This is a genomic window from Pseudomonas turukhanskensis, from assembly GCF_027922365.1.
Taxonomy (GTDB): Bacteria; Pseudomonadota; Gammaproteobacteria; order Pseudomonadales; family Pseudomonadaceae; genus Aquipseudomonas; species Aquipseudomonas turukhanskensis.
This window is the reverse complement of record NZ_BSFN01000002.1, coordinates 504695-552698: the sequence shown is the minus strand read 5'-3', so window position 1 is coordinate 552698 and position 48004 is coordinate 504695. Positions and strand designations below refer to the sequence as shown.

General features: G+C 60.9%; 40 protein-coding genes. 16 read left to right on the top strand and 24 right to left on the bottom strand.

The window, feature by feature from the left end; all coding sequences use genetic code 11:
* On the top strand, window positions 1-249 hold a 249-nt coding region (locus PKE98_RS06335), incomplete at its 5' end, for a hypothetical protein (RefSeq protein WP_271194415.1).
* A 634-nt stretch (window positions 250-883) separates the two neighbouring features.
* Here PKE98_RS06335 and putP read toward each other — a convergent pair.
* The 6 genes from putP to PKE98_RS06305 form a co-directional block, all read right to left on the bottom strand.
* On the bottom strand, window positions 884-2371 hold the full coding sequence (gene putP, locus PKE98_RS06330) for a sodium/proline symporter PutP (RefSeq protein WP_271194414.1): 1488 nt from the start codon (window positions 2369-2371) through the stop codon (window positions 884-886).
* Between the two features lie 995 nt (window positions 2372-3366).
* Window positions 3367-3789 carry a group I truncated hemoglobin gene (locus PKE98_RS06325; RefSeq protein WP_271194413.1) on the bottom strand — a complete coding sequence of 141 codons (423 nt, stop codon included), beginning with the start codon at window positions 3787-3789 and terminating at the stop codon, window positions 3367-3369.
* Window positions 3790-3791: 2 nt separating this feature from the next.
* Complete coding sequence (locus PKE98_RS06320; protein ID WP_271194412.1) at window positions 3792-4658, bottom strand: DUF3034 family protein; 867 nt, start codon at window positions 4656-4658, stop codon at window positions 3792-3794.
* A 101-nt stretch (window positions 4659-4759) separates the two neighbouring features.
* Window positions 4760-7132, bottom strand: a complete 2373-nt coding sequence (locus PKE98_RS06315) for a putative bifunctional diguanylate cyclase/phosphodiesterase (protein WP_271194411.1) — start codon at window positions 7130-7132, stop codon at window positions 4760-4762.
* Window positions 7116-7811, bottom strand: coding sequence for a methylamine utilization protein (locus PKE98_RS06310; RefSeq protein ID WP_271194410.1), 696 nt, complete (start codon window positions 7809-7811; stop codon window positions 7116-7118). Before PKE98_RS06310 ends, PKE98_RS06315 begins: the two co-directional genes overlap by 17 nt.
* Before the next feature lie 234 nt (window positions 7812-8045).
* Window positions 8046-8798 (bottom strand): helix-turn-helix domain-containing protein, encoded by a 753-nt coding sequence (locus PKE98_RS06305; protein ID WP_271194432.1) that lies wholly within the window; start codon window positions 8796-8798, stop codon window positions 8046-8048.
* 175 nt (window positions 8799-8973) lie between these two features.
* On the opposite strand from PKE98_RS06305, the gene lon reads away from it, so the two are divergent.
* The 5 genes from lon (at window position 8974) to cmoB (ending at window position 14548) form a co-directional block, all read left to right on the top strand.
* The gene (gene lon, locus PKE98_RS06300) at window positions 8974-11379 is read left to right on the top strand and encodes an endopeptidase La (RefSeq protein WP_373877812.1); all 2406 of its coding nucleotides are present in this window, start codon (window positions 8974-8976) and stop codon (window positions 11377-11379) included.
* 158 nt (window positions 11380-11537) lie between these two features.
* A complete protein-coding gene (locus PKE98_RS06295; RefSeq protein ID WP_271194409.1) occupies window positions 11538-11936 on the top strand; it encodes a protease inhibitor I42 family protein in 399 nt (132 codons plus the stop codon).
* 205 nt (window positions 11937-12141) lie between these two features.
* A complete protein-coding gene (locus PKE98_RS06290; protein WP_271194408.1) occupies window positions 12142-12819 on the top strand; it encodes a lysoplasmalogenase in 678 nt (225 codons plus the stop codon).
* A 32-nt stretch (window positions 12820-12851) separates the two neighbouring features.
* The gene (gene cmoA, locus PKE98_RS06285) at window positions 12852-13595 is read left to right on the top strand and encodes a carboxy-S-adenosyl-L-methionine synthase CmoA (RefSeq protein WP_271194407.1); all 744 of its coding nucleotides are present in this window, start codon (window positions 12852-12854) and stop codon (window positions 13593-13595) included.
* Window positions 13592-14548 (top strand): tRNA 5-methoxyuridine(34)/uridine 5-oxyacetic acid(34) synthase CmoB, encoded by a 957-nt coding sequence (gene cmoB, locus PKE98_RS06280; protein ID WP_271194406.1) that lies wholly within the window; start codon window positions 13592-13594, stop codon window positions 14546-14548. The genes cmoA and cmoB overlap by 4 nt, the downstream gene beginning before the upstream one ends.
* A 115-nt stretch (window positions 14549-14663) precedes the next feature.
* On the opposite strand, the gene pdxJ is transcribed toward cmoB, so the two are convergent.
* The 11 genes from pdxJ to rpoE all read right to left on the bottom strand — a co-directional run bounded on the left by pdxJ (window position 14664) and on the right by rpoE (window position 24713).
* Window positions 14664-15407 carry a pyridoxine 5'-phosphate synthase gene (gene pdxJ / locus PKE98_RS06275; RefSeq protein WP_271194405.1) on the bottom strand — a complete coding sequence of 248 codons (744 nt, stop codon included), beginning with the start codon at window positions 15405-15407 and terminating at the stop codon, window positions 14664-14666.
* Window positions 15400-16098 carry a DNA repair protein RecO gene (recO, locus tag PKE98_RS06270; protein WP_271194404.1) on the bottom strand — a complete coding sequence of 233 codons (699 nt, stop codon included), beginning with the start codon at window positions 16096-16098 and terminating at the stop codon, window positions 15400-15402. The genes pdxJ and recO overlap by 8 nt, the downstream gene beginning before the upstream one ends.
* Before the next feature lie 14 nt (window positions 16099-16112).
* On the bottom strand, window positions 16113-17015 hold the full coding sequence (gene era, locus PKE98_RS06265) for a GTPase Era (protein ID WP_271194403.1): 903 nt from the start codon (window positions 17013-17015) through the stop codon (window positions 16113-16115).
* On the bottom strand, window positions 17008-17697 hold the full coding sequence (gene rnc, locus PKE98_RS06260) for a ribonuclease III (protein ID WP_271194402.1): 690 nt from the start codon (window positions 17695-17697) through the stop codon (window positions 17008-17010). Before rnc ends, era begins: the two co-directional genes overlap by 8 nt.
* Complete coding sequence (locus tag PKE98_RS06255) at window positions 17694-18071, bottom strand: DUF4845 domain-containing protein (RefSeq protein WP_271194401.1); 378 nt, start codon at window positions 18069-18071, stop codon at window positions 17694-17696. Before PKE98_RS06255 ends, rnc begins: the two co-directional genes overlap by 4 nt.
* A gap of 93 nt (window positions 18072-18164) precedes the next feature.
* Window positions 18165-19019, bottom strand: a complete 855-nt coding sequence (lepB, locus tag PKE98_RS06250) for a signal peptidase I (RefSeq protein WP_271194400.1) — start codon at window positions 19017-19019, stop codon at window positions 18165-18167.
* A gap of 5 nt (window positions 19020-19024) precedes the next feature.
* A complete protein-coding gene (gene lepA / locus PKE98_RS06245; RefSeq protein WP_271194399.1) occupies window positions 19025-20824 on the bottom strand; it encodes a translation elongation factor 4 in 1800 nt (599 codons plus the stop codon).
* A gap of 154 nt (window positions 20825-20978) precedes the next feature.
* Window positions 20979-22415 carry a DegQ family serine endoprotease gene (locus PKE98_RS06240; protein WP_271194398.1) on the bottom strand — a complete coding sequence of 479 codons (1437 nt, stop codon included), beginning with the start codon at window positions 22413-22415 and terminating at the stop codon, window positions 20979-20981.
* A gap of 126 nt (window positions 22416-22541) precedes the next feature.
* On the bottom strand, window positions 22542-23489 hold the full coding sequence (locus PKE98_RS06235) for a MucB/RseB C-terminal domain-containing protein (RefSeq protein ID WP_271194397.1): 948 nt from the start codon (window positions 23487-23489) through the stop codon (window positions 22542-22544).
* A gap of 8 nt (window positions 23490-23497) precedes the next feature.
* Entirely contained in the window at window positions 23498-24100 is a 603-nt protein-coding gene (locus PKE98_RS06230) for a sigma-E factor negative regulatory protein (protein ID WP_271194396.1), read from the bottom strand.
* Window positions 24101-24131: 31 nt separating this feature from the next.
* Window positions 24132-24713: an RNA polymerase sigma factor RpoE/AlgU gene (gene rpoE / locus PKE98_RS06225; RefSeq protein ID WP_108095477.1), complete on the bottom strand. Its 582-nt coding sequence runs from the start codon at window positions 24711-24713 to the stop codon at window positions 24132-24134.
* A 373-nt stretch (window positions 24714-25086) separates the two neighbouring features.
* On the opposite strand from rpoE, the gene nadB reads away from it, so the two are divergent.
* On the top strand, window positions 25087-26703 hold the full coding sequence (gene nadB, locus PKE98_RS06220; protein WP_271194395.1) for an L-aspartate oxidase: 1617 nt from the start codon (window positions 25087-25089) through the stop codon (window positions 26701-26703).
* On the opposite strand, the gene PKE98_RS06215 is transcribed toward nadB, so the two are convergent.
* Window positions 26672-27106 (bottom strand): protein YgfX, encoded by a 435-nt coding sequence (locus tag PKE98_RS06215; protein ID WP_271194394.1) that lies wholly within the window; start codon window positions 27104-27106, stop codon window positions 26672-26674. The genes nadB and PKE98_RS06215 overlap by 32 nt on opposite strands.
* Window positions 27090-27344, bottom strand: coding sequence for an FAD assembly factor SdhE (locus tag PKE98_RS06210; protein ID WP_271194393.1), 255 nt, complete (start codon window positions 27342-27344; stop codon window positions 27090-27092). Before PKE98_RS06210 ends, PKE98_RS06215 begins: the two co-directional genes overlap by 17 nt.
* 121 nt (window positions 27345-27465) lie before the next feature.
* Between PKE98_RS06210 and ygfZ the strand changes: the two genes are divergently transcribed.
* From ygfZ to PKE98_RS06190, 4 genes are all read left to right on the top strand, one after another.
* Window positions 27466-28407 (top strand): CAF17-like 4Fe-4S cluster assembly/insertion protein YgfZ, encoded by a 942-nt coding sequence (gene ygfZ / locus PKE98_RS06205; RefSeq protein WP_271194392.1) that lies wholly within the window; start codon window positions 27466-27468, stop codon window positions 28405-28407.
* 54 nt (window positions 28408-28461) lie between these two features.
* A complete protein-coding gene (locus PKE98_RS06200; RefSeq protein ID WP_271194391.1) occupies window positions 28462-29298 on the top strand; it encodes an HDOD domain-containing protein in 837 nt (278 codons plus the stop codon).
* 69 nt (window positions 29299-29367) lie between these two features.
* Window positions 29368-30126 (top strand): substrate-binding periplasmic protein, encoded by a 759-nt coding sequence (locus PKE98_RS06195; RefSeq protein WP_271194390.1) that lies wholly within the window; start codon window positions 29368-29370, stop codon window positions 30124-30126.
* Window positions 30127-30259: 133 nt separating this feature from the next.
* On the top strand, window positions 30260-31108 hold the full coding sequence (locus tag PKE98_RS06190; protein ID WP_271194389.1) for a DUF6279 family lipoprotein: 849 nt from the start codon (window positions 30260-30262) through the stop codon (window positions 31106-31108).
* 108 nt (window positions 31109-31216) lie between these two features.
* Here the strand turns inward: PKE98_RS06190 and ung are convergent, their stop codons facing one another.
* Window positions 31217-31909 carry a uracil-DNA glycosylase gene (ung, locus tag PKE98_RS06185; RefSeq protein ID WP_271194388.1) on the bottom strand — a complete coding sequence of 231 codons (693 nt, stop codon included), beginning with the start codon at window positions 31907-31909 and terminating at the stop codon, window positions 31217-31219.
* Window positions 31910-32065: 156 nt separating this feature from the next.
* Here ung and PKE98_RS06180 point away from each other — a divergent pair, with 156 nt between their 5' ends.
* Window positions 32066-32479, top strand: coding sequence for a PaaI family thioesterase (locus PKE98_RS06180; protein WP_271194387.1), 414 nt, complete (start codon window positions 32066-32068; stop codon window positions 32477-32479).
* On the opposite strand, the gene PKE98_RS06175 is transcribed toward PKE98_RS06180, so the two are convergent.
* The gene (locus PKE98_RS06175) at window positions 32476-33375 is read right to left on the bottom strand and encodes an aspartyl/asparaginyl beta-hydroxylase domain-containing protein (protein WP_271194386.1); all 900 of its coding nucleotides are present in this window, start codon (window positions 33373-33375) and stop codon (window positions 32476-32478) included. The genes PKE98_RS06180 and PKE98_RS06175 overlap by 4 nt on opposite strands.
* Window positions 33376-33566: 191 nt before the next feature.
* Here PKE98_RS06175 and PKE98_RS06170 point away from each other — a divergent pair, with 191 nt between their 5' ends.
* The 3 genes from PKE98_RS06170 (at window position 33567) to dspII (ending at window position 36483) form a co-directional block, all read left to right on the top strand.
* The gene (locus PKE98_RS06170; RefSeq protein ID WP_271194385.1) at window positions 33567-34415 is read left to right on the top strand and encodes an HDOD domain-containing protein; all 849 of its coding nucleotides are present in this window, start codon (window positions 33567-33569) and stop codon (window positions 34413-34415) included.
* Between the two features lie 129 nt (window positions 34416-34544).
* Window positions 34545-35363, top strand: a complete 819-nt coding sequence (locus PKE98_RS06165) for an enoyl-CoA hydratase (RefSeq protein ID WP_271194384.1) — start codon at window positions 34545-34547, stop codon at window positions 35361-35363.
* Window positions 35364-35379: 16 nt separating this feature from the next.
* Entirely contained in the window at window positions 35380-36483 is a 1104-nt protein-coding gene (gene dspII, locus PKE98_RS06160) for an enoyl-CoA hydratase/isomerase DspII (RefSeq protein ID WP_271194383.1), read from the top strand.
* A 217-nt stretch (window positions 36484-36700) separates the two neighbouring features.
* On the opposite strand, the gene PKE98_RS06155 is transcribed toward dspII, so the two are convergent.
* From PKE98_RS06155 to PKE98_RS06145, 3 genes are all read right to left on the bottom strand, one after another.
* Window positions 36701-38101: an HlyD family type I secretion periplasmic adaptor subunit gene (locus PKE98_RS06155; protein WP_271194382.1), complete on the bottom strand. Its 1401-nt coding sequence runs from the start codon at window positions 38099-38101 to the stop codon at window positions 36701-36703.
* Window positions 38043-40196, bottom strand: a complete 2154-nt coding sequence (locus PKE98_RS06150) for a type I secretion system permease/ATPase (protein ID WP_271194381.1) — start codon at window positions 40194-40196, stop codon at window positions 38043-38045. The genes PKE98_RS06155 and PKE98_RS06150 overlap by 59 nt, the downstream gene beginning before the upstream one ends.
* Before the next feature lie 340 nt (window positions 40197-40536).
* Window positions 40537-41889, bottom strand: a complete 1353-nt coding sequence (locus tag PKE98_RS06145; RefSeq protein ID WP_271194380.1) for a TolC family outer membrane protein — start codon at window positions 41887-41889, stop codon at window positions 40537-40539.
* A gap of 370 nt (window positions 41890-42259) precedes the next feature.
* Between PKE98_RS06145 and PKE98_RS06140 the strand changes: the two genes are divergently transcribed.
* A partial coding sequence (locus PKE98_RS06140) for a retention module-containing protein (protein WP_271194379.1) occupies window positions 42260-48004 on the top strand: 5745 nt, incomplete at its 3' end.

The window sequence follows — 48004 nt, the reverse complement described above, 5'->3', positions numbered from 1 at the left end:
TGTACGGAGATCGATTTATCAGGCCAACCTGGTAAAAGCATGGCCTGCCTAACGGCAGGCCGTTACCGGCCCGCACACAAAAAATCTGACAGTCCCGACGTTTTGTTTCGCGCCTTACGCGCGAGTTTCTTTTTCCAGTCGTCGGAATGCCGCACCATAAAAAAGAAACCAAAAAATCTTGCCCCTACCTGGGGTTTTCACTGTGTGAAAACTTCCCTCCCTCCGCCGTTGCTCCACGGGCCGGGCTGAAGGGGCGGGTAGATCACAAGCGGTAGATCAAAAGCCAGATCAACGGCCCCTCACCCCCAGCCCCTCTCCCGCACGCGGGAGAGGAGTGACGTAGGGCGGCGAACGCGTTTGATCTTGTAGGAGCTAGCTTGCTAGCGAATCCTGCAAACGCAGGTTTGGAATTACCTTCTCAAGGCTTCGCCAGCAATCGGATGGCCGCCCCCTGGCTCCTATGAAAAACAGCCCCCTCTCCCGCTTGCGGGAGAGGGCTGGGGTGAGGGGCCGTGGATCTTGATCTGCTTTTGATCTGGCTTTTGATCTTGATCTACCCGCCCCTTGAGCGCAGGCCGAGTGGAGTCGTCGTGGAGGGGGTTGAGCGGCATGGATGCCGCGAGAGTCACGATGGGCCAGGGACGGCCCGTCGTGGCGTGCCCGCGGAGCGGCGATGTAACAAGGGAAGTTTTCACGCAGTGAAAACCCAAGGTGGGGGCGAGATTTTTTGGTTTCTTTTTCATCGACTGGAAAAAGAAACTCGCGCGTAAGGCGCGAAACAAACGCCCAGCAAACGCGCCAATGAAGACCAACACAAACCAAAAAAAACCGGCCCACTAAGGGCCGGCAAAAAGCACTAAAAACACTGTAAATCGAGCACCTATCAGGCGTCCTGATATTCCCGCTCAGCCTTCTCAAACCGCGCCAGCATACTCGCCGACGGCCCTTGGCCAATCTTGCTGAATACCAGGATGGCGATGGAGGCAAAGATAAAGCCCGGAATGATTTCGTACAGGCCCAGGTGATTGAGGAAGTTCTTCCACAGAATCACAGTCAGGGCGCCGACTAACATGCCAGCCAGTGCGCCGTTGCGGGTCATGTTTTTCCAGATCAGGGAAATCAATACCACCGGACCAAATGCGGCACCAAAGCCGGCCCAGGCGTAGGACACCAGGCCCAGCACCTTGCTGTCCGGGTTCGCCGCAATGGCAATTGCCACAACCGCTACGAGCAACACCATGGCGCGACCGACCCATACCAGTTCTTTCTGCGACGCATTTTTACGCAGGAAGGATTTGTAGAAGTCTTCGGTCAGGGCGCTGGAGCACACCAGCAACTGGCAGCTCAAGGTGCTCATCACCGCGGCCAGAATGGCCGAGAGCAACACACCGGCAACCCAGGGGTTGAACAGGATTTTGGCCAGTTCGATAAACACCCGCTCGGGGTTCTCGGTAACCGGGCCAGCCAGTTCCGGGTGCGCGGAGAAGTAGGCAATGCCGAAGAAACCCACCGCGACCGCGCCACCCAGGCACAGCACCATCCAGGTCATGGAAATACGGCGAGCAGCCGGAATCGATTTCACCGAATCAGCGGCCATGAAGCGCGCCAGGATGTGCGGCTGGCCGAAGTAGCCCAAGCCCCAGCCCATCAGGGAGATCACGCCGATGAAGCTTGCGCCCTTGAGCATGTCGAAGTTGGCGGCGTCTTTCATCTCGATGGCAGCGAAGGTGGGGTCGATGCCACCGGTGGCCAGCATCACCACAATCGGGGTGAGGATCAGGGCGAAGATCATCAAGGAGGCCTGCACGGTGTCGGTCCAGCTCACGGCCAAAAAGCCACCCACGAAGGTGTAGGCGATGGTCGCGGCAGCACCGGCCCACAGCGCAGTCTGGTAGGACATGCCGAAGGTGCTTTCGAACAGACGGGCACCGGCTACCACGCCCGAGGCGCAGTAAATGGTGAAGAACAGCAGAATCACCAGCGCCGAGAGAATGCGCAGCACTTTGCTTGTGTCTTCGAAGCGGTTGGTGAAGTAGTCCGGCAGGGTCAAGGCGTTACCGTTGTGCTCGGTCTGCACGCGCAGACGGCCGGCGACGAACAGCCAGTTGAGGTAGGCACCGACGATCAGGCCGATGGCAATCCAGCTTTCCGACAGGCCGGACATATAGATGGCGCCTGGCAGGCCCATCAGCAGCCAGCCGGACATGTCCGAAGCACCGGCCGACAAGGCGGTAACGAAACTCCCGAGGCTACGGCCACCGAGAATGTAATCGGAGAGGTTGTTGGTGCGCAGATAGGCGAACAGGCCGATCAGAACCATGGCGGCGATGTACACCACAAAGGTGATCAGCATGGGAGTGCTGGCAGTCATAAGCAGATCTCTCTTACTTGTTGTTATGCGAATGCTGGCGATAACCGCATTCGTCGTTGGGCTTTCGAAGGTATACCAGCGGTGCTTGTGGCACTCACTTAAACACGGGCTAGACAGCCAGTACGGCTACTACCCACATGAACATACGCTCGGTCCTACCATGGGTGTAGTCCAACCCCATGGATGCCGCGAATAACGTGCGGTTGAGCGAAAAAGCGGAGCACGGAATGTAGTAGCTGGGTGCGGGGGGTTCTTGCGAAATACTATGGAGTTTTTGTTGAAAACTACGGGGACGGGAACTTCTTGCGCGGCTTGCTGGTGGCGGCATGCAGGGCGCAAACCCGTATCGTCGTAGTGAAATAGGGGGCCGGTTTTCCCCGAAAGAAGTGTCCCCCTCAACATTCTGGATCCCGGCCTGCGCCGGGATGACGGAAGTTATTCCACAGACCACCGTCATCCCTGCGCAGGCAGGGATCCAGAATGCCGTGACATGCGCCGTTTCCTGAAAAACCCTGGATCCGCCACAGGAATGACCGAGGTATTTAAACAGCCCACCGTCATCCCGGCGCAGGCCGGGATCCAGAATGCCGCGACATGCACCGACTCCTGAAAAACCCCGGATCCCCTCCAGCGAAGAGACGACAGAGATTTCTACACACACCACCGTCATCCCGGCGCAGGCCGGGATCCAGACTGCTGCGACATGCACCAACTCCTGAAAAACCCCGGATCCCCACCAGCGAAGAGACGACAGAGATTTCTACACACACCACCGTCATCCCGGCGCAGGCCGGGATCCAGAATGCCGCGACATGCACCGGCTCCTGAAAAACCCCGGATCCCCACCAGCGCGGAGGCGACAGGGTTTTCTGCACACACCACCGTCATCCCGGCGCAGGCCGGGATCCAGAATGCCGCGACATGCACCGCTTCCTGAAAAACTCTAGCCCCCCCCACCTGCGCGCAAAAAACGGCGGCAAGACCAAACACCGACGCTATTTCTCGATCACCTGCCCCCGCATCGGCGCCAACCTCGCCAGTAACCGATTCTGCGCCGGCTGCGGCACCCCTTCTGCGTCCATCGCATCCTGCAGGTCTTCCACCAGCGCGTTGAAGTCGCTGCGGGTCAGCTTCTGGCCCTTGTGGCTTTCCTCCATCGTGGCGCCGGTGTAGGTGCAGGGCCCGCCGGCTTCAACGCAAAACTGCTCCACCAGCTTGTCGCGCAGGCGTTCGATGTCGACATTGACGAAGTGCTCGACGATGCGCGGGTCTTTGGCGATGTTGATCAACATGCCTTCCACGATACGGGTGATGCCTTCGCGTTCGCCCAGGTCGCGATACAGGCTGTCGTCCTTGGGCGGTTGCTGGGCGCAGGCGGCAAGGCCCAGCGCCAGCAGCAGGCTGATCAGCAGGCGCATGCTCAGAAACTCCCTTGAATGGACAGGTAAGCGCCGTCCTGGTTGTCCAGGGTGGCGATCTCGCCCAGGCGGGCGTAAGCCAGCACGATGGACAGGTGTTTGTTGGGGAAGTAGCCGACGAATACATCCGCCCAGTCGCTTTCGCCGGCGAAGTTGAGGTTGTCGGGTTTCTCGCGGTACTCCACACCCACGGCCCAGCGCGGGTTGAACAGCACCGCCACCGAGCCTTCTTTCAATACGCTGCGGGTATCGCGGCGGTCGCCGCCAAAGCCGAGCAGGCCCAGTTCATTGGCGCGGCTGTAGCGCAGGCCGCCGTTGACCAGCAGGTTGTAGCCAAAGGCGCCACCCAAAAACAGGCGGCTGGCGGCGATATAACCTTCGGTGTCTTCATCGCGCTTGGCCCCTACGGCGTTGGGCACGAAGAAGTCTTTCTGCCGTTTGTGTTCGATGCCCAGCGACACTTGGGGCAGTTGGTCGTAGATCAAGTCACCGAACAGGCGCACCTTGAGGCCGAAAATGTCCTGGCTCAGGGTGTTACCCGGCAGGCTGAGGTCGCGTGCCAGGGTGCCGAGGTCGAAGCGCTGGCGGGCATAGGACAGCTCGATACGGTTGCCGTACGACACCGCGCCACCGGCCACGTCCAAGCGGTAATCGCCGGTTTCCACGCGGGTGACAAAGGCATTGCCGCCCCACTCGCCCTGCTCGCCATAGCCGGCCAGCACAGCCCACGGGGTGATGCCGCCCCCGGCCGCGCCATTGATGCTGCTGGCGCCACCGGTGGCCAGCAGGCGACCGTTGTCGGCCAGTGCTGCCGCGCTGGCAACGGTCAGGCCAAGCCCGAGAGTGAGTGCGCTAAAGGTCGTGTTCATCCCATCTTCCCTGTTTTGTTTCTTTAGGAGCGGCGGTGGCCGCGATGCTCTTGAAAGCAAAGGCATCGCGGCTAAAACCGCTCCTACAGGACCTACGATAGCTAGTGCAGCATTGCCAGATTGGCCCGCAACGGCTGCCCCACCCAGGCCTCAAAGGCGCTGGCGGTCAGTGGTCGACTGATCAGATAGCCTTGCGCCGTATCGCACTGCCATCTTTCCAGCAGGCGCAGGCTGCGTTCGAATTCCACGCCCTCGGCCACCACTTTCAGCCCCAGGCTGTGGCTCATTTCGATGGTGGACCGCACGATCACCGAGTCTTCGCTGGCATCGTCCAGGTCACGCACAAAGGATTGGTCGATCTTCAGTTCCTGCACCGGCATGCGTTTGAGCTGGGCCAGGGACGAATAGCCCGTACCGAAGTCGTCTACCGACAGGCTGATGCCGCAGGCGCGCAGGCTGTGCAGCACCTTGAGGGCGGTTTCCGGGTTCTGCATCACAGCGCTTTCGGTGATCTCGAAAATCAGTTGCTCGGCCGGCACCGCATAGTGGGTGAGCAGGCGGCTGACGCGGGTGGCAATGCCGATGTCGTGCAGGTCCTCGGCGGAGATATTCAGCGACATCAATACCCGCAGGCCACGCTGGTTCCATTCGCGCAATTGGCGCAGCACTTCTTCGATCACCCAGGCGGTCAGGCCCTGAATGCTACCGGTGCGTTCGGCCAGGGGAATGAATTCGCCGGGCGAGACCATGCCGTATTGCGGGTGCTGCCAGCGCAGCAGGGCTTCGGCCTGGCGCACATGGCCTTCGTTGATATTGAGTTTGGGCTGGTAGTGCAGCACCAGCTCGTTGTTCTCGGCTGCGCGGCGCAGGTCGCGAATCAGATTGATCTGTCGGTCGTGGTCGTCTTCGCGGCCGTGTTGGTAAAGCTGCAGCCGGCCCGGCGACTGCGCGGCGTCGCGCATGGCCAGGTTGGCGCGGCGCAGCAGTTCGTCCGGGGTGGCGCCGTCTTGCGGGTAGGCGGCAATACCAATGGAGCAGTCCAGCGCAATGTCGTGGATGCCAACCCGCAGCGGCTTGATCAACAGTTGCTGGAGTTGGTCGGCAGTGGCCACGGCACTGTCGCGGTCGCTGCCATCGATCATCAGCAGAAACTCGTCGGCGAACAGCCGCGCCAGGCTATCGCCGGGACGCAGAATGGCCTGCAGGCGCCGGCTGATCTGTTGCAACGCCAGGTCGCCGCCGCCCGGCCCGCAGGTTTCATTCAACGAGCGAAAATTGCCGATACCCAGATTCAGCAGCGCCACCGGCCGCTCGGCGGTGATCGAGCTACCCAGCCGTTCGATGGCCAGGGTGCGGTTGGGCAAGCCGGTCAGGCCATCGTGTAGCGCGTTGTGGGCCAGTTGCCGCTCGCGTTCGGCGAGGTCGCTCTGCATTTGCTGAAACGTTTTGGCCAGCACCCCCAGTTCATCGCTGCGCTTGAGCTCGAGCGTGCCTTGGTAGTCGCCCTGCCCCACCCGTTCGGCCACCCGCGCCAGCTCGCGAACCGGGCGGGAAATGCTGCGAGCCAGCAACAGGGCGCCCACCAGGGAGGCGACCAACGCGCACAAGGCAATGAGCAGCACCCGTTGGTCCAACGGCTTGAATGCCACCAGGGCCTCTTCGAGCGAGCTGTGCAAAAACGCCTGCACTTGATAGCGAGTGCCATTGGCCAACACCAGTTGCTCGTTCAGATAGCGCTTGCCGGAAAACTCGAACTCCTTGAGCGTGGTGGTGCGCTCGCGTTGCAGGTTGGCGGCCATCATTTCCGCTTCCTGGTCGGCGCTCAGGGTGCTGATCAGGCGGCCGGGGGTGTTGTCCTCGATGGCCAGAAAGGACACGTCGAGGTTGGTCAGTGAACGCAATTCGTTGGCCAGCGCCTGGTCCATGCGAAAGCCCATCACCACGCGGGCAATGGGAATAGGCGCCAGTATCTGGGCTTCGACCAACAGATGGGGTTCGTGGTTGATCGAGACGATCAGCGCTGACTGCCCGGAACGCCGCGCTTCGGCCAGCTCCGCGGCGTAGCGGAACGGCGTGCCTGGCTTGAAGGCGTCCTGGCTGTTGGCGGGCGATGCATCGGCTGCCGTGGCGGTAATGGTGCCGTCCAACCCGAGCAGCAGCACTTCGGTGGCATCAATGCGCTTGCCGTGGTTGGCCAGCACCGAGCTGATGGTGGCGGTGTCGCCGCTGGCCACGGCGTCTTTGAAACCAAAGTCTGAAGAGAGCACCTGAACCGCGTCGCGGATCTGCCGGCTGCGCACATCGAGCAGGCGCTCGAACACCCGCACGCCGACTTCCAGCTGCTCGCTGGCCTGCTTTTTCACCGCGTCGGCGGTGGCCACTTTTACCGCGAAGTACAGGCTGCCGATCACCACCAACAGCAGCAGGATCAGAACGCCGGCAACGCGCGACTGGAAGCTATTGCTTGGTTTCACTCGCGGCCTTCTTGAATGCGTCGCCAAAGGCGGACGGTTTCGGCGCATAGACTTCCGCGCGCTCCTCGGCGTCTTCGGTGACGTTGACAACGTACTGCTGGCTGGCGCCCTGGTCGGAGAGCGTCAGCTCGCCGCCTTTTTGTGGCAGCAGGTCGGGGCTTTTCGGGTGCCAGAGGGTGACGTTGTATTTCCCGGCAGGCAGTTGCAGCGTGGCCACGCCGCTCGCATCGCTGGTGGCAAACCAGGGGTCATCGGTGACGTAGATATAGCCCACCATCCAGTCATGGATATTGCAGCCCAGCACCACCACGCCCGGTTTGTCGAAGGTGATGGGCTCAGACGGCGTGCCTTCGTACAGGCGCAGTTCGAAGCGCTTGGCGGGCGAGAAGGAGTAGACGTGATGGCGGATATTGTCGCTATTAGGGAACGTCACCTTGGTGCTGGTGTGCACGGCCAGCACCTGTGGGGCGAACTGCTTTTGCACCTGATCCATGATCGCCGTTTGCGCCGGCATCTCGGCGCCGATGGGCCCTTGCAAGGTGACCACGGCCCCTTCTATGGGTTTGCCTTGGGCATCGACCATCTTGGCTTGAAACTGGGCTGCGCCGACCGAACAACTGGTGAACACCACACAGACGGCAAGGCTTACGAGCAAACGCAGACGAAGCGATACAGGCATATCAACGACCTTGTCGGGTGCAGGAAACCTGCGGTTTAGCGCGCTGAACAGCTATCCGGAGAACTCGAATACCTGCGCTGGATAAGCAGACTATCGGATTGGCCAGCGATGTTCACCCCAAAAATATGGCACGTGGCCATCATTGCACTACCGCATCAGAAAACCGGCGGTCTAGGGGAAATATAGTCGGGAAATGCCGAAGGCCCAGTCTCGGCAATGAGACAGCGGCGCTGGCTACTGAACGGCGCGCAGGCGTTTGGGGGTAAGGCCCAGGTAGCGGCGCATGGCAGTGGTCAGCGCGCTCTGGCTGGAGAAGCCGCATTCTTCGGCGATACGAATCAGCGGCAGGGTGCTTTCGCGCAGCAGACGCGAGGCACGGTCGAGGCGAATTTTCAGCAGGTATTGGTGCGGGGTCAGGCCCAGGCTGTCCTTGAACTGCACGTGGAAATGACTGGGGCTCAGGCAGGCCACGTGCGCCAGCTCCGCCACGCTGATACGCCGCGCCAGGTGTTGATCGATATAGGCATCCAGACGCTCCACATTCAGCGGCCCCACCGTGCGCGGTTGGCGTTCGCCGAACAGGCGCACGTGCAAGGCGCGCAGCAACACACCGCTGAGGGAACGGGCGAGCTGGGTGTCACTGCCGTAACGGGCCAGTTCGGCGCCGGCATAGCTCAACAGGTTCTGGAAATCGGCATCGAGCGCCGGGTAACGCGGCATGTCGAACAGACGAGCGAGCAGCTCGAGGTCGTCCGCCGAACTATCCTGCTCATCCAGGTCGATGATCAGCATGCGGTTGTCGCCGACCCCGGCGAACTGATGCTCGGCATCACCCGGCACCAGCACAGCGCGCATGCGGCACACTTCGCCACCGCGACCGTTGACCTCGAATTCCGCACGGCCAGCCAGCGACAGCACCAGTTGATGGTGATCGTGGGCGTGTTCGTGGGTCTGGTCGTCGAGGCGCAGCAGGCGGGCTTCAAGCATGGCGGCAGGCGGGTAAAAAGGAGCGCGCATGGTACGGGAACGACCGGTCATTTCCCAGTTAGGGCCGACGGGCGTGCGCCATTTTTGTGCATCGCATTGCAGGCAATGAGATTGCCATTGAATTAGTTGGTGACCCGACCCATCTACGTACTCATGTAGAGACCACAGGTGCCGCATGAACGACCACGTTACCGATATCGACGACGAAGACACGCTGACGCCCGAGGGCCTTCACCTGCCCCACGCGCTGGCGTTGCCCAATCAGCGCCCGCCCGAGCGCCTGTATGTCATCCCCATTCACAACCGGCCGTTCTTTCCGGCGCAGGTGTTGCCGGTTATCGTCAACGAAGAGCACTGGACCGAAACCCTGGAGCTGGTGGGCAAAACCGACCACCACAGCATGGCGCTGTTCTATGTCGACCAGCCGGTGACCGACCCCCGTCATTTCGATACCGACAGCCTGCCCACCCACGGCACCCTGGTGAAAATTCACCAGGCCAATCGGGTGGACGGCAAGCTGCAGTTTGTAGCCCAGGGCCTGCAACGGGTGAAGATCCGTGGCTGGCTCAAGCGCCATCGGCCGCCCTACCTGGCCGAAGTGGAGTACCCGCCAAGCGCCGATGACAGCCGCGACGAGGTCAAGGCCTACGGCATGGCGCTGATCAATGCGATCAAGGAACTGCTGCCGCTCAACCCCTTGTACAGCGAAGAGCTGAAGAACTACCTCAACCGCTTCAGCCCCAACCAGCCCTCGCCGCTGACCGACTTCGCCGCGGCCCTCACCACCGCCCCGCCAAAGGAGCTGCAAGAGGTGCTGGACACTGTGCCGGTGCTGCAGCGCATGGAAAAAGTGTTGCCCATGCTGCGCAAGGAAGTGGAAGTGGCGCGCCTGCAAAGCGAGCTGTCGGCGGAGGTGAACCGCACCATTGGTGAGCACCAGCGCGAGTTCTTCCTCAAGGAGCAGCTCAAGCTGATCCAGCAGGAACTGGGCCTGACCAAAGACGACCGCAGCGCCGACCTCGAACAATTCGAGCAGCGCCTAGAGGGCAAAACCCTGCCCGACCAGGCGAAAAAACGCATCGATGAGGAAATGAACAAGCTGTCGATTCTGGAAACCGGCTCGCCGGAATATGCCGTCACCCGCAATTACCTGGACTGGGCGACCATGATTCCCTGGGGCGTGCACGGCAAAGACAAGCTCGACCTGGTGCATGCCCAGCGGGTGCTGGATGAGCAGCACGCGGGCCTGGATGACATCAAGGAACGCATTCTCGAATTCCTTGCCGTCGGTGCGTTCAAGGGCGAAATTTCCGGCTCCATCGTGCTGCTGGTCGGCCCGCCGGGCGTGGGTAAAACCAGTATCGGCAAGTCCATTGCCGAAACCCTGGGGCGGCCGTTCTATCGCTTCAGCGTCGGAGGCATGCGCGATGAGGCGGAAATCAAAGGCCACCGCCGCACGTACATCGGCGCCCTGCCCGGCAAGCTGGTGCAGGCGCTGAAAGAAACCGAGGTGATGAACCCGGTGATCATGCTCGACGAGATCGACAAGCTCGGCGCCAGCCACCAGGGCGACCCGGCCTCGGCGCTGCTGGAAACCCTGGACCCGGAGCAGAACGCAGAATTCCTCGACCACTATCTGGACCTGCGCCTGGACCTGTCCAAGGTGCTGTTTGTGTGCACCGCCAACACCCTGGATTCCATTCCCGGGCCGTTGCTCGACCGCATGGAAGTGATTCGCCTGGCCGGCTATATCGCCGAAGAGAAATTCGCCATCGCCAAGCGCCACCTGTGGCCCAAGCAGCTGGAAAAGGCCGGCGTACCCAAGCAGCGCCTGAGCATCAACGATGCAGCACTTAAGGCAATTATCGAGGGCTATGCCCGCGAAGCCGGGGTGCGCCAGTTAGAAAAACAGCTGGGCAAAGTGGTGCGCAAGGCGGTGGTCAAACTACTGGGCGACCCGACCAGCAAACTGAAGATCGGCCCGAAAGACCTGGAAGCCTACCTGGGCATGCCGCTGTTCCGCCGCGAGCAATTGCTCGAAGGCATTGGCGTAATCACGGGGCTGGCCTGGACCAGCATGGGCGGCGCGACCTTGCCGATTGAGGCCACGCGCATTCACACCCTGAACCGCGGCTTCAAGCTGACCGGGCAGTTGGGCGAAGTGATGAAGGAGTCAGCCGAGATCGCCTACAGCTACGTGAGCTCGCACCTCAAGGAATTCCGTGGCGACCCAACGTTCTTCGACCAGGCTTTCGTGCACCTGCACGTGCCTGAAGGTGCCACGCCCAAAGACGGCCCGAGCGCCGGCGTGACCATGGCTAGTGCCCTGCTTTCGCTCGCCCGTAACCAGGCGCCGAAAAAAGGCGTGGCCATGACCGGCGAGCTGACCCTGACCGGGCATGTGCTGCCCATTGGCGGTGTGCGGGAAAAGGTGATTGCAGCGCGGCGGCAGAAAATCTACGAACTGATTTTGCCGGAGGCCAACCGGGGCGACTTTACCGAGCTGCCCGAGTACTTGAAGGAAGGAATTACCGTGCACTTCGCCAAGCGCTTTAGTGATGTGGCGAAAGTGTTGTTCTGATCTGACGAAGATCGCCCTCTCGAGGCTGACGCCTCTCCTACAGGAGATCCCACGTGCCTGTAAGAGAGGCTTCAGCCTCGATGCTTTAAGCCCTTACACATCCTGCTTTTGGCGCTATGCTTGCGGCCACTCGTCGCCCCTTTGGACAGGAAGGTTCCATGACTGCTGCTCGCCTGCTTCTCCCCCTAGGCATCGCCCTGTTGGCGGCCTGCGCCCAGCAACCCGGCAAGAATGTCGCCGTACAAGTGGATAAATCGAGCGACTGCCCGGCCGTGCTGCACCCCGGTCAGCAACTGATCGTTACCCTGAGCAGCAACCCCACCACCGGTTTTCGCTGGCAGACCAAGGACGCCGCCAGCAATGTGCTGCGCGTGCTGAGCCCGGAGGTGTACAGCAATCCGGAAGATGTCGGCGTGGTGGGCGGCGCCGGCATTTCCACCTGGCGCTTTCAGGCCACCGAGCCTGGCACGGGCGAACTGCTGATGGCCTATCACCGCCCGTGGGAGCCGGAAGTGGCGCCGGCGGAACTGTTCGATTGCGCGATTACCGTTAAATAACCGTTTTACCCTCTGCTTTTGTAAGAGCGGCTTCAGCCGCGATGCTTTTCAAGATCAAGAGCATCGCGGCTGAAGCCGCTCCTACGTTCGTGTTTTTATCCCTGAATGCGGCGCAATAAGAGCCTGTGGCTGGCGCACCACGCCTGGGGTTTGCCGCCAGGCATCGGCATAGTGGCCTGCACAAAAACGCTAACAAGGACTGTGTATGCGCTGGTTCGCTCTCGCCCTGCCGGGCACCCTGGCTTTTCTGTACGGCATTTATGCGCAAATGCCTCTGCTGTGCCTGCTTGCCAAACCGCTGCCGGTGCTGGCCCTGCTCGGCTGGTTATCCGGTGCTGAAACTGGCCCCTACCGCCGCTGGATCGCCGTCGGGCTGGTCTTCTCCCTGCTCGGCGACATGCTGCTGCAATGGTCGCCGCAGATGTTTGTGTTTGGTCTGGGCGCCTTTCTGCTGGGGCATCTCGCCTACCTGGTGGCGTATCTGGGCGACAGCCGCCGGTTGGCGCCCAAGGCCTTGGTGTTTGCACTCCTCGCCGGCGGCAGCATGTTCGCCACCCTGGCCAGCGCAGGGCTAGGCGATTTGCTGATTCCCGTGGCGCTGTATGCGCTGACCATCACGGCCATGCTCTGGCGGGCCTGGGCACGTGTCGGTGCAGTGCATATCAGCCGGCAATCGGCGTGGCTGGCCGCAACGGGCGCGGCGCTGTTTGTGCTGTCCGATAGCCTGATCGGCATTAACCGTTTCGTCACCCCGTTCGCCGGCGCGCACTACGCCATCATCCTTACCTATTGGCTGGGCCAATGGGGCATTACCGCCTCGGCTCTGCATCGACCGGCAACCGTTGAGTCGCCAGGGGCTGGCGGCGTGCCCGTAGCTGGTTAAAATGGCGCCCTTTTGAGCCAAGCGTAGCCACCGTGAGCCAGGAACCCGATCGTCTCTTTGCAGTGCCTCTGCCCACCGTGCCCGACTTCACCTTCAATGAAGCCGTGGCCCGGGTGTTTCCGGACATGATCAAACGGTCGGTGCCCGGCTACCCGACCATTGTCGAGAACATTGGCGTGCTGGCCGCGCAATTCGCTCAGCCCCATAGCGTGCTCTACGACCTGGGCAGTTCGCTAGGTGCGGTCACCCAGGCGCTGCGGCGCCACGTGAGCTGCGGCGACTGCCGGGTGATTGCGGTGGATAACTCCAGCGCCATGGTGGAGCGTTGCAGCGAATACCTGCATGCGCAAGACTCGATGTTTCAGGAGCTGCTGCCGGTCGAGGTGGTCGAGGCCGATATCCTCGGGCTGCACCTGCAGCCGACGTCTTTCGTGGCGCTGAACTTCACCCTGCAATTTATCCAGCCACCGCAACGCCTGGAATTGCTCACGGCGATTCGCCAGGCGCTGCTGCCCGGCGGCGCGCTGATTCTTTCGGAAAAGCTGCGGTTCGAGGATGAACAGGAACACGAGCTGTTGACCGACCTGCACGTGGCCTTCAAACGCGCCAACGGCTACAGCGAGCTGGAAATTGCCCAGAAGCGCAACGCCATCGAAAACGTGATGAAACCCGACAGCCTTGAACAACACCGCGAACGCCTGCTGGCCGCTGGCTTCAGCAAGGTAGTGCCGTGGTTCCAGTGCCTGAACTTCGCTTCACTGATTGCCCTGCCATGATTGATTTATCGCCCCTGGTCCGCCATCTGGCGGGCACGCCCCTGGCCAACTGGGCCAATGGCCTGCAAGCGCAACTCGACACCAAGATGGACAAAGGTCACGGCGACCTTGAGCGCTGGCAAGGCGCGCTGGAGGCCCTGCCCGCGCTGCTGCCAACCACGGTGGACCTGCAGAACGGCCTGCTGCTCGACAGCGATTGCGACGACCAAACACGCGCGCAAATGCGCCAGGCGCTGATGGGACTGTCGCCGTGGCGCAAAGGCCCGTTCGACCTATTTGGCGTGCACGTGGACACCGAATGGCGCTCGGACTGGAAATGGTCGCGGGTATCGCCGCACCTGGACTTGCGCGGCAAGCGGGTGCTGGACGTGGGTTGCGGCAATGGCTACTACCAATGGCGCATGCTCGGTGCCGGCGCTGACAGCGTGATCGGCATCGACCCCAACTGGCTGTTCTTCTGCCAGTTCCAGGCGGTGCAACGCTACCTGCCGCAGCTGCGCGCCTGGCACCTGCCCTTTGCTCTGGAAGACTTGCCGGCGGGCCTGGAAGGTTTTGACACGGTGTTTTCCATGGGCGTGTTTTACCACCGCCGTTCGCCGATCGAGCACCTGCTGGCGCTCAAGGACTGCCTGGTAAAAGGCGGCGAACTGGTGCTGGAAACATTGGTAATCGAAGGCGACGTCAATCAGGTGCTGGTGCCGCAAGACCGTTATGCGCAGATGCGCAACGTGTGGTTCCTGCCGTCGGTGCCGGCCCTGGAATTGTGGCTGCGCCGCGCCGGGTTTACCGATGTGCGCTGCGTGGATGTAAGCGTGACCAGCGTGGAAGAACAGCGCAGCACCGAGTGGATGCGCTATCAATCCTTGAGCCACTTTCTCGACCCGGATGACCACAGCAAAACCGTGGAAGGCCTGCCGGCGCCGATGCGGGCGGTGATTACCGCCCGCAAGTAATAGACGTTTCAAAAAAGGCGTAGGGCGAATATCGCCACCGGCGATATCCGCCGCAGCGATCTCAGGGGAAACCGTGTATCGGCGGATACCCGCGTAGCGGGTATTCGCCCTACGATCAGCGATTGGATGCGGCGAGGATCAGCTGTTTCATCTCGGCCACTGCCGATTTAAAGCCTACGAACAACGCATGCGCCACCAGCGCATGACCGATGTTCAGCTCGTTGATTCCCTTGATCGCCGCCACCGCTTCCACATTATGGTAGTGCAAACCGTGGCCGGCGTTGACGATCAGCCCCTGGGCCAAACCAAATGCCACGCCATCGGCAATACGCTTGAGCTCTTCAGCGGTTTCACCGGGGGTATGCGCGTCGGCATACCGGCCAGTGTGCAGTTCGATAGCCGGCGCGCCCACGCGACGTGACGCTTCTATCTGGCGCTCATCGGCGTCGATAAACAACGACACCTCACAGCCCAGACGCGCCAGGCGCTCCACCGCTGCCTGGATGCGCGCTTCTTGCCCGGCCACATCCAGACCGCCTTCGGTGGTCAGTTCCTGGCGGGTTTCCGGCACCAGGCAAATATGCGCCGGGCGAATGCGTTCGGCGAAGGTGAGCATCTCTTCGGTCACGCCCATCTCAAAGTTCATGCGCGTTTGCAGCACGTCCTTGAGCAACAGCACGTCGCGCTCCTGGATGTGCCGGCGGTCTTCGCGCAGGTGTACGGTAATGCCGTCGGCGCCCGCTTCTTCGGCGTCCAGCGCGGCTTTCACCGGGTCGGGATAGCGGGTGCCTCGGGCCTGACGCAGGGTGGCGACATGGTCGATATTCACGCCCAACAGAATGCGATTGGCGTCAGTCACGGGGTGGCTCCTTCAAGGTCATGAACAGTTCGCGGCTAACCAGCGGTCGGCCGCCTAAATGGGGGGCAAGGGCCTGGCGCATCAGGCGTTTGGCGGCCGATAGCGCACCCGGCGCGGTCCAGTCGGCCTCGGCCATGGCCAGCAACTCGGCGCCCTGAAACAGCCCGGGTTGCAGCAGGTGCACCGGTTCCAGGCCCGAATCGGGCAACAGCCGGTACAGCTGGCCGACGACTACCGGCTGACCGTGCAGGTCTTCGGCAAGGGCAAAACCATACCCCAGCTCGTCCAGCAGGCGCCATTCGAATGCGCGCAGCAAAGGCTCCAGGGCGCGGCCGGCAGCCAGCGCTTCCAGGGTGGCGGCGTAGTGGTCGAACAGCACGGGATGGGGGTCTTCGGCAGGCAGCAGGCGCAGAATCAGTTCGTTGAGGTACAGGCCACTGAACAGCGCCTCGCCATGCAACCATCGGGGAATGCCGGCGGCTTCGAGGCGGCCGACGTTTTTCAGCTCGCCGCGCCCGCGAAATTCGACTTCCACCGGCACGAACGGCCGCGCCAGCGTGCCGGCCTTGCCGCGCGCACCGCGCAATACCGCGCGCAAACGACCTTGGGGGGTGAGGAAATCCACCAGCGCGCTGCTTTCGCGGTAGGCCCGGCTATGCAGGATAAAAGCCGGCTGCGCGCTGTTTTGCATGGAGGGCTCGGGGCTTAGAGGTCGGCGTAACCCAGGGAACGCAGGGCGCGTTCGTCGTCGGACCAGCCGCCTTTGACTTTCACCCAGAGGTTAAGCATGACCTTGGAGTCGAACAGCACTTCCATGTCTTTGCGTGCATCCATGCCGATGCGCTTGATGCGCTCACCCTTGTCGCCAATGATGATTTTCTTCTGGCCGTCACGCTCAACAAGAATCAGGGCATGGATATGCAGGGTTTTGCCCTGCTGCTTGAACTCTTCGATTTCGACGGTGATCTGGTACGGCAGCTCTGCGCCCAGCTGGCGCATGATTTTTTCGCGTACCAGTTCGGCGGCCAGAAAGCGGCTGCTGCGGTCGGTGATCTGGTCTTCGGGGAAGAAGTGATCGTTTTCCGGCAAGTGCTTGTTGATCAAGCCTTCCAGCGCATCGAGGTTGTGGCCGTGCTGGGCGGAAATCGGCACGATCTCGGCATTGGGCAACTGGGTTTGCAGCCATTCCAGGTGCGGCATCAGCTCGGATTTGTCTTCGATGCGGTCAGTCTTGTTGATCGCCAGAATCACCGGGCCCTGCACGTACTGCACGCGTTCGAGCACCATCTGGTCTTCGTCGGTCCAGCGGGTGCGCTCCACCACGAAAATCACCACGTCGACGTCCTTGAGGGCGGCCGAGGCGGTCTTGTTCATGTAGCGGTTGAGGGCTTTCTCGCCGTTCTTATGCATGCCGGGGGTGTCGACATAGATGGCCTGGATCGGCCCTTCAGTCTTGATGCCCAGCATGTTGTGGCGGGTGGTTTGCGGCTTGCGCGAAGTGATCGCCAGCTTCTGGCCGAGGATGTGGTTAAGCAGCGTCGACTTGCCCACGTTGGGGCGGCCGACGATGGCGACATAGCCACAGCGTGTTGCGGTTGAATCAGTCATGGCCATTCTCCACGCCAAGGGCAATCAGGGCGGCCGCAGCGGCCACCTGTTCGGCGATGCGGCGGCTGGCGCCCTGCCCTATGGTCTTGTCATTCAATAAGGTGATCTGGCACTCGACGACGAAAATTCGGCAGTGCGGGTCGCCCTGGATATCCACCACTTCGTAGCGCGGCAGTTCGCAGCCGCGCGACTGCAGAAACTCCTGCAGGCGGGTTTTCGGGTCTTTGTTGGTGTCGACCAATGTCAGACCGTCCAACTCAGAGCTTAGCCACGCCAGCACTCGCTCGCGCGCCGCTTCCATGCCGGCATCCAGGTAAATGGCGCCAATCAGCGCTTCGAGGGCATCGGCGAGGATCGACTCACGGCGAAAACCGCCACTCTTCAGCTCACCGGAGCCCAAACGCAGGTATTCGCCCAAGTCGAAGCCGCGGGCCAGAATGGCCAGGGTCTCACCTTTCACCAGGCGCGCGCGCAACCGCGACAACTGGCCTTCGCGCGCCTGCGGGAAGCGCTCGAACAGCGCTTCACCGGCTACGAAGTTGAGGATGGCATCACCGAGAAACTCCAGGCGCTCATTGTTACGCCCGGCAAAGCTGCGGTGAGTGAGGGCCAGGATCATCAGATCCTGGTCTTTGAAGCTATAACCGAGCTGACGCTCTAAACGACTCAGTGCTGCACTCACGGCATACGCACGCGGAATTCTTTGTCGAAACGGGCGACAAGGTCGAGGTTCTTGATGAGCGGTTCACGACGTTCGTACTGTAGGTGTACCTGGAACTCACCGTTATCCAGCTTGACCTCCATCGCCTCACGCAAGTCCAGCTTTTCAACCGAGTTAACGGTCATGGCTTTGGTGATGTAGGCATAGAAGTCCGGCACTGTGCGGACATCAGCGGCCTTGTCAGTCTCGACCGCCATAATGGCTTTATCCAATGCGGCATTGTCCATGTAGTGCGGGAACATCTTGAATGCGGTGGAGGCGAAAAATGCCACCACGGCCAAGGTGACCATCCAACCCAGCAACGACATACCCTTTTGCGAACGCGCAAACGTCATGTTTGACCTCAGTGTCAGTGTTTTATTAAGTCGTGGCCTCTGCGGGCCTGACTATATATAGCGCGCGGCGCTGGTTTTAACAGCGCCGACGGATCAGTGAATCAGGCCTACCCGTGACAGAGTCGGCACGTTGCGCATTTTCGGATCGGCCCAGCTCAACCACACGGCGAAGGCTTTGCCGACGATATTCTTGTCCGGCACCATGCCCAGCAGCTCTTTTGGAATGTTCGGGTCGTTCCAGTAGCGGCTGTCATTGGAGTTGTCGCGGTTGTCGCCCATCATGAAGTAGTGCCCGGCTGGCACTGTCCACTCGTTGCCAGGGTCGGCGCGGTAGCGGGTCATCTCGATGCGGATCAGGTGCTCCACGGCGCCAAGTTTTTCCTGATACAGCGTGGCGCTGCCCAGCGAACCTGGCTCTTCACCCAGCAGCTTCTTGGCCACCGATTCACCGTTGACGAACAATTGCTTGTCCGCGGTGTAACGAATCTTGTCGCCTGGCAGGCCGACGACACGCTTGATGTAGTTGATGGTCGGCTCGCTTGGGTAACGGAACACCATCACGTCGCCGCGCTGCGGGTCACCGACTTCAATGACCTTGGTATCGAGCACCGGCAGGCGAATGCCGTAGGCAAACTTGTTCACCAGAATGAAGTCGCCTACTTCCAGCGTCGGCTTCATCGAGCCAGACGGAATCTGAAAGGGCTCAACCAGAAACGAGCGCAGCACCAGCACGATCGCCAGCACCGGAAAGAACGATTTGCCGTATTCCACCAGCAAGGGCTCGCGGTTGAGCTGATCGACGACAGTCTGATCCGCCTCGCTCACTTGCCCCGTGTAGGCGACCACAGCAGCGCGACGGCGCGGCGCCAGCAGCACCAGGTCAATCAAAGCCAAGACGCCGCAAACAGCTACGGCGATCACCAACAACAGCGGAAAATTGAAGGACATAGGTATTAACCATCCAACCTGAGCACTGCAAGGAAGGCTTCTTGTGGAATTTCCACGTTGCCGACTTGCTTCATCCGTTTTTTACCGGCTTTCTGCTTTTCGAGCAGCTTGCGCTTACGGCTGACGTCACCGCCGTAGCACTTGGCCAATACGTTCTTGCGCAGCGCCTTGACGGTGGTGCGGGCCACGATCTGCCCGCCGATAGCAGCCTGAATCGCCACATCGAACATCTGCCGCGGAATCAACTCTTTCATTTTTTCGGTCAACGCGCGGCCTTTATAGTGCGCGTTGTCGCGGTGCACGATCAGCGCCAGGGCGTCGACCTTGTCACCGTTGATCAGTACATCCAGCTTCACCAGATTGGCCGACTGATAGCGGTCAAAGTGGTAATCCAGCGACGCATAACCGCGGCTGGTGGACTTCAAACGGTCGAAGAAGTCCAACACCACTTCGTTCATCGGCAGGTCATAGCTGACCTGAACCTGGGTACCCAAAAACAGCATGTCGCGCTGAACGCCGCGTTTTTCGATACACAGGGTGATGACGTTGCCCAGGTGTTCCTGCGGCACCAGGATATTGGCGCGCACGATAGGCTCGCGCATGTCCTCGATGGCCGACAGATCCGGCAACTTCGACGGGTTGTCGACGTAGATGGTTTCACCATTCTTCAACAGCAATTCGAAGATTACCGTTGGCGCAGTGGTGATCAGGTCCAGGTCGTACTCGCGCTCCAGGCGCTCCTGGATGATTTCCATGTGCAGCATGCCGAGGAAGCCGCAACGGAAGCCGAAGCCCAGAGCATCAGAGCTTTCGGGCAGGTATTGCAGAGACGAGTCGTTGAGGGTCAGCTTCTGCAAGGCTTCGCGGAAATCCTCGAAGTCATCGGAGCTGACCGGGAACAGACCGGCGTAAACCTGTGGCTGAATACGCTTGAAACCTGGCAGCACGTCCACGTCGGGGGTGGAGCTCAAGGTCAGGGTGTCACCCACTGGCGCACCGTGAATGTCCTTGATGCTGGCGATGATAAAGCCCACTTCGCCCGCTTTCAGGTCAACGGTGGCGGTGTGTTTCGGGGTGAATACACCGACGCTGTCCACCAGGTGGATCTTGCCGGTGGACTTGACCAGAATCTTGTCGCCCTTCTTCACGCAGCCCTGGCGCACGCGCACCAGCGAGACTACGCCCAGATAGTTGTCGAACCAGGAGTCGATGATCAGCGCTTGCAGCGGGTCTTCGATATTGCCGGTCGGTGCTGGAATGGTCGCCACCAGGCGCTCAAGCACTTCATCCACGCCCATGCCGCTCTTGGCGCTGCAGGCCACGGCGTCGGTGGCATCGATGCCGATGATTTTCTCGATTTCTTCTTTGACGCGGTCCGGATCGGCCTGCGGCAGGTCCATCTTGTTCAGCACGGGCATGACTTCCAGCCCCTGCTCGATGGCGGTGTAGCAGTTGGCAACCGACTGCGCTTCCACACCTTGGCCCGCATCGACCACTAGCAGGGCACCTTCACAGGCCGCCAGCGAACGGCTGACTTCATAGGTGAAGTCCACGTGGCCAGGGGTATCAATGAAGTTCAACTGATAGGTTTTACCGTCCCGCGCTTTGTAGTGCAGGGTGACGCTATGGGCCTTGATGGTGATGCCACGCTCACGCTCCAGATCCATGGAGTCGAGCACTTGGGCGTCCATTTCGCGTTCGGACAGGCCGCCGCACATCTGGATAAAACGGTCGGCCAGGGTCGATTTGCCGTGGTCGATGTGGGCGATGATGGAGAAATTACGGATATGACTCAGGTCACTCACGGATCAACACTCAAAAAGGCCGCAGGCAGACTGCCCGCCGAAAAATAGCCGGGAAGTGTACCCGATCGACGGCGCGGGCGTCACCCGTAGCGCTGAGCGGCGCCCATGAAAAAGGGCGGTAAAAACCGCCCTTTCGTGCATTACCGATCAACCGTCATTCCGACAACTTGAAGGTAATGAAGCTGGCACGCCCCTCACGCAGCACGCGCATCGACACCGAACGGTTCTTCGGCAGCGCCTGAGCAACCTGAGTGAAGGTTTTGGCCGAATCAATCGCCTGGTTATTCAGGTGAGTGATAACGTCACCAGGACGCAGGCCGATCAGTGCAGCAGGACCATCCTGCACTTCCTTGATTACCACGCCGCCTTTGAGATCCAGCGCCTTGCGCTCATCAGCGCTAAGCTCGGCGACCTTAACGCCCATGCGGTTGCTGTTGCGCTCAACCGCTGAGTCGCCTCCGCCATTGGCAGCCACTTCGTCACCTTCGGCCGGCAGGTTACCGATTGTCAGCTCCAACTTCTTGCGCGAACCCTCGCGGATGACTTCCAACTGTGCCTTGCTGCCAGCCTTCATGCGACCGACCAGGTGCGGCAAGTCTGCCGACATGATGATGGGCTGATCATTAAGGTTCAGAATCACGTCACCGACTTGCAGACCGCCTTTGGCAGCCGGGCCGCCTTCCATCACCTGAGCGACCAGCGCACCTGCAGGCTTATCGAGACCGAAGGACTCGGCCAGGTCTTTGTTAACTTCTTGAATCACCACACCGAGCCAGCCACGGCTGACTTTGCCTTCAGTTCTCAGCTGATTGGCCACATCCATTGCCACATCCATCGGAATGGCGAAAGACAGGCCCATAAAGCCACCGGAACGGGTGAAAATCTGCGAGTTGATACCGATCACCTCGCCATTCAGGTTGAACAGCGGGCCGCCCGAGTTACCCGGGTTGATCGCCACATCCGTCTGAATAAACGGCACGTAGCTTTCGTTTGGCAGGCTACGACCCTTCGCGCTGACGATCCCGGCGGTTGCCGAATGGTCGAAACCGAACGGAGAACCAATGGCTAGCACCCAGGCACCGACTTTTAGATCTTCGGACTTGCCGATCTTCACAACCGGAAGATTCTTACCTTCAACCTTCAACAGCGCCACGTCAGTACGCGGATCAGCACCGATCAGTTTGGCTTTAAGCTCGCTACGGTCGGACAGGCGCACGATGATTTCATCAGCGCCGGTCACGACGTGATTATTGGTTAGCACATAACCATCGGGGGAAATAATGAATCCCGAACCCAAAGACTGAGCGCCCCGCTGCTGCTGTCGGCCCTGAGGGCTTCGCGGCTGCTGTGGCATGTTACGTTCGAAGAACTCGCGAAAACCTGGAGGCAAACCTTCCAGGTCCGGAATGCCCGACTGCGAGTTGCCAGCTACCTGATCCGGCACTTTTTGCGTGGTGCTGATGTTCACCACAGCGGGGGCAGCGGCTTCAACCAAAGTGGTGAAGTCAGGTAATTCGGCATGGGCAGTTACGGCCTGCCCCAGTAAGAACAACGTGAGAAACGCAGATAAGCCAGATTTCAGGCTAAGCATCGACTTCAGCTCCCATAAAGGACAAGCAAAGACCACATGAACTGCCGCACTCAGAAAACGCGGCATACGACTCTATGGCTAACATGCAAAACCCGAAAAAGGGGCCTGCATGAAAAATTCGACGGCTTATTGCGCCGCCTGCATATCCCTGCCGCGCATCGAGAGCGCCACCCGTTCGGCCGTACCCAATGGTATTTCACCGATAACGGTCACCATCACATCTCCTGAAGTGGTGGTGACGCGTTTGGAAACAGCAACGGTTGGGCCCAACTGGGTTCGAGCGTCCTCCACAGTGGCACCGTGAAGCGGCTCAAGAAACACAGAGAAACGCGCCAGCCCATCACCGTACATCAAGCAGGCGACCGGTTCGGACGACACGACACTGTGGCGCTCCACGGCGCTGTTCAAATCGAACCCCGGCGGCAGCCATTCCGAATGCCAGGCCTTGGGATCGATCGATTTGCTTTCGACAAAACGTACAGGCTGGCACGTGGACCCTGGTTTGAGGTCCGCCTCGCTCGGCGCAGTCATGTCGATACTGGAAAACTGGAAGCGCTCAAGCAGCTGCCCCTTCTCGTTAAGAAGAAGTGATTTGAGTGGCAGGCCAGTTTCGCGATCCAGGTGCAACTCGAAACCATACCGGTGCTGATCACGCGGCAACACCGCGAGCACTACGGCCTCGCGCCCCGCCACGCGGGACTCGCCTATGACGCGCAAGTCGTACCAGGCAGAGAGCTGTTTGGCATCGAGTGTGCGAGCTGGCCAATTTTGCCCCCCCGCAACCTGATCGGCCAAACCGCCACTTACGCACTCGGTACGGCCGTTAACCCGCAGCACTTCCTGCACCGGACCATCGAGCTGCAAAAGGCGCTCGCGCACTTCTGCATCACCAGAAGTCTGATGCCAGATCGTATGGGTGGAAAAACTGCCGTTACGTTCATAGACGAACGTACCGTGGAAACTCTGTTGCTGTTGCGCCTCGGCGAGGCGCCCCAGCCAATCTTGCGCGTCGGTGGCGTGTACCGGCAGAGCCAGTACGCCACCCAGCATCAACAGGTAGGAAAGTCCGCGCATGATCCTCCTCAGCGGTTTTCCAGACTGGCGGCACGCGCATAGGGCAACACACCATCAGAAGTACTCATCGCCGCCTGTTGCGCGTGCTGGCGCAGATAACCAGGCAAACGTTGCTCATGCCAATTCAGTTGGCTCGGGCTAACAGCCTTGGACTGCTGAGCCGAAACCGGCTCGGAGCTTTCGGTGTAACCGGCCAGCAACGCCGCGCCTTGCACTTGTGGCATTGGCAGGGTCGGCTGCACGTTATTCTGGGCCAGTTGCGTGCCCATCACTTCGTCCTGGTTGTACAAACGCACACCGGCCAAAACAGCCAGGGTCACCGAGGCAGCTACCGCCAGACGACCCAACCCCCGCCAGCGACCCGCTACCGCTGCCACTGGTGCGGCAACCGGAGAGGCTTCGTCGGCGAGTGCCTTGGACACCGCTGCGGCAATATCCAACTTGGGCACCAGCAGATCTTTGTGTATCACTGCGCGAGCTACTTGATAGCGCGCCCAAGTCGAGCGCAATTGCGCGTCATCGCTGGCGCTGAGCACACGGCGCAGCTCCAACTCGTCCGCCTCGTTATCCATAATGGCGGACAACGATTCTTGCAGGGCTTCACGACTCATGGCGATTCCTCTCTTGGCTAGCGCCGCTATCTCAGGCTCCCTGCAACAAAGGTTGCAGGACCTTATCAATGGCCTCACGAGCGCGGAAAATCCGCGACCGCACGGTACCTACTGGACATTGCATGACACTGGCAATGTCTTCATAACTAAGACCATCGAACTCCCGCAAAGTTAGCGCAGTGCGCAAATCTTCCGGCAATTGTTCAATGGTTCGATGCACCGCGTTTTCAATCTCATCGCGTAGCATCAACCGCTCTGGAGATTCGATGTCCTTGAGTGCGTGATCGCCTTCGTAGAACTCCGCGTCTTCAGCGCTTACATCACTTTCCGGTGGTCGCCGACCGCGCGATACCAAATGATTCTTCGCCGTGTTGATGGCGATGCGGTACAGCCATGTATAAAAGGCGCTGTCACCGCGAAAGTTAGCCAGTGCACGGAAAGCTTTGATAAACGCTTCCTGGGCAACATCCTGAGCTTCATGAGGATCGTGCACAAAACGCACTATCAACCCGAGAATCTTGTGCTGATACTTCAGCACCAACAGATCAAAAGCTCGCTTGTCGCCACGCTGCACCCGCTCGACCAACTGCTGATCATCTTCCTGGGTAAGCATGAACACTCCTCAATTGAGTTCGGAGAGAATGCCGTTCCAGCAAGTTAATCGACTTGCCAAGATAGACTCGGGTCTTGCGCAAAAGTTCTCCCCTCCAAACACGTTCCGTGCACATATTCTTATAGCTGCCACAGAATCGCGCAGCACGGCTAGCACGCCGGCTGCGCGGATAATCTTGTCACCGGTTCAGTTGTAATGAGTGCGCGACATGCCGCTCTCGATACAACCCAAACGGCATTGTCCCCATCTGGGTGACTGCCTATGGAACCTGGAAGTCTAAGAAAGTTCCCAGGGCCAATAGGCTGTCATAAGCGCGCTATTGTGCAGCCGGCCCCGCCTATATACTAGTGGCCGCTTCTCGTGGAATTCGAACATGAGCCAACATTTTCAGCACGACGTTCTGGTCATCGGTAGCGGCGCTGCCGGCCTGACTCTAGCGCTTACTCTGCCTAGCCATTTGCGCATTGCCGTGCTTAGTAAGGGCGACCTCACAAATGGTTCAACTTATTGGGCACAAGGGGGCGTTGCCGCCGTGCTCGATACCGACGATACGGTCGAATCCCACGTGGCCGACACCCTCGACGCCGGCGCCGGGCTGTGCCGGGAAGAGGCCGTGCGCTTTACCGTCGAACACAGCCGCGAAGCCATTGAATGGCTGATCGAGCAAGGCGTGCCCTTTACCCGCGATGACGAAACCGCACGCGAGGACGGCGGCTTTGAATTTCACCTGACCCGCGAAGGCGGCCATAGCCATCGGCGCATCATCCATGCCGCCGACGCTACCGGCGCCGCCATCTTCAACACTCTGCTCGCCAAAGCGCGCCAACGGCCAAACATCGAGCTGCTCGAACAACGCGTAGCGGTCGATCTGATCACCGAACGCAAACTCGGCCTGCCTGGCCACAACTGCTTGGGCGCCTACGTGCTAAACCGCACAAGCGGCGAAGTGGACACCTACGGCGCGCGCTTTACGGTGCTGGCCAGCGGCGGCGCGGCGAAGGTTTACCTCTACACCAGCAACCCCGACGGCGCCTGCGGTGACGGCATTGCCATGGCCTGGCGTGCGGGCTGCCGGGTGGGCAACCTGGAATTCAACCAGTTCCACCCTACCTGTCTGTACCACCCCAAGGCCAAAAGCTTCCTGATCACCGAAGCCATCCGTGGCGAAGGCGGCCTGCTAAAGCTGCCTAACGGCGAACGTTTCATGCAACGCTTCGACCCTCGGGCCGAGCTGGCCCCGCGCGATATCGTCGCTCGTGCGATCGACCATGAGATGAAGCGCCTGGGTGTCGACTGTTTATACCTGGACATCAGCCACAAGCCCGCCGACTTCATTAAAAGCCACTTTCCTACTGTTTATGAGCGCTGCCTGGGCTTTGGCATCGACATCACTCAGGAGGCCATCCCGGTGGTTCCCGCCGCGCACTACACCTGCGGCGGCGTGGTGGTCGACCAGCATGGGCACACCGACGTACCGGGCCTGTACGCCATCGGCGAGACCACCTTTACCGGCCTGCACGGTGCCAACCGCATGGCCAGCAACTCGCTGTTGGAGTGTTTTGTTTACGCGCGTTCGGCAGCGGCAGACATCCTCAAGCAACTGCCAACCATGCCCGAGCGGCAAAAGCTGCCAAGCTGGGACGCCAGCCAAGTCACCGATTCGGATGAAGACGTGATCATCGCCCACAACTGGGACGAGCTGCGGCGCTTTATGTGGGACTACGTGGGCATCGTGCGCACCAACAAGCGCCTGCAACGGGCGCAACACCGCGTGCGTCTGCTGTTGGATGAAATCGACGAGTTCTACAGCAACTACAAGGTCAGCCGCGACCTGATCGAGCTGCGCAACCTCGCCCAGGTTGCCGAGCTGATCATTCGCTCGGCCATGCAGCGCAAGGAATCACGCGGCTTGCATTACACCCTGGATTACCCAGACCAGTTGCCCGAAGCGCGCGACACTATTCTGGTGCCGCCCATCTACGGCGAGTGAACTTCAGCCGTACCCGCAAACGCCGGTGGTCATCCGCCGGCAAGGCGTCCCGAGCAATACACAGCCCCCGCACCCACCACTGCCCCGGCAGGCGAAAGCGCAGCACAATCAGGGGTGGCAGCGCCAGGCTGTCCGGCCGCAGCTGAATCGCCTGCCACGCGCCGCCCCGCCAAAGGTGCCAGCCGTCCGCGTCGTGGCGAATACCCGTAAAGGAGGATGCCCGGGGCAGCCAGTGCCAGCAGGCGTGCACCGCGCACAGCAGCAAACCGAGAAGGCATGCCCACCGAGGAATGGCCGCCACCAGCAAGGCGACCACGGCGCACAGCTGCACGCCAAGATAGAGCGCCAGCATCTGCCGCGAGGCTTGCCAGCGGCATTCGAAGGTCTTACTTGGGTTGGACACGATCCAGAATCATCCGAACCATACGCTTGAGATCCGCATCTTCCGGTTCGCCGCGCTGCATAAACCAGCCAAACATGTCCTGATCCTCGCATTCGAGCAGTTTGCGATAGCGCTCGCGGTCTGCGTCATCGAGCGTCGGGTAGACTTCGCGCACGAAGGGCACCAGCAGCACATCAAGCTCCAGCATGCCGCGGCGGCTGTGCCAGAACAGGCGGTTCAGTTCAATATCGTCGACCATTAAAGCGGCTCCTGCAAAATAGGCGCGCAGTATAGCGGCGCTACGCTGTTACCGGCACCCGCTGACAAGCTCAAGGCAGCGCCCTATGATTAGCCCCCAGACTTTCAACCAGCGATCCCCCATGGCCGACTCTGCTTTTTTCTGCATGCTGTCCCACGAAGGCGTTATTGCCGTGCGTGGCCCCGACGCCAGCAAGTTCCTCCAAGGCCAGGTCACTTGCAACCTCAACTACCTGAGCGACAGCAACGCCAGCCTCGGCGCGCGCTGCACCCCCAAAGGCCGCATGGTGTCGAGTTTTCGCATTGTCAGCGAAGGCGACGGCTACCTGTTGGCCTTGGCTGGTGACCTGCTGGAAGCGCAGCTGACCGACCTGAAGAAATACGCCGTGTTCTCCAAGTCCACCTTGAGCGATGAAAGCGCCGAATGGCTGCGCCTTGGCCTTGTTGATGCCGACGAAGTGCTTGGCGAGCTGGGCCTGATGCTGCCCACTGACGCTGACGGCGTGGCCCGCACCGAGAACCTGCTCGCCATCCGTCTGCCCGACGGTCGCGTAGAACTGTGGGTACGCCAGGCCATCCGCGCCGAGGTGCTGCAACAAATTCAGGCCAAGCTGCCAGAACGGCCGCTCAACACCTGGCTGCTGGCGCAAATTCGCGCCGGTATCGGCCAGGTGCTCGGCCCCACGCGCGAGCTGTTTATTCCGCAAATGATCAATCTTCAGGCCGTGGGCGGCGTCAGCTTCAAGAAAGGCTGCTACACCGGCCAGGAAATCGTCGCGCGCATGCAGTACCTGGGCAAACTCAAGCGCCGCTTGCAGCGCCTGAGCCTGGAAGGGTCCGAGCTGCCGGCAGTGGCCAGCGAACTGTTCTCCCCCGTGCACCGCTCCAGCGTTGGCGAAGTGGTGCTGGCCGCTCAAAGCGAAACGGGCGTGGAACTGTTGGCGGTATTGCAGGAAGATGCCGTAACCGATGGACGGATTCATCTTGGCAGCGAAACCGGCCCAGCCCTCCAATTACTGGACCTGCCCTACACCTTGAACGCTGATCGCGAGATTCAGCGTTAACCCCATTACTTTCCGGCGGCCCGCCAGGCGCCAGCGCCTTTTAGAGAAACGTCCATGAGCAAACTTGCTGACAAAGTCCAACACGAACTGATTCAGGCCATCGACAACGATGAACTGGTGTTGCCGACCCTTCCCGAGGTGGCCCTGAGAGTTCGCGAAGCGGCAGAAGACCCGGACATCAGCATCTCTGCGCTCAGCAAGGTAATCGGCAACGACGCTGCTCTCACCGCGCGTATCATCAAAGTGGTCAACAGCCCGCTGCTGCGCACCAATAAAGAGATTACCGACCTGCAGATGGCCGTCGGCCGCCTGGGCATCAACTACACCTGCAACCTCGCTACGGGCCTGGCCATGGAGCAGATGTTCCAGGCCACTTCCGATGTGGTCGACCGTAAAATGCGCGAAGTGTGGAATAAGAGCACAGAAATCGCCGGCATCAGCCACGTGCTGTGCCGTCATTACACCCGCCTGATGCCAGACCAGGCGACACTCGCTGGCCTGATCCATCAGATTGGCGTGCTGCCAATTCTCACCTACGCCGAAGAACACGATGAGCTGCTGTCCGACTCCATCAGCCTCAACCACGTCATCGAAAAAATTCACCCGATCATTGGCGACAAGATCCTCAAGGCCTGGGATTTCCCCGAAAACATCGCGATGGTGCCGAGCCAGTACCTGGACTTCACCCGCAATTCGCCAAAAGTGGATTACGTTGACATCGTTCAGGTAGCCACGCTGCAAAGCTACCTGGGCAGCGAACACCCTTATACCCAGCTCGACTGGTCGCAGATTCCTGCCTTCGCCAAGCTCGGTCTGGACCCAAGCACCGACCTGCACGCCGACGAAGACTTGTCTGCCTCCATGGAAGCAGCCATGAGCATGCTGCAGTAAAAATGTCACGGTGCAGACACGGCGATTCGCCACTATTCTGAGCCGCATGGCTTGAGTGGGGATCACCGTATGCGCATCGTGTTGTTGTGCATCAGCTTGCTAGTGGGCGCTGCCCAGGCAGCCGCCGACGAGGTTCGCCTCACCAACGGCGAATGGCCGCCCTACCTGGGGCAGTCACTCCCCCACCAAGGCATTGCTTCACGCATCGTCGCTGAAGCCTTTGCCCTGGAAGGAATCACCGTGCAATGGGATTTCTACCCATGGGCCCGCGCCCTGATGCTTGCCCAGCGCGGGCAACGCGCCGGCACCGCCGTATGGCTTCGCAATGAACAGCGCGATCACGACTTCTACGTCAGCGATCCGGTGGTAGACAGCAGCTACTACCTGTTCCACCGCAAAGACCACCCCATTGACTGGCAAGACGTACACGATCTCAAAGGCCTGCAAATTGGCGGCGCCAATGGCTTTGATTATGGTGCAGCGTTTCAGCAGGCCGAAGCCGATGGCAGCCTGACCGTGCGCCGCCAGACCAATGAGCAAGTGGGCTTGCGGCAATTGCTGGCCGGGCGTATCGACGTTTTCCCAATGGACAAGACCGTCGCCTTCGACATGTTGCACCAACACTTCAGCGCTGCCGAGCGCGCCCAACTCACTTTCAGCCCCAAACCGCTGCGCAGCGATACCTTGCACCTGATGCTCTCGCGTGCCGTACCCGGCAACGCCGAATTGATTGCCCGCTTCAACGATGGCCTCAAACAACTGCGCGACAGCGGCAAAATCGCCCAGTACCTGATGGAAGTTCAGCAGCCGCTTTCCCTCGCACCTTAAGATCGAGGTCTGCTACACAGCACTCAGCTCCCCGGCAGGACAGGCTTTAGCCCAGACGCCTGGAAATGGTGCTCCCCGCACTTCTTCTCCATGAGCCGGTCTATGCTCAGACTGGCCCTTCAAGGAGAAGCCCATGGGCAAGCGCCTGCGCATCGCATTGCTGATCACAGGACTGATCCTGCTGACCTCCTGCAGCCGCCTGGAACTGGCCTATCGCAATCTGGACTGGTTGATCCCCTGGTCCATGGACAACTACGTCACCCTGAGCAAAGACCAGAAAGCCTGGCTAAAGCCGCGGCTGGTCAGCCATGTGGCCTGGCACTGCAAAACCCAGCTCCCCGCCTACGCCAACTGGCTGCAACGCAGCATCGCACTGGTGACTGAACCCGCCCCCGACGCAGCCCAATTCGACGCGCAATTCAACCAATTCCGCCACGCCGTGGACACCATCATCGTGCAGGTCACCCCGGACCTTATTGAACTGCTACGCGGCGTGAACCCTGCCCAGATAAAGGAACTTGAGGCGAACCTCGCCAAGCAGAACAAGGAGCAGCGCGAGGACTATCTGCAAATGCCGCTGAACGAGCAGATCGACGAACGCGCCGAGCGCATGGAAGAGCGACTGCAACCCTGGTTCGGACGCCTGCACAAGAAACAGAAGACGCGCGTTAAGGCCTGGTCGCAGCAACTGGGCGAATACAACCAGGGCTGGCTGGACAATAACCGGCGGTGGCAGCAGGCGTTTCTGGCCGCCGTGCAGGACCGCAAAAGTGAGCAGTTCCCCGAGCAGATGAAACAGCTGCTACAAGAGCGGATGAGCGTATGGACGCCTGAGTATCAGCAGGAGTTTCTAGCTGCACAGCATGCGCTGAGTGCGCTGTTCAAAGACCTGGTGAGCAGTGCCGATCAGCAGCAGCGGGAGCGGTTGGTGGGGCGCTTGAAAGGCTCGCGTAAACAGTTAAGCGACATGACATGCCCTTAGCGTTCGGCGGGCAAACGCTTGGTGCGCGGAGCACACCCTACGAAGAGCAAACTGCGTCGCTCTTGCAGGGTGTGCTATGCGCACCGGCGGTTCAACGGCGAACCCCGATCACAACGGCGGCAACTGCCACTGAATCGGCTCCAACCCCCGCTCTTTCAAATACTGATTGGCCCGGCTGAAATGCCCATTGCCGATAAAGCCGCGGTGCGCCGACAGCGGCGAGGGGTGCACGGATTTCAGCACCAGATGCCGCGTGGTATCGATCAACCCCTGCTTGCTCTGCGCATGCGCGCCCCACAGCAGAAACACCAAGTGCCCCGGCCGGGCATTGACCACTTCGATCACCTTGTCGGTAAACGGCTGCCAGCCTTTCTTGGCGTGCGAGCCGGCGTTGGCCTGCTCCACCGTCAGTGAGGTGTTTAGCAGCAGCACACCCTGTTCGGCCCAGCTTTGCAGGTAGCCGTGGGGTGCGATGTCGATATTCAGGTCGCGCTTTAACTCTTTATAGATGTTCTGCAAGGACGGCGGCGTCGGCACGCCCGGCTGCACCGAAAAGCACAAACCGTGCGCTTGGCCTGGTCCGTGGTACGGGTCCTGGCCGATGATCACCACTTTCACCTGGTCCAAAGGCGTGCTGTTCAGGGCGTTGAAAATCATCGGACCGGGCGGAAAAATCACCTTGCCCGCGGCTTTTTCGGTGCGCAGAAATTCGCTCAGGGCCGTCATATAGGGTTTGTCGAATTCATCGCGCAGGGCGGCTTTCCAGCCTGCTTCGAGTTTGATTCGGTCGTCTGCGGTCATGAGGAGGCCTGCCTTGAAAAACGTTCGCGCACGCTAAGGAACGTGTCGCGGCAAGTCAAGGCAGGCTGATGCGTCACCATCACGGCATTGGATGCACATTGTCGCTTCGCTCAACCGGGTCAATGCTCAAGCCGAACCCCTCTTGAGCAACCTGCCATGAACGCCGCAACCGGTATCAGCCGTGAACGCCTGGAACAGGCTTTGGAACACTCCACTTTCGCCCAGATGCTGGGCGCCGAACTGCTGGATTTCGAGCCCGGCAAGGTTAGCCTGCAAGTGTTGTCGCGGCCCGACCTGTGCCAGCACCATGGCTATATCCATGGCGCGGTGGTCGGCTTTATGGTCGACAGCGGCTGTGCCTGGGCGGCAGCCTCGATGGTGGGCGATGTGGTCACCAGTGAATACAAACTCAACCTGCTGGCGCCGGCGATTGGCGAAAAGCTGATCTGCCGCAGCGAAGTGCTCAAGGCCGGCCAGCGCCAGGCGGTGTGCCGCGCCGATGTGTTTGCGGTGAAAGATGGGGTTGAGAAGCTGGTGGCCACCGGCCTGGCCACCATCGCTCGGGTTTAGACCATCACGACGGCCGCCCCCAGCGCAACGATCAGCAGCACCTTGGTGCTGCGGTAGGCGGTTTTATTCCAGGCCTTGAATCGTCGCCGGCACTGCCCGCCGGCCCACACGAAGCGGAACAGTTTGCTGATGCGCCCTTCCTGATCGCCGTCCTGGTTGGGTGAGGCGGCGGCGGTCATCAGGGTGCGCCCCAACCAGCGGTTGACCGCTTCGGCCCAAGCAAACCGTAGCGGCCGCTCCAGGTCACAGAACAGAATCAGGCGGCTGTGCTCGGTGCCGTTCTGCGCCCAATGAATAAAGGTTTCATCAAAGATTACGCTCTGCCCGTCTCGCCAGCTGTGGCGTTGGCCATCCACCTCGATAAAGCAGCGGTCATCATTGGGCGTGACCAGCCCGAGGTGATAGCGCAACGAACCGGCATATGGGTCGCGATGCGGGTTTAAGGTGCCCTGCGGGCCCAGCTCGGCAAACATGGCGGCTTTAATAAACGGGATACGTTGCAGCAATGCCACGGTTTGCGGGCAGTGCGCCTGCGCCGAAGGGTGGCTGGCCTCGTACCACTTCAGGTAGAAGCGCTTCCAGCCAGCCTTGAAAAACGAGTTGAAGCCAGCATCGTTGTTACGTTCGGCGGCCTTGATGCGCGCTTGCTGTTGCAGCGCTAGCGCTTCGTCACGAATCAGCTGCCAATTGTCATCGAGCAAGCGCATGGCCTGGTATTGCTCAACGAGGGGAAAAGGTTTTGCCGGCACACGGGAGAACAGGTAGATGAACAAGTTGATGGGCGCCATGATTGACGAGTGATCGGCAAACTGGCGCAGCAGCGGCAAGCGCACGCGGCCACGAAAATGCACAAACAGAATGGAAAACAGCAGCACCGCCAACACTATCCACTTCATTTCAGCCCTCTCCTTTTTGCGTCAGGCAAGGCGCGGACTGTAAGCAACCCCACCGCGCTGCGGCTGTAGGTTGCCTCTCCCTGAATTACCCCCAGGTCTGACCTGGTTAACGTAAACACCGCCCAATGGTCGGTCGCACGGCGAAAATGCTTACTACGCTTGTTCAGTGAGCAGACCAGGAGATCGACCCCATGGAGACCCGCCACGAAGGTCTGAAATTTTCGCTGTATTCAAGCTTTCTCAAAGGCAACGCCAAGGTGCCGCAAATGCCGGAAACCTCGCTGCGCCTGCGTAAATTGCTGGATTCGGAACACGCCTCGCTGGAACAAGTGACGCGGCTGCTGCACAGCAATCCGCCGCTGGCCGCTTACCTGTTGCAGTTCGCCTCCAGCCCCATGCTGCGCAACGTGCGCCAGGGCGTGAACCTGCAGGAGGTGGTATCGCGAATTGGTATGCAGCGGGTCAACAACCTGGTGCTGACCTTTGCCGTCGAACACCTGTTTACCAGCCAGGACCCGGTGCTGATCAAGATTTTCCGCGCGCGCTGGAACGCCGCCTTGCAGTGCGGCGCCTACTGCGCGTGCCTGGCCCAGCAGCTCACCCGCATGCCCATGGAAGACGCCATGCTTGGCGGCCTGCTGCAGGACATCGGCAGCCTGCCACTGCTGGACGAACTGGAACGCTGGCCGGAAGTGCCGCGTGAGCCGCAGGACCTGCAAAGCCTATGCGATCAATTGTCCGCCGACATCGGTGTAATCACCCTCACCGCCTGGCGCTTGCCGGCGGTGCTGATTGATTGCGCCCGCCATCGCAGCGCCTGGCAACGTAAGCGCGAGGGCAGCGCCGATCTGGTGGATATCGTGCAGGTGGCGCGGCGACTGAGCATGGAAGGCGACGATGAGCAGCTGGTGCAGTTGCCGGCCTGGCGCCGCCTGCTGGGCGAGCGCGCGGACGATATGCCGCCACAGGTGCTGCGCGACGAACTGGGCGGCGAGGTGGCCTTCTGGTTCAAGTTGCTCGGTGGCAAGCCCAACGCCTGAAGCATGCCGTGCAACTTATCGTTGCCCTTTCCCGTCACAAATCCATGCCGCCAAATAAAAAGCGGGGTACGCAAGTACGCCGGCTTTTTGCATACTCAGCGGCGCCACTCACGACAGGGATACGCGTTAATGAGCACTGCCATTGAAACCTATCACCCAGGTCTGGCCGACCTTACCCACAAGCTGACGGTGGAAAAACACGGCCACACTGCCCTGCTGACCATCAACCATCCGCCGGCCAATACCTGGGACCGCGAATCGCTGATCGGCCTTAAGCAACTGATCGAACACCTCAACCACGACGACGATATCTATGCCCTGGTGGTTACCGGTCAGGGCAGCAAGTTCTTCAGTGCCGGCGCCGACCTCAATCTGTTTGCCGACGGCGACAAAAGCCGCGCCCGGGAAATGGCCCGCCGCTTTGGCGAAGCCTTCGAGGCGCTGCGCGATTTTCGCGGGGTATCGATTGCCGCCATCAACGGTTACGCCATGGGTGGCGGCCTCGAGTGCGCCCTGGCCTGCGATATCCGCATTGCCGAACGCCAGGCGCAAATGGCCCTGCCCGAAGCGGGCGTGGGCCTGCTGCCTTGCGCCGGTGGCACCCAGGCCCTTGCCTGGCTGGTGGGCGAAGGCTGGGCTAAACGGATGATTCTTTGTGGCGACCGCGTGGACGCCGACACCGCCCTGCGCATTGGCCTGGTGGAACAGGTAGTGGACAGCGGCGAAGCCCGTGGCCATGCCCTGCTGCTGGCCGCCAAGGTGGCGCGGCAAAGCCCGGTGGCCGTGCGCACCATCAAGCCTTTGATACAAGGGGCGCGTGAACGTGGGCCGAACAGCTGGCTGAGCGAAGAGCGCGAACGCTTTGTCGACCTGTTCGATGCCGACGACACCCGCGAAGGGGTCAATGCTTTCCTGGAAAAACGCGATCCGCAATGGCGCAATAAGTAGCTAGGAATCCGTTTATATGAATGTAATTTTTGAAGAACTCGCGGGCCAGCACGGCGCACGCATCGGCATCGCCACATTGGATGCGGCGAGCAGCCTAAACGCCCTCTCCCTGCCGATGATCGAAGCCCTGGACGACAAGCTGGCCAGATGGGCAGAAGACCCGGCCATCACCTGCGTGCTGCTGCGCGCCAACGGCGAAAAGGCTTTTTGCGCTGGCGGCGATGTGCGCAAGCTGGTGGAGGCCTGCCGCGAACACCCCGGCGAAGTACCGCCCCTGGCTGGGCGCTTTTTCAGCGATGAATATCGCCTGGACTACCGCATTCACACCTACCCCAAACCCTTTATCTGCTGGGGCCATGGCTACGTGCTGGGCGGCGGCATGGGGCTGCTGCAGGGCGCGAGTATCCGCATCGTCACGCCCAGCAGCCGCTTGGCCATGCCGGAAATCAATATCGGCCTGTACCCGGATGTAGGCGGCAGCTGGCTCCTCAACCACCTGCCCGGCAAGCTTGGTTTGTTCCTCGGCCTGACTGCCACCCAGGTCAACGCACACGACGCCCTGCTGCTGGGTTGGGCCGATCGTTTTCTGGCTGACACCCAGCAAGACGCCCTGATCGACGGCCTGTTGCAACTCAACTGGGGCGAGCAACCGGCGCGTCAGCTCAACAGCCTGCTCAAGGCGCTGGAGCACGAAGCCAACGAGCAGTTGCCCGACGCGCAGTTGATGCCACGGCGCAACCATATCGACCACCTGCTGGATGTGGCCGATGTGGCCAGCGCCTGGAAAGTGTTGGTGGCGCTACAAGACAGCAGCGACGGCCTGCTGGCCCGGGGCGCAAAAACCCTGGCCGGCGGCTGCCCGCTGACCGCGCACCTGGTGTGGGAGCAGATCGCGCGTAGCAAACACCTGTCGCTGGCAGAGGTGTTCCGTATGGAATACGGCATGAGCCTGAACAGCTGCCGTCACCCGGAGTTTGCCGAAGGCGTGCGTGCGCGGCTGATCGACAAAGACAACACCCCGCACTGGCATTGGCCGGATGTGGCGACGATCCCACGCTCGGTGGTGGAGGCGCATTTTGTGCCGACGTGGGAAGGCGAGCATCCGCTTCAGGATTTGTAAGCAGTAGGGTGTGCTGTGCGCTCTTTCGCGTAAACGCGGTAACCGCCCGGTGCGCGGAGCACACCCAACAGCTCGGCTGACTGGCGAGACAGGTTCGACGTGAGACCCCACCCCCTCACCCTAGCCCTCTCCCCGCTGGGGCGAGGGGACTCAACCCAAGTACGTTTTGGCTCCCCTCGCCCGCTTGCGGGAGAGGGGCTGGGGGTGAGGGCCGCTCTTAGCGCTCGCGAAGCGCTTCCGCCTTGGCCCGCAGAATCGGCTTGAGCAAGTAGCTCAAGATACTTTTCTTGCCGGTGATGATATCCACCGACGCCACCATCCCCGGGATGATCAGCAGCGGTTTTTCATCCGTGCCCAGGTGGCTTTTATCGGTGCGCAGTTTGATCAGGTAAAAGGTGGTCTTGCCGTCTTCTTCGGTCACGGTGTCAGCACCGATCTGTTCCAGCTTGGCTTTCAGCCCGCCATAAATCGTGTAGTCGTAGGCGGTGAACTTCACGATCGCTTCTTGCCCCGGGTGCAAAAACGCGATGTCTTGCGGGCGGATTTTCGCTTCCACCAGCAGCGTGTCGTCCAGCGGTACCACTTCCACTAGGTCGCTACCGGGCTGAATCACGCCGCCGATGGTGTTGACCATCAGGCTCTTGACGATGCCGCGCACCGGCGAAGTTACCAGCGTGCGGTTCACCCGGTCTTCCAGGGCCTTGCCGGTCGCCTGGGATTTGCTCAGTTCGGTGCGCGCTTCGTTCAGTTGCGTGAGCGCGTCGCTGCGGAATTTGCCGCGGGTTTCGTCGATTTTGCGCTCAGCTTCGGTGATGGCCGATTGCGCTCGTGGAATGGCCAGGCTGGTGGCGTCCATCTGCCCACGGTTTTCCACCTCGGCGCGCTTGAGGCGCAGCACTTCCACCTGCGAAATCGCGCCCTGGGCCACCAGCGGCTCGGACATGGCAATTTCCTGGCGCAACAGGCTCAGGCTGTTGCGGTACTGCTCCTGCTTGGACGCAAACTCGCGCAGCTCCTGCTGTTTTTGTACCAACTGCTGTTGCAGGCCGGCCACTTCATCGCTGAGCTGTTGCTGGCGGCTCTGATAGAGCTGCAACTCACTCTCGGCCTGGCTCGGCACCTTGGCACGAATGTCGTCGCTGATCACCAGCGGCTTGCCTTCGGTTTCGGCCACCAGGCGGTCGACGCGCAGTTGCCAGCCCAGGCGCTCGGCTTCGGTTTCGCCGACGTTGGACACAAAGCGCGTGTCATCCAGGCGCACCAGCGGGTCGCCGACTTTGACGATCTGCCCTTCGTGCACATACAGCTCGGCGACGATGCCGCCTTCGAGGTTCTGGATTTTCTGGATTTTCGACGAGGGAATGGCCTTGCCATCACCGCGGGTTACTTCGTCGATCTGGGCAAAGTGCGCCCAGCCGAACATAAAGACGAAAAAGGCGATCAGCCCCCAGATGGTCAGCCGCACCACGCGCGGGGCGTCTTCGACCAAGGCTTTGCTGAGTTCCGGCAGCGGCTCGCCTTCCAGCGAGTCACGGCCTTTGAAGTAACGGGCCAGGCTTTTAAGCGACACTGATTTGCCCCTTGCGCAGAGCTTCCATAACGGCGTTTTTCGGGCCATCGGCGATGATCTGGCCCTTGTCGATAATCAGCAGCCGGTCCACCAGATCGAGCATCGAGGAGCGGTGAGTAATCAGCAGCACAGTCTTGGTAGCGATCACTGCTTGCAGGCGCTGCTTGAGGTGCACTTCACCGGTGTTGTCCATGCCGCTGGTGGGTTCGTCCAGGAGCAGAATCGGCGGGTCGAGCAACAGCGCGCGGGCCAGGGCCACGTTCTGCCGTTGGCCACCGGACAACTGATGGCCGCGCTCGCCCACCTGCAACTCGTAGCCTTGCGGGTGCAGCCTGGCGAATTCGTGCACGCCGGCCAATTCGGCAGCTTGCAACACCAGCTCGTCTTCCACGTAACGGGCGCCGCTCACCAGGTTGTCACGCAGGGTGCCGCTGAACAGGTGGATGTCTTGCGGCACGTAGCCGATGTTGTGGCGCAGCTCGCTGATGTCCAGTTGGCGCATGTCGACGCCGTCCACCAGCAAGCTGCCGGAGTCGGCCTGGTGCAGGCCCACGAGCAGTTTGGCCAGCGAGCTTTTACCCGAGCCGCTGCGGCCGATGATGCCGACTTTCTCGCCGGGGCGAATCACCAGGTTCATGTTTACCAGCGCGGTGTTCTGCTGCTGCGGGTAGTTGAAGTTGAGCTGGCGCAGTTCGATGGCGCCCTGCACGCGCTGGCGGGTCAGCGGGCGGTCTTCGGCCTGGCGCTCTTGCGGCAGGTCCATCATCTGGTCCACCGAGGCCATGGTGACTTTGGCTTGCTGGTAACGGCTGAGCAAACCGGACAGTTGCGACAACGGCCCCAGCGCGCGACCACTGAGCATGTAGCAGGCGATCAGGCCGCCCATGCTGAGGTTGCCGTCGATGATCTGGTACACGCCGAAAATGATCATGATCACCCCGGCCAACTGCTGAATCAGCATGGTCGAGTTCATCGCCAGGTTCGACAGCATGCGCGCTTTGAGCTCCAGGCGACTAAGCGTGCCGATGGTTTGCTCCCACTGGTACTGGCGCTCGCTTTCGGCGTTGTTGACCTTGACCGCGTCCAGGCCCGCCAAGGTTTCGATCAGGCTCGACTGGCGTTCGGCGGCCAGGGCCATGGTGCGCTCAATGGTTTCGGTCAGCGGCTTTTGCAGCGCCCAACTGATCAGCAAGGCCAGCGGGAAGGCCATCACCGGAATCCACACCAGGTGACCGCCGAGCAAGGCGATAACCAACAACACCAGCAAGGTGAATGGCAGGTCGATCAGGCTGGTAAGGGTCAGCGAGGCGAGGAAATCGCGCAGGGTCTGAAACTCGTGGATGTTCTGCGCAAAGCTGCCGACCCGCTTGGGTCGGTACTTCATCGACATGCCGACGATGCGCTCGAACAGCGTGGCGGAGATGATCAGGTCAGTCTTTTTCCCGGCCAGGTCCAGGCACAGGCCGCGCAGGCTCTTCAGCAGAATGTCGAACAGGTAGGCGCCGCTGATGCCGATGGCCAGCACCCACAAGGTGGCGGCGGCCTGGTTGGGCACTACGCGGTCGTACACGTTCATCACAAACAGCGGCGCGCCGAGGGAGATGATGTTGATCAACAGGCTGGCGGCGATGGCATCGGCGTACAGCCAGCGCGAGCGCTTGAGGGTGTCGCGAAACCACGACGCGGTGCGCGGTATCAGTGAGCCGTTGTCGGCATCGAACTTGTGCTGCGGCTGAGCGAAAAACACCTGGCCGCTGTAATCCTCCTGGAGCTTTTCCACCGCCACTTGCACTTCGCCGCCGTCGCTTTCGCTGAGCAGCAGGCGCGCGTAAGTGGCGTCGATAGACACCAGAATGGCGGCGCGGCCGCCCTTGAGAATCAGCATGGCCGGCAACGCCATGGCCGGAATCTGCTCCAGTTTGCGTTGCAGCAAACGGCCTTGCAGGCCGGCGCGAGCGGCGGCGCGGGGCAGCAGCTCAGGGCTCAGGCGTTGGGCCGGCAGCGGCAGGCCGGTGGTGAGCATGGCGCGGCTGACGGGCTTCTGGTGCAAGGCGCAAAGCGACAGCAGGCTATCGAGCAGCGGGTCGTCATGCTGGCCACGGGGATCATGGTGAAGCGGGGTTGGGCTGACGTTTGATTCCACGCTAAACACTCTTGGCACTGAAGATGGGGTGCAGCTGGGGCTGTCCATAGCGAGTACGGTAACGCCTGATAACGACGTAGGCCGAAGCAACGCGGGTGTGTGGGCACTTTAGCTGGTTGTGGGCGATGGGGCTAACCGTGCGTGGGGATAAATGCTGTGAGTCATAGGCAGCCGTCGCCTGCGAGATTCTGGGTCCCAGCCTGCGCGGGGACTACGGAGCAAGGGGTCAAACCATCCGTCATCCCGGCGCAGGCCGGGATCCAGGCGCGCTGGTCTGCAAATAAACACACCCCAATAAAAACGCCACCCCCGCTAGCGAGGGTGGCGTTTTCGCCGTCGCTTAGTTCAAACCCGGCAACGCAATCTGCGGCTTCACGTCGTTCTGCACCACGGTTTCCATCGGCGCGACCACGCCCTGGGTTTTGAGCAAGGTGCCCAGGGTGGCTTGCAGGCGGTACTGGGTGTACTGCTCGGCCAGCTTGATTTCAGCCAGGCGGCGCTGGGCGCTGAACAACTCGTTTTCGCTGTCGAGCAAGTCCAGCAGGGTGCGCTCGCCGAGGGCGAATTGCTTCTGGTAGGCGCTGCGCACTTCGCTGGTTTCGTCCACATACTTCTGCGCAATCGGCAGTTGGGTACGGGCATTGTTCAGCGCGTTCCAGGCCAGGCCCAGTTCTTCGTTGAGCTGGCGCAGGGCGTTGTTGCGGATATCGAGCGCTTCGCCGGCCTCATAGGAGCGCGCCTCGAGGGTGGCCTTGTCGCTGCCGCCGCTGTAGAGGTTGTAGCGCATGCGCACCATGGCCTCCCATTCGTTGTAGTGACCGTCCTGGCCGTCGATATCGTTGTTGGCGGAACGGCCCAACTCGGCGTCGAAACGCGGGTAGTAGGTGGACTTGGCGGCGTTGTACTGCTGCTCGGCAGCGGCGATGTCGGCTTCAGCCGAACGCAGCACCGGGCTGTTTTCGATCATTTGCTGGCGCGCCTGGGCCAAGGTTTCCGGCAACTGCACGCCGGTGGTCGGCGCCTGCAGGTCGACCGCGTCGGCACCCACGGCGCTATAGAAGTTGGTTTGTGCATCGACCAGGTTGGTCTGTTCAGTAATCAGGTTGTTGCGGGCCTGGGCCAGACGCGCTTCGGCCTGGTTAAGGTCGGCCATGCGGCCCACACCGCGGTCGGTGCGCAGGCGAATCTGGTCGTGAATGCGCTCGTGGCTGTCGAGGTTGTCCTGGGCCAGGCGCACCAGTTCCTGACGAGTGAGCATTTCCAGGTACACCTGGGCCACGGTCAGCGCCGTGCGCTCGGAGGTGTTGAGCAGCGCGTAGGCGCGGGAGTTGACGGTGGCCTTGTTGCGGCCCACTTCGCTGGAGGTGGCGAAACCGTCGAAGAGCATCTGGCTCAGGCGCACGTTGGACTCGCCACGGTTCAGGGTATTCCAGTCATTGCTGCCGGCTTCGGCGCGGCTGGAGGGGTTGTCGGTGCCTTCGCGGCCATAACCGGCCAGCACGTCCACTTTTGGTAGGTAACCCCCTTGCGCCGCGCGCAGGCCAGCGTCAGCGGCCAGGCGGCGGTTTACTGCCGCGTGAACCTCAGGATGCTCGGTGACTGCTTGTTGCATAGCCTCCTGAAGTGTCTGAGCGGATACAGAAAAACTGGCTGAAACGGCAAGCGGCAGCAACGCAAGAAGACCAAAACGCATGGTGAAATTTTCCCTGAAAGCTACTACGGACGCCAACTACAGGCTTTTGATGGGCACGAAAGTGGCAGATTTTAATTAGTTTTTATGCCGAAAAATTAAGTGAGAGCCACTTCTCAATTCTGAGTATCGACTTCACTCTACTGTCAAAGTGACATTACGGAATAGATTGTTTAGGATGTCGCAAAATTGGTCAATAGTTTGGCATAAAGATGCCGAAATCGACAATAACGACAAAAAATTGACGCCACTTTTTAGACGCTTATCCCTGGCAAGATCCTTGCCTCTTTAGGTGTCTGCCGCTGGACCGCACGACCTAACCGACCTTATTTGCACTGCCGTTTGCCTGAAGCTTTCCAGGGAGAGTCACTACATGAGCACCGTCGTCGCCATCGTTAAAAGCATTGTTGGCCAAGTCATTGCGACATCCGCCGAGGGTGCACACCGCGTTCTCGTCGAAGGTGACCGCTTGTATACAGGCGACACCCTGGACACCGGCGCCGGCGGCATGGTGACCCTGGAGCTGACCGACGGTCGCACCCTGGACCTCGGTCGCAGCACCCAGTGGAGCAGCGCCGACGTTGCCAGCGAAAGTACCGAAGCCACGGCGCAGAGCGCCAGCGACGCCCGAGCCGAAGTGTTGGACGTGCAGCGCGCCATCGCCGCCGGCGTCGACCCGACTAAAGATCTGGCCCCTACCGCAGCCGGCCCAGGTGCCGGTGGCGCCGGTGGCGCCGGTGGCCCGGCAGGCGGCAGCCATAGTTTTGTGTTGTTGAGCGAAACCGCCGGTGCGGTGCAGCCGGAAATCGGCATCGACTTTACCAACCCGGCCGGCGGCGATGCCGTGGTGCAGGAGCAGGCATTCGGCACCGAGCAGAACGTAGCCCCGGTATTCACCACGCCGGACGGAAATGAAGCAACACCGACAATAAATGTCACTACCGACGAAGACACCCCGTTCAACGGCGCCTTTACCGCCAGAGATAACAACGGCGACGCTTTGACGTACACCATCGTCGGTAGCGGCACCGCGCACGGTTCCTTGACGCTCACCCCGCAAGGCGTGTGGACCTACACCCCGAACGCCAACTACAACGGCCCGGACAGCTTCCAGGTCATCGTGAGCGACGGTCGCGGCGGCAGCGACACCCTCACCGTAAAAATCGGCGTTACGCCGGTGAACGACGCGCCGATTGCCGACCCGGCAGCGGCCAGCGCCATCGAAGACGGTGCCGTAGTGAGCGGCAAGCTCACCGCCAGCGATGTCGACACCGGCGACACCCAGACCTTTACCCTCAAAAGCGGCACCACGGCGCCTGCCGGTTTTACCCTGGGCAGCGACGGCACCTGGTCGATTGACCCGAGCAACGCGGCGTATCAAAGCCTGGGTGCCGGCGAGCAACTGACTATCGAGGTACCGTTCACAGTCACCGACAGCGGCGGCCTGACCAGCAGCAGCGTGCTCACCCTGACCATTACCGGCATCAACGATGCGCCCACGGTTACCGGCACTGTAGAAGTGACCCAGACCGAAGACGACGCCGACTTCACCGTTAACCTGCTGAGCAACGCCAGCGACGCCGACAAGGGCGACAGCATCAGCGTGACCAATGTGGCCCAGACCGGCAGCGGCGACGCGTCAGGTGTGACCATCAATAACGATGGCACGCTGAGCGTAAACCCCAACGCCTACAACTATCTGGCCGTTGGCGAGCACGTCACCCTCACCTACAGCTACAACGTGGTGGACCAGAACGGCGGCACCACCCCGGCCTCGGCCAGCATCACCATCAACGGCGTGAACGATGCGCCGGTGGTCAGCTCTGCTGTCACCGCCGCCTTCAGCGAAGACGCGGCACCGCAAACTATCAACCTGCTGCAACACGCCAGCGATGTAGACCTGAGCGACAGCCTCAGCGTCGCCAACCTGCAGGAAACCAGTGGCGGCAACACCAGTGGCGTCACCCTGAACACCGACGGCACCCTGAGCGTGGACCCCAACGCCTATACCTACCTGGCTGCCGGGCAAAACCTGACCCTGACCTACACCTACAACGTGGTCGACGGCAACGGCGGCATCACCCCGACTTCCGCCACCGTGACCATCACTGGTCAGAACGATGCGCCGGTGGCCGTGGCCGACTCCGTCTCCGGCAACGAAGACACGGTGATCACCGGCAACGTGCTGACCAACGACAGCGACGCGGATACCGGTGCGGTGCTGAGTGTGTCCAAATACAGCATCTCGGTTGGCCCGCTGACCTTCAGCGCCAACGCCGGTGAAAACCTGAACGTTGGCGTGGGCAAGCTCGTTATCGACAGCCAGGGCAACTTCACCTTTACCCCGATTGGCAACTACAACGGCCCGGTGCCGACTGTCACCTACACCCTCACCGACGGCACCGCGACCAGCACCGCCACACTGAACATCACCGTCAATCCGGTTAACGATGCGCCGTTCATTACCGCGCCGACTTCTGTGCAAGTCACCAGTGAAGACACCAGCAAAGTGTTCTCCGTGCTGCGCGGCAACAGCATCGCCACCGGCGATATCGACAGCCCGAACCTGACCACCACCCTGAACGTGGACCACGGCACCCTTAGCCTCGGCCCACTGGCCGGCGGCGTCACCGTGACGGGCAATGGCACCGGCGCCCTGGTTCTCAGCGGCAGCTCGGCCGCCATCAGCGCCGCCCTGCAAGGCCTGACCTACAAGCCGACCGCCGACTACAACGGCACCGACCTGCTGAAAATCAGCAGCAGCGACGGCAGCCTGACCAGCAACAGCAGCGTGGCCATCCGCGTTGATGCCGTGGCCGATATCCGCGCCGATGCCGTCAGCGTCAACGAAGACAATGCGCTCAGCTTCAATGCCATTACCGGCGTCGGTGGCGGCAGCGCCGATAGCTTTGAAAACCCCGGCCGTGCCGTTACCGGCGTGACCCAGGGTCAGCACGGCAGCGTGACGTTCAACGCCGACGGCACCCTGGTGTACACCCCGGTCGCCAACTACAACGGCACCGACACCTTCACCTACACCGTAACCTCGGGCGGCGTGACTGAAACCGCCACCGTGACCGTGACGGTCAAACCGGTGAATGACGCCGCGGTGCTCTCCTCCGCCGACGTGCACGTGGCTGAAACCAACGATGCCATCACCACCGGCGGCACGCTGACCATCAGCGATATCGACAGCCCGGCTACGTTCACCCCACAAACCAACGTGGCCGGTGCCTACGGCACGTTCAGCATTGACGCAGCCGGCGTGTGGACCTTCACCGCCAACTCGGCCTTCAATGCCCTGAACGTTGGCCAGAGCGTCAGCGAGTCCTTCACCGTCACCAGCGCCGATGGCACCCCCACCACCGTCAAAGTCACCATCGACGGCACCAACGACGCACCGGTTGCCAGCGGCACCGTGGTCGGCAGTGGTAGCGAAGACCCGGCAGCGCCGATTCAGGTCACTCTGGGCGGCAGCGATGTCGACGGCACTGTCGGCAGTTACTCCATCGAATCCCTGCCCGAGCACGGCACCCTGTACGCCAATGCCGACGGCACCGGCGCGCTCGCCGTGGGTGCTGTGGTAACCGGCCCGGTTTACTTCGTGCCCACCCCGAACTGGGGCGGCAGCACCGACTTCGACTTCAAGGCCATCGACAACAGCGGCGCAAGCTCCGATGCCAGCACGGCCACCATCAACGTCACCCCGGTGGCTGATGCGCCAACCCTGACCTTTGGCGGCGGCAGCCAACTGATTTCCACCGGTTTCGAAGAAACCAACCTGAGCGGCGGCTGGAACGGCAATATCGGCGTCGGCACCCTGGGTGGCGGCGCATGGCAAACCGGCAACAGCGGCAACGCCGTGGAAATCGGAAGCGAAGGCACCTATATCTCAGGCGGCAGCGGCACCAACCAGGTGATCGAGCTGGAGCGCAACCCGGGCGATGCCAGCAACCTGTTCACCACTATCAATGCTGAGGCCGGCGAAACGTTCGTGGTGCAGTTCCAATACTCGCCGCGCAGCGGGCAGGAAAGCAGCTCGGCCATCGACGTGTTCTGGGGCGGCGTCAAGATTGGCACGCTGACCAGCACCACCGCCGGCTTGACCACCTACACCTACACCCTGCCTGCCGATGCCGCCGGCAACTACACCCTGGAATTCCGCGCCACCGACAGCAACTCCCTTGGCGGCCTGCTGGACAACATCAGCGTCGCTTCGCAGCCCAACGTCGGCCTGGAAGACCACGCGATCAAACTGTCGAGCATCTCGGCGGCTGTGACCGACACCGATGGTTCGGAACACATCAGCAAAATCACCATCGACGACGCCCCGGCCGGCTCGATCATCAGCGATGGCCACGGCAACAGCGTGACCAGCGATGGCACCCCGATCGACATCACCAACTGGAACAAAGGCACGCTCACCTTTACGCCGCCGCAGAACGCCAACGGCACCATCGTGCTGCACGTGAGCGCGACGTCCACCGAAAGCAACGGCGACACAGCGACCACTACGGCGCCATTGAACGTGACCGTGATTGCAGTCAACGATGCACCGACCGCGCCTGCCGTCAGCCTGCAAACCCTGGAAGACACGCCGGTCAAAGGTTCGGTAGTCGGCGCTGATGTCGACGGCGACACCCTTACCTACACGCTGAAAGGCGATGTACAGCCGGCTCATGGTTCGGTGGTTGTGAACACTGACGGCACCTTCACCTACACGCCAAACGCGAACTACAACGGGCCGGATAGCTTTACTGTCAGCGTTTCTGACGGCAAAGGCGGCACCGTGGATAGCGTAGTGACTATCGGCGTTACGCCGGACAACGACGCGCCGACCGCGCCTGCCGTTTCCGTGGAAACCCTGGAAGACACACCGGTTAATGGCTCGGTAGTGGGTAACGATACCGACGGTGACAGCCTGACCTACACCCTTAAAGGTGATGTGCAGCCGGCCCATGGTTCTGTGGTCGTGAACACCGACGGTACGTTTACCTATACCCCGAACACCAACTACAACGGCCCCGACAGCTTTACCGTCAGCATCTCCGACGGTAAAGGCGGCACCGTTGATAGCGTAGTGACCATCGGTGTTACCCCGGATAACGATGCACCGACTGCTCCGGCTGTAACGCTGGAAACCCTGGAAGACACGCCAATCGATGGCTCGGTAGTCGGCAACGATGTCGACGGCGATTCGCTGACCTACACCCTTAAAGGCAACGTCCAGCCGGCCCACGGCTCGGTTGTGGTTAACACCGACGGCACCTTCACTTACACCCCGAACACCAACTACAACGGTCCCGACAGCTTTACCGTCAGCGTTTCCGACGGCAAAGGCGGCACCGTTGATAGCGTAGTGACCATCGGCGTTACTCCAGACAACGATGCTCCTACTGCACCGGCCGTAACCCTGGAAACCCTGGAAGACACGCCAATCGATGGCTCGGTAGTCGGCAACGATGTCGACGGCGACTCCCTGACCTACACCCTTAAAGGCGATGTCCAGCCGGCTCACGGCTCGGTTGTGGTTAACACCGACGGCACCTTCACTTACACCCCGAACACCAACTACAACGGCCCAGACAGCTTTACCGTCAGCGTTTCCGACGGCAAAGGCGGCACCGTTGATAGCGTGGTAACCATCGGCGTTACTCCAGACAACGATGCTCCTACTGCACCGGCCGTAACCCTGGAAACCCTGGAAGACACGCCAATCGATGGCTCGGTAGTCGGCAACGATGTCGACGGCGATTCGCTGACCTACACCCTTAAAGGCGACGTCCAGCCGGCTCACGGTTCGGTGGTAGTCAACACCGACGGTACGTTCACGTACACACCGAACACCAACTACAACGGTCCAGACAGCTTTACCGTCAGCGTTTCCGACGGCAAAGGCGGCACCGTTGATAGCGTAGTGACCATCGGCGTTACTCCAGACAACGATGCTCCAACTGCACCGGCCGTAACCCTGGAAACCCTGGAAGACACGCCAATCGATGGCTCGGTAGTCGGCAATGATGTCGACGGCGACTCGCTGACCTACACCCTTAAAGGCGATGTCCAGCCGGCTCACGGTTCGGTTGTGGTTAACACCGACGGCACCTTCACTTACACC

Excerpts from the sequence above, each read along its gene's own strand:
- putP (WP_271194414.1), bottom strand. The coding sequence starts at position 2,371 with ATGACTGCCAGCACTCCCATGCTGATCACCTTTGTGGTGTACATCGCC.
- PKE98_RS06325 (WP_271194413.1), bottom strand. The coding sequence starts at position 3,789 with ATGCGCCTGCTGATCAGCCTGCTGCTGGCGCTGGGCCTTGCCGCCTGC.
- PKE98_RS06320 (WP_271194412.1), bottom strand. The coding sequence starts at position 4,658 with ATGAACACGACCTTTAGCGCACTCACTCTCGGGCTTGGCCTGACCGTT.
- PKE98_RS06310 (WP_271194410.1), bottom strand. The coding sequence starts at position 7,811 with ATGCCTGTATCGCTTCGTCTGCGTTTGCTCGTAAGCCTTGCCGTCTGT.
- PKE98_RS06305 (WP_271194432.1), bottom strand. The coding sequence starts at position 8,798 with ATGCTTGAAGCCCGCCTGCTGCGCCTCGACGACCAGACCCACGAACAC.
- lon (WP_373877812.1), top strand. The coding sequence starts at position 8,974 with ATGAACGACCACGTTACCGATATCGACGACGAAGACACGCTGACGCCC.
- PKE98_RS06295 (WP_271194409.1), top strand. The coding sequence starts at position 11,538 with ATGACTGCTGCTCGCCTGCTTCTCCCCCTAGGCATCGCCCTGTTGGCG.
- PKE98_RS06290 (WP_271194408.1), top strand. The coding sequence starts at position 12,142 with ATGCGCTGGTTCGCTCTCGCCCTGCCGGGCACCCTGGCTTTTCTGTAC.
- cmoB (WP_271194406.1), top strand. The coding sequence starts at position 13,592 with ATGATTGATTTATCGCCCCTGGTCCGCCATCTGGCGGGCACGCCCCTG.
- recO (WP_271194404.1), bottom strand. The coding sequence starts at position 16,098 with ATGCAAAACAGCGCGCAGCCGGCTTTTATCCTGCATAGCCGGGCCTAC.
- era (WP_271194403.1), bottom strand. The coding sequence starts at position 17,015 with ATGACTGATTCAACCGCAACACGCTGTGGCTATGTCGCCATCGTCGGC.
- PKE98_RS06255 (WP_271194401.1), bottom strand. The coding sequence starts at position 18,071 with ATGACGTTTGCGCGTTCGCAAAAGGGTATGTCGTTGCTGGGTTGGATG.
- lepB (WP_271194400.1), bottom strand. The coding sequence starts at position 19,019 with ATGTCCTTCAATTTTCCGCTGTTGTTGGTGATCGCCGTAGCTGTTTGC.
- PKE98_RS06240 (WP_271194398.1), bottom strand. The coding sequence starts at position 22,415 with ATGCTTAGCCTGAAATCTGGCTTATCTGCGTTTCTCACGTTGTTCTTA.
- PKE98_RS06235 (WP_271194397.1), bottom strand. The coding sequence starts at position 23,489 with ATGCGCGGACTTTCCTACCTGTTGATGCTGGGTGGCGTACTGGCTCTG.
- PKE98_RS06230 (WP_271194396.1), bottom strand. The coding sequence starts at position 24,100 with ATGAGTCGTGAAGCCCTGCAAGAATCGTTGTCCGCCATTATGGATAAC.
- rpoE (WP_108095477.1), bottom strand. The coding sequence starts at position 24,713 with ATGCTTACCCAGGAAGATGATCAGCAGTTGGTCGAGCGGGTGCAGCGT.
- nadB (WP_271194395.1), top strand. The coding sequence starts at position 25,087 with ATGAGCCAACATTTTCAGCACGACGTTCTGGTCATCGGTAGCGGCGCT.
- PKE98_RS06210 (WP_271194393.1), bottom strand. The coding sequence starts at position 27,344 with ATGGTCGACGATATTGAACTGAACCGCCTGTTCTGGCACAGCCGCCGC.
- ygfZ (WP_271194392.1), top strand. The coding sequence starts at position 27,466 with ATGGCCGACTCTGCTTTTTTCTGCATGCTGTCCCACGAAGGCGTTATT.
- PKE98_RS06200 (WP_271194391.1), top strand. The coding sequence starts at position 28,462 with ATGAGCAAACTTGCTGACAAAGTCCAACACGAACTGATTCAGGCCATC.
- PKE98_RS06195 (WP_271194390.1), top strand. The coding sequence starts at position 29,368 with ATGCGCATCGTGTTGTTGTGCATCAGCTTGCTAGTGGGCGCTGCCCAG.
- PKE98_RS06190 (WP_271194389.1), top strand. The coding sequence starts at position 30,260 with ATGGGCAAGCGCCTGCGCATCGCATTGCTGATCACAGGACTGATCCTG.
- ung (WP_271194388.1), bottom strand. The coding sequence starts at position 31,909 with ATGACCGCAGACGACCGAATCAAACTCGAAGCAGGCTGGAAAGCCGCC.
- PKE98_RS06180 (WP_271194387.1), top strand. The coding sequence starts at position 32,066 with ATGAACGCCGCAACCGGTATCAGCCGTGAACGCCTGGAACAGGCTTTG.
- PKE98_RS06175 (WP_271194386.1), bottom strand. The coding sequence starts at position 33,375 with ATGAAGTGGATAGTGTTGGCGGTGCTGCTGTTTTCCATTCTGTTTGTG.
- PKE98_RS06170 (WP_271194385.1), top strand. The coding sequence starts at position 33,567 with ATGGAGACCCGCCACGAAGGTCTGAAATTTTCGCTGTATTCAAGCTTT.
- PKE98_RS06165 (WP_271194384.1), top strand. The coding sequence starts at position 34,545 with ATGAGCACTGCCATTGAAACCTATCACCCAGGTCTGGCCGACCTTACC.
- dspII (WP_271194383.1), top strand. The coding sequence starts at position 35,380 with ATGAATGTAATTTTTGAAGAACTCGCGGGCCAGCACGGCGCACGCATC.
- PKE98_RS06155 (WP_271194382.1), bottom strand. The coding sequence starts at position 38,101 with ATGGCCCGAAAAACGCCGTTATGGAAGCTCTGCGCAAGGGGCAAATCA.
- PKE98_RS06145 (WP_271194380.1), bottom strand. The coding sequence starts at position 41,889 with ATGCGTTTTGGTCTTCTTGCGTTGCTGCCGCTTGCCGTTTCAGCCAGT.